Genomic DNA, 57,671 nt, shown 5'->3' with positions numbered 1-57,671 from the left:
CTAGGCACCTGATGCAGAATAGGTTATGCTGAAACACTAACCATTTATAGAAAACGGGTGGACCTGTCTTGAGCGAGCCGCACGATATTTTGCCTTCCGACCGCCTCCCGGTGACGATTGAGGAGGAAATGCGTTCCTCCTATCTGGCCTATGCGATGTCGGTGATCGTTTCCCGTGCGCTGCCAGATGTGCGTGATGGCCTCAAGCCCGTGCATCGGCGTATCCTGTACGCCATGCGGGAGAGCGGCTTTACGGCGGATAAGCCCTACCGCAAATCGGCTCGTGCAGTCGGTGACGTGATGGGTAAATATCACCCGCACGGCGACAGTTCCATCTATGACGCTATGGTCCGCATGGCGCAGTCGTGGTCCATGCGTGTGCGGCTGGTGGATGGTCAGGGTAACTTTGGGTCCGTGGATGGCGATAGTCCGGCGGCCATGCGTTACACCGAGGCCCGGCTGGCGAAGTCCTCCTCTTTTCTGCTGGATGATATTGACCGGGATACGGTTGCCTTCCAGCCTAATTATGATGAAAGCGAGCAGGAGCCGCAGGTTCTTCCGGCGGCTTTCCCCAATCTTCTGGTCAATGGGGCGTCTGGTATTGCGGTGGGTATGGCCACCAACATTCCGCCCCATAATCCGGGTGAGGTGATTGACGCCGTTCTGGCCCTGATTGCCAATCCGGACATGACGCTGGAAGAATTGATGCAGATCGTCCCGGGGCCGGACTTCCCGACCGGGGGGATCATCATGGGGCGCCGGGGCATCCGGCAGGCTTATGAGACGGGCCGTGGCTCCATCCCTGTCCGTGCCCGTGCCGAGATTGAGGAAATCCGCAAGGACCGCTTCGCCATCGTGGTGACGGAGATTCCGTATCAGGTCAACAAGGCCACGCTTCAGGAGAAGATTGCCGATCTCGTCCGTTCCAAGGACATTGAAGGCATTTCCGATATCCGGGACGAAAGTGACCGTTCCGGTATGCGGGTGGTGATCGAGCTGAAGCGTGACGCCACGCCGGAAGTGGTGCTGAACCAGCTTTACCGTTTTACCCAGCTTCAGACGAGTTTCAGCGTCAACATGCTGGCGCTGGATGAAGGCCGCCCCCGCACGATGGGGCTGCGGGATGTGCTGGATGCCTTCATCCGCTTCCGTGAGGATGTGATTCTTCGCCGTGCCCGGTTTGACCTGAATAAGGCGAGAGACCGGGGGCATCTGCTGGTTGGTCTGGTGCTGGCTGTCGCCAATATTGATGAGGTCATTGCCCTCATCCGTTCTGCCCCGGATGCTGCCACGGCCCGTGAACAGCTCATGACCCGCACATGGCCTGCTGCTGATGTGGAGCCGCTGCTGGAGCTGATCCATGACGAAGGTAATGTGATTGTTGATGGCCGTGTCCATCTGACAGAAGCCCAAGCCCGTGGCATTCTGGAGCTGCGTCTTCAGCGTCTGACGGGTCTGGAACGTGAGAAGATTCAGGCAGAGCTGGCAGAAGTCAGCGCCCGTATCACCGAGCTTCTGGAGATCATCGGCAGCCATGTACGCCGCATGGAGGTCATGCGGGAAGAACTTCAGGCTGCCCGTGAGGCTCTGGCCGATCCACGTTGTACGGAAATCTCCGATGCGCTGGGCGATCAGTCTGATGAAAGCCTGATTGAGCCGGGGCAGATGGTGGTGACCATCACACGGGACGGCTTCATCAAGCGGACACCGCTGGAGCTGTTCCGCTCGCAGAATCGTGGTGGCCGTGGCCGTACGGCAGCGGGGCGGCGTGGGGATGATATCGTCATCCGCAGCTTCAATGCCCATACGCATCAATGGGTGCTGTTCTTCTCCTCTGGTGGGAAAGCCTACCGTATGAAGGTCTGGCACCTGCCGGAAGCTGCTCCGACAGCCAAGGGGCGGGCGCTGGTCAACCTGCTGCCAGAGCTTGGTGAAGACACCATCACCGCTGTTCTGCCCCTGCCGCAGGATGAAGATTTGTGGGAAGACCTGCATCTCGTCTTCGCCACGGCAAGCGGTAACGTGCGGCGTAACCGTCTGAGCGATTTCCGTAATATCCGGTCTTCCGGCCTGATTGCCATGAAGCTGGATGAGAATGACCTTCTGATTGGCGTGGCAACGTGCCGTGAGGGGCAGGATGTGTTCCTTGCCACCCGCAATGCCCGGGCCATTCGTTTCCAGATCACGGATGATGTGCTGCGTGTCTTTGCAGGGCGTGGCAGCACGGGCGTGCGGGGTATCCGCCTTGCTGAAGGCGACCGTGTTGTGTCCCTTGCCGTGCTGAACCATGTTGAAGCCAATGTTGAGGAACGGGCGGCTTACCTGCGTGCTGCCAATGCGCACCGCCGCGTCCTTGCCGCTCAGCCCGGTGATGAAGGGCTTGAGGAGGAACTCGAGGATGGCAGCGAGCTGGCTTCTGATGAGGAAGGGCTGGAGGAGATTCTGGCCGACAGCCCGCTGAGTGAGGAACGCTATGCCGAGCTTGAAGCGCAGGAGCAGCTTCTTCTGACCGTAACGGATACGGGCTTTGGGCGGCGCTCCTCGGCCTATGATTACCGTGTCTCTGGCCGTGGTGGGCAGGGCATTAACAACATGACCTTCTCCAATGCCCGCCGTGGCCGTGAGGTCGTGGGCACTCTGGTGACGCTGGATGGAACGGATGTGATGATGGTGACCGATACGGGCCGCCTCATCCGTCTGCCAGTGGAGCAGGTGCGTGTGATGTCTCGTCAGGCGGGGGGGGTGACGCTGTTCCGTGTGGATGGTGATGAGCGCATCATCAGCGTCTTCCCTGTGATGGAAGATGATGCAGAGACGGAAGACGGTGCGGAGGCCGAGACCACCGCCAGCACGGAAAGCGGAGAGGCTGCACCTGCCCCTTCAGCGAATGGTGACAAGGCGGATGATTGACCGGCGCATCGGTTTCTATCCCGGTACGTTCGACCCGGTCACATTCGGTCATCTGGATGTGATCGACCGGGCGGCGGCCCTGTTCGATCATGTCGTGGTCGGGGTGGCGATCAACGATGCCAAGGGGCCGCTGCTGGGGTTTGAGGAGCGGCGGGAACTGCTGGAGCAGGAAGTTGCCACGCTCCCCCATAAGGATCGTATTTCCGTCACCGGGTTTGATACGTTGCTGGTGGATGCCGTAAGGCAGGCCGGGGCAGGGACGGTGATCCGGGGGCTGCGTTCTGCCGGTGATTTCGATTTCGAGACCCAGCTTTCCGGGGCGTTGCGGCGTCTGGCCCCGGAGATTGAAACGGTTTTCCTTCTGGCTTCCGAAAGCCACCGCACGACCGCCAGCCGGATCGTGAAGGAAATTGCCCGTCTTGGGGGGGATATTTCCCCGTTCGTCAGCCCGATGACGGCCCGTCTCGTACGGGCAAAACTGACAGGAGAACAGACATGAGACGGCGGCATTTTATTGCTGGTCTTGCGGCAGTTTCTGCCATGACCAGCGGAACCCTGACACAGGCACGGGCCAGTGAGCAGGATGGTAACGATCAGCTCAAGGAGAGCACGACAATGACAGGTACAACAACAGGCAAGAAGCTGGTTCTGGAACTGAAGGATGGCAAGGTGGTCATTCTCCTGCGTCCTGATCTGGCTCCCAAGGCTGTTGAGCGTCTGGAGACGCTGGCCAATGAGGGCTTCTATAATGGTGTGAAGTTCCATCGTGTGATCGAGGGCTTCATGGCACAGAGCGGTGACCCGACCGGCACAGGCACAGGTGGTAGCTCTTACCCGGACCTGCCTGCCGAGTTCAGCCAGACGGCTACATTTGACCGTGGCACGCTGGGTATGGCCCGTACGATGGACCCGAACTCTGCCAACAGCCAGTTCTTCATCATGTTCGACCGTGTGCCGTCACTGGATGGCCAGTACACCATTGCCGGTCAGGTGATCGAGGGCATGGAGCATGTGGACAAGATCAAGCGTGGCTCTGGTGCTTCCGGTATGGTTCAGAATCCGGATCACATCATCAAGGCTTATATCGAGGACTGACATAATTGTCTGAAACTCGATGATTCTTTACCTGTGCGGGGTTTCTGCTCCGTGCAGGTAAAGAAAATCGTAAGGAAGGCGTTTTCTCCCCCGGTCGGGGTTGACGCTCCCCCGGTGAGCGGGTAGATAGCCTCATCAAGTGAACCGGTAGCTCAGTTGGTAGAGCATTCGACTTTTAATCGAATGGTCCTGGGTTCGAGTCCCAGCCGGTTCACCATACTCGTAAGAGTGTGTGCCCAGATGGCGGAATTGGTAGACGCGCAGGCTTCAGGTGCCTGTGTCCGCAAGGACGTGGAAGTTCGAGTCTTCTTCTGGGCACCAACATTTTTCCCGAAAAGCTAATAAGTTACTTCAGAACGACATATCGTTACTTTCTGGTACTGTTTTTTTAGGTAAATATTTAACAGGCTGTTGCGGGGTTATCTCTTTATTCCGAGAGATTGAGCTGTGGCTTTCATGCTAAAAGGCAGTTCTGGGGAAGGTTTCCTGTAGGCCGTGTGTGAAAAACGTGGCTGGAAAAAGCCATAAAATGGGAAAAAGCGGCTTTTTTGCAGATTATATACTAATTTTTCTTGTGTATATATTAACCCTCATATATAAAGAGGGGTCATTCTGAAAAGAAATGACCTATAAGAGTTATTAAAAATAACGATTTACTTGTTCTGCCCCCCATCGATAATATAAATCCTGCGATGTGTAGTAGTGGCGTGTGGTACGGTTCTGATCAGATCGTGCTTGGCTCGTTGTTGCTATGCAATCTGTCGAGATCTTATCCATGAATAGGGAACTGATCAGGATGAAATTGAAGAATTTCGGGGCAGCTCTGCTGATTGCCAGCACGACCCTGACATCTTTCGCCTCTGCTGCTTTTGCAGCCGATGTTCCGAGCCCGAACCAGTACTACTGGCCGAAGGGCATGAATCTGGCCAAGCTGCGCGCTCATGACTCTGAGTCTGATCCGTACGGTGCAGATTATTACACGAACTATCACAAGAAGTTCGAACAGCTGAACCTTCAGGAAGTCCGCAAGGACATCGAGAAGGTCATGCTGACCTCTCAGCCCTGGTGGCCGGCTGACTACGGCAACTATGGTCCGTTCTTCATCCGTATGGCATGGCACAATGCCGGTACATACCGTGCCATTGACGGTCGTGGTGGTGAAGAAGGTGCTCAGCAGCGCTTCGCTCAGCTGAATGACTGGCCGGATAACGCCAGCCTCGATAAGGCCAAGCGTCTTCTGTGGCCCGTCAAGAAGAAGTACGGTGAGAAGCTCTCCTGGGGTGACCTTATCGTCCTGACAGGTGACGTTGCTCTGAACCAGATGGGCTTCAAGACCCTCGGTTTCGTTGGTGGCCGTCCGGATGACTGGCAGTCCGAGCTGATCTACTGGGGTCCGGGCACCACGTTCTTCCCGAACAAGGGCTCCTTCCAGGTTGGTCAGGGCGGCTCCCTGAAGCACCCGCTGGCTGCTACCCACATGGGTCTGATCTATGTGAACCCGGAAGGGCCGAACGGCGATCCTGATCCTGCTAAGTCTGCTCAGATGATCCGTCTGGCATTCGGTCGTATGGCCATGAATGACGAGGAAACTGTGGCGCTGATCGCCGGTGGTCATACCTTCGGTAAGGCTCACGGTGCTCATCCGAACTCCTGCCTGAGTGGTCCGCCGGTTGCTAACGGTGTGGAACAGCAGGGTCTGGGCTGGGTCAACCACTGCATCAAGGGTAAGCAGACGGCTGACGATGCTTCCACCAGTGGTCTGGAAGGCTCCTGGTCTGCTGATCCGATCCACTTCACCACGCAGTACATTGACAACCTGCTGAACAATGACTGGGTGCTGGGCACAAGCCCGACAGGTGCTCATCAGTGGCACACCAAGACGGACGACAAGATTGCTCCGGATCCGGCAAACCCGAACGATCCGTCCAAGATGCGTCCGATCATGATGTTCACAACGGACATCGCCCTGAAGACCGATCCGGTCTACCACAAGATCCTTGCCCGTTGGGCTGAGCATCCGAACGAGTTCGCTGATGCCTTCGCTCGTGCATGGTTCAAGCTGGTTGTCCGCGACATGGGTCCGAAGACTCGCTACTTCGGTAGTGAAGTTCCGAAGGAAACATTCGTGTGGCAGGATCCGGTCAACATGCCGGCCAAGCCGATTGGTCAGGGTGAAGTGCGTGAGCTGAAGAAGCTGATCGCCGCTTCCGGTCTGTCCGATCGTGAGCTGATCAAGACAGCATGGGCTGCTGCATCCTCTCATCGTGTGACCGACCACCGCGGTGGTGCTAACGGTGGCCGTCTGGCTCTGATGCCGCAGAATGGCTGGGCCGTGAACGACCCGCAGGAACTGCAGACAATCCTGCCGAAGCTGCAGCAGGTCCGTGACAAGTTCAACAGCACCCACAAGGCCCGCACAGTGTCTCTGGCTGACGTCATCGTCCTCGGCGGTAGCGTTGGTATCGAAGATGCTGCCAAGAAGGCTGGTGTGAAGATTCAGGTGCCGTTTGCTCCGGGCCGTGGCGATGCCACTCAGGAACAGACAGACGTCAACTCCTTCAACCTGCTGGAGCCGACAGCTGACGCCTTCCGTAACTACTATCGTGCAGATGCGGACAACACACCGCCTCTGAACGCTATGGTGGACAAGGCTGACACGCTGGGTCTGACCATCCCTGAGATGACAGTCCTGCTGGGTGGTCTGCGTACTCTGGATGTCAACAGCGGTCACTCTGCAGCCGGTGTGCTGACGAAGAATCCGGGTGTGCTGAGCACGGACTTCTTCACCAACGTGCTGACAATGGACACACGCTGGCAGAAGGTTCCGGGTCATGAAGACCTCTATGAGGGCTTCGACCGCGCGACAGGCCAGAAGCTGTGGACAGCCACAGATGTTGACCTGGTCTTCGGTGCTAACCCAGAGCTGCGTGCCGTTGCTGAGGTTTATGCTTCTGACGATGCCAAGGAGAAGTTCTACAACGACTTCGTGAAGGCTTGGACGAAGGTGATGAACCTCGATCGCTTCGATCTGCAGCGCTAAGGTCTGACTTTTCTGTAAAGGAAAATCAGAACAACATTCCGCCGGGGCTCGTCCCCGGCGGTTTGGTAAGAAGTGGAGGATAGTATGTTGAAATTTGCTGGTGGTGCCCTCGCCCTGTTCATGGCAACAGCCTTTTCCGCCACGGCGGCTACGGTTGATGTCCAGATGCTCAGCCATGGCAGCCATGGTTTTTCTTTCGAGCCGGCCGTCGTTTATATTCATTCCGGTGATAGCGTGCATTTTATCCCAACGGATAAAGGGCATAATGCACAGTCCGTTCCTGGTATGACGCCTGATGGTGCCGATCCCATCAACGTGCCTTTCAGTCAGGAAAAGACCATCCAGTTCACCAAGCCGGGCCTGTATGGGTATAAATGCCTGCCGCATTTTGCTCTGGGCATGGTAGGGCTGATTGTTGTCGATAATGCCAACAATGAGGCTCAGGCACGCAAGGCTCCCATGTATGGGGCTGCCAAGCGGCGCTTCAATGAGCTGTTTCAGGAAGTGGACAGCAAGAACGGCAAGTAAGAGAGTTCTGGCCTGAGGGCTAGAGACTGCTTATTGTTAGGTCGGCCCTTTTCTCCGTCTCATGATGAGCGGAGGGGCCGATTTTTTTTATTCCATGACCCATGGAGACAAAGCGTGTCAGAGAAAGTGAAAACGATGACTGGCGAGCCAGCACGGTACAATGCCGTGGCCATCCTCCTGCATTGGGTGATTGCACTGCTGGTCCTCTTTATGATCGGCCTGGGCCTGTATATGGATCATGTTCCTGTCAATGATCCGACTCCATTGCATCAGCTTCACAAGTCTGTCGGCATTGTGACCATGCTGTTGATCGTGGTGCGTGTTCTCTGGCGTCTGACGCACAAGGCTCCGGCCTTGCCGAAGGATATGCCAGCGGCTCAGCGTATGGTGGCTGGTGGGATGGAGGGGCTCCTCTATCTGTATCAGATTTTCCTGCCTGTAACGGGCTGGCTGATGGTCTCTGCTATGGCTATGCCGATCGTACTGTTTGGTCTGGTATCATGGCCGTTGATCCCGCTGCCACAGAGTGTGATGGATAGTGGTACGCTGGCCGAGATTATGCCGGAGATTCATAATTGGCTTGCATGGACCTTCGGTGGTTTTATTGCCCTGCATGTGCTGGCAGCCCTTTATCATCGTTTCATCCGGAAAGATCAGGTGGTGCAGCGTATTCTGCCCCGTCATGGTTCTGAGCACTGACGTGTGAACAGCACCTTCATGATTGGGCATGAGGGTGCTTTCCGGGGTAGGGCGGTTTGCTCATATTTCTTTATCCCTTCAGGGGGATGTGGTATCAATCGGCGAAAATAAGCAGGATATAAGGGTGAAAGCATATCCTTTTCCTGCTTTCCAGGCCGGTTGCTGTGGTGCTGGATGGGGCACCATCTGGTAGTCATGAAGCTGGGTGGTGGATCGCATACAGGCTAGGTACCCGCTGAAGGAAATCCCAATGGCGTCAGATCACAAGAAGACCCATATCGGCAGCCATAAGCTGCATCCCGACACACAGATGTTGAATTACGGCTATGACCCTGCCCTTTCGGAAGGGGCTGTAAAGCCGCCTGTGTTCCTGACCTCAACCTTTGTCTTTCCCACGGCAGAAGATGGCCGTGATTTTTTTGACTATGTGTCAGGCCGGAAAGAACCGCCAGAAGGCAAAGGGCAGGGGCTGGTTTATTCCCGCTTCAATCACCCTAATAGTGAGATCGTGGAAGACCGTCTGGCGATCTATGAGGATACGGAACGGGGTGTTCTGTTCTCATCTGGTATGTCGGCTATTGCGACCACGTTGTTGGCCTATGCCCGCCCCGGTGATGTGATTCTGCATTCCCAGCCGCTTTATGGTGGTACGGAGACGCTGCTGACCAAAACGATGGCCTCATTTGGTATCAAGTCCGTGGGGCTGGGAAGCTGCGGTGTGGATGAGGCCATTATGCGGAAGGCTGCAGAACAGGCCGTTGCAGAGGGCCGTGTGTCCCTGATCCTGATTGAGACTCCTGCCAATCCGACCAATGGGCTGGTTGATCTGGGACTGGTGCGCCGTATTGCTGAAGAAATTGACGCTAAGCAGGGCAGCCGCCCTGTCATTGCCTGTGACAATACATTGCTTGGCCCGCTCTATCAGCATCCGCTGAAACATGGGGCTGATCTTTCTCTCTATTCCCTGACCAAATATGTTGGCGGCCATTCTGACCTCGTGGCTGGGGCCGTGCTGGGCAGTGATGCCATGACCCGCCCGGTGCGTCAGCTCCGTGGGGCGATTGGGACTCATCTTGACCCGCATAGCTGTTGGATGTTGGGCCGGTCTCTGGAGACACTGGGGCTGCGTATGGAGCGGGCTACGCTCAATGCGCAGCGTGTGGCGGAGCTTCTGAAGGATCATCCTAAGGTCAATAAGGTGCATTTCCCGCCATTTTATGAGTCTGGTTCTGCTGAGGGTAAGGTCTATGCCCGCCAGTGCAGTGGTGCAGGCTCAACCTTCTCCTTTGATATTGAAGGGGGTGAACCCGCAGCGTTCCGTTTCCTCAATGCATTGAAGGTCATGAAGCTGGCTGTCAGTCTGGGGGGAACCGAGTCTTTAGCCAGTCATCCAGCTACGATGACGCATTCCGGTGTGCCGAAAGAAGTGCGGGAGCGTATTGGTGTGACGTCCTCTACCGTGCGTCTTTCCATCGGTGTGGAGCATATTGATGATCTGCTGGTGGATGTGAAACAGGCTCTGACTGCTGCCTGATATAAAAAAGCCCGTCTCTCATAAGAGGGACGGGCTTTTTCTTATACAGTGAAGAAAACGTCAGTGTTTCAGCCAGCGGGCCAGACTGTTGCCAATGACCTGCATTAGGCTGACCATGATGATGAGAACCACCACCACGCCAAACATGACCGTGGTGTTGAAGCGCTGGTAGCCATAACGGATGGCGAGGTCACCCAGCCCACCAGCCCCGATGACGCCTGCCATGGCAGAAGCCCCTACCATGGTGATGAGTGTGACTGTCACGCCTGTGACCAGCCCCGGCAGGGCCTCGGCGATCAGGACGGAGCGGATGATGGTCATGCGTGTGCCACCCATGGCCCGGACGGCATCCACAAGACCGGAATCCACTTCACGCAGGGCCATCTCCGCAATACGGGCGAAATAGGGAATCCCGGCAATGGAAAGCGGCACGATGGCGGCTTCTGTTCCCAGAGATGTTCCGGCAATGAAGCGTGTCACGGGGATGAGCAGTACCAGCAGAATGATGAAGGGCACGGCTCGGACAGCATCCACCACCATGCCCATCAGGCGGGCGGCGAATGGCAGGCGGTACAGCCCCTGCGGGCCTGTGGCGATCATAAACAGGGCCAGAGGTAGCCCCAGAATGACAGAAAGGGCCGTGGAGGCCACGACCATCTCCAGCGTCTGCCATGTGGAATGGAGAATCAGCTTAAGAATGAGAGGGGACATATCCCAGAACCTCCATGTTCTGCGCTGCCGTTTTCAGGTGGCTCAGAGCCTGTTCCGTTTTCTCTCCCTCAAGGCTGAGGATCATGTCACCGCTCAGATGCTCGCCAACGGTTGTTACGCCGCCCTGTAGCAGGGCCGTCCGTACATTGAACTGTTCATGCAGAGCGCTGAAAAGAGGTTCGCTGGCATTATCACCGCTGAGGACAAGCCGGATGATTGCCTTGTTGTGGCCTTGTTGCGGTGCGGAGGCCAGTGTCTCGGTAAGAAAAGCGGGTAAAGAGGGGCGGATGTCGGCCAGAAGCGTCTGGAGTGTCCGGTTATTCTGCCCATCCCGTAGGAAGTCCAGCAGGGTGCCGTCTTCGACAAGGCGGCCGTGATCGAGTACCAGAATTCTCTGGGCAAAACGGCGCACCACATCCATCTCATGCGTGATGAGAACGATGGTCAGCCCCAGCTTTTTGTTGATGTCAGCCAGCAGGTTGAGAATGGAGCTGGTTGATTCAGGATCCAGCGCAGAGGTGGCTTCATCACAGAGCAGTAGCGTGGGGTTGGCAGCAAGAGCACGGGCAATGCCGACACGCTGCTTCTGCCCGCCAGAAAGCTGGGACGGGTATTTTTTCTCGAAGCCCTTCAGCCCGACAAGTTCCAGCAGTTCGGCAATGCGATCGGCCTGTTCCTTGCGGGGGCATCCGGCGATCTGGAGCGGCAGGGCGATGTTGCCCGCCACGGTGCGGGATGTCAGCAGATTGAAGTGCTGAAAGACAAGGCCGATCTTGCGGCGGATGCGGACAAGCTGCCGCTCCGGCTGGGTTGTGAGGTCTACGCCATCAAGCAGGATATGGCCTTGTTGGGGGCGTTCCAGCGCACAGAGGCACCGGAGCAGGGTGGATTTCCCGGCTCCGGAGCGGCCAATAAGCCCCACAACTTCCCCCTGCTGCACAGAGAAGGAGATGTCCTGAAGGGCCGTATGCTGACCGAATGTATGGGTTACATGCTGGATATCAAGGATGGGGTTCATGACCACGCAGGCGTGACTGTACCGTGATAGATGTCCAGAATGACCTGACGGACATTCGGCTGGTGATAGCTCTCCACCAGCGGCTTGACCCAGTCGGCACTGGCGTCACTCTCATTGACGGAGATGAAGTTGACGTAAGGGTTATTCTGTAGCCCTTCGACACCGATGCGTTCCTGCTCAGTGATGCCAGCTTTGCGGGCCCAGTCCATATTGACCACGGCTGCGTCCAGATCAGGCAGGGAGCGCCCGACCACACCGGCATCCAGCTCCTCAATGGAAATCTTACGAGGGTTGTCGGTGATGTCCAGAGCCGTGGGGAACAGGCCGGAATCGGCTGGCAGGCGGATCAATCCCAGAGTTTCCAGAACATGCAGGGCACGGCCTTCATTGCTGGGGTCGTTGGGGATGCCAATGCGGGCATTCTGCGGAATATCCGCAACGGAGTGCCATTTGCGGGAATAGAGACCAATCGGCTGGAAGTAGGTGTCACCAACCGGGACGATCTTATAGCCATGAGCCTTTATCTGGGCATCAAGGAAGGGACGATGCTGGAAGGCATTGGCGTCCACATCATGCTCGGACAGGGCCTCATTGGGGGTGTTGTAGTCGGAGAACGGAATGATCTTCAGTGTCAGGCCACGCTGTGCGGCGTTCTGGCTGACAACACGCCAGATATCTTCATCCTCGCCGGACATGATGCCGATTTTCAGCGTGCGAGGGTCGGCATGAGCAAGACCGGGGAGGGTCAGGCCGAGCGTGGCGGCACTGGCTAATCCGGTTGAAAGGCTCATAAAACGACGCCGGGAAAGGGAGAAAGACCGGGACATGGTAGTACCTTTCAACATTCAGGAGTGGATCAGTACGGTATCATAAACGCTTCTACAGTCGTAGGAAAGCACCGCCAGGGTGCGCACTGCCCCATCCTGACAGGGGATGGCCGTGCGTGGGAAGTGTTTTTAGCGGGTCACTCCATTCTGTCAAGGTAAAGAGATGATGACATGAACAGTTAATGATAAAGGAATATAACGTCTCGTGAATATAAGGTCTGGCCATTATGGCCGCTCTACTGGAGATTGTCCGGTCTTGAGCGGCCATAACCTTCAGGAGGGCCGGTTAACCTTTGGGGGTGAACAGGCAAATGCCTGTTGTAGGGGCCTGTTTCGTGATGAGACGAGCCTGACCACTTTCGAGAATGACTTCCCGGATGGAACCACCCAGATCGCTGACAAAGGCGAGTGTTCCTTTATCATCAACGGCTAGTCCAATAGCTTCATTCAGCCCACGCAGGATGACTTCGTGGCTGTGAAGCCCCTGACTGTCCACACGGGCCACGTTCAGGCTGTTGCCATCTGGTGGGGCGCCACGGTCTGTCCACCAGAGCTTACCCAGAGCGTGCGAGATGTGCAGGTCAATCGGTTCAGGCAGATGGTCAGCCAGTAGCTCAATATCCGTGCGTTTGGCGGGGTCCATGCCAGCGGGCAGGTCCATCTTCATACGGAAGATGCGTCCGACTCCACCTTTCGGGGGGCCTTTCTGTGTCCAGTACAGATAGCCGCCCTCGGTATCCAGTGCGATTCCTACGCATTGGAGGGAGAGGTTTTTCAGGTCGTCTGGATAGGTGCCGGTCTGTAGCAGAACTTCCACATCGCTGCCGTCACGGCGGCACCGCATGATGCGCATGCCTTCACGGTCGCACCAGTAAAGATGGGCGCATCCCGGTGCGGAGGTTAGCTGCTTGGGCGTTACGACCAGACCATGACCAACAAGCAGCTTATGATCGCTGCCATCCAGAAGGCTTGATTCTATGGTGCCATCGGCAGCGGTGTCTTCCCTGCCCATGTTGGTCCAGTAGATGCGCCCTTCTGTGGCGTCTATCCATATGCCGTCCGGCTTGCCCCAGCCTATCTCTATGTGAGACAGGGCACGGCCCTCCCTGATGGAGAGGGCCGTGATCCGAGCGGGGGTGAGCTCAAGCGAGTAAAGACGTGTTTCCTGATTCATGATGTCTTTTCATTATAGTCGTAGAAGCCACGACCGCTTTTCACGCCCAGCCTGTTCTCAGCAATCATTTTGCGCAGCAGTGTGCGGGGGGCTTCGGGGAGTTGCGGGAAGACCTCAGCATAGTGTTCCTCAATTTGAAGGACGATGTCGAGACCAACCTGATCCATAAGCTTGAAAGGCCCGGCAGGGGTACCCTGTGTTTCGCAATAGAGGCGGTCGACTGTTTCCGGGTCGGCAATACCTTCAGCGGCAACGCAGAGGGCTTCACGTTTGATAGCTGCCCAGATGCGGTTCTCGATGAAGCCCATGCTCTCTTTTTTGACAAGATAGGGGGAAAGCCCGACCTCGTGGAAATAATGCGCCAGATTCTCCATGATGTTCTGGTCCGTAGCACCACAGGACATGAGCTCTACGGCCCTTTTCTCCGGAGGCATCATGAAGTGTGTGTTGAGAACACGGTTCTTACGTTTCACGCCGCTGACGAGCCGGCTGGACGGGAAAGAGGAGGAATTGGTTGCCAGAATGGCATCATCGGGGGCGAGCTGGTCCAGCTGGGTGAAGATGGCTGTCTTGAGGTCCAGTTTTTCTGGCAGGGCCTCAATAACAAGCCATGCATTGGTCAGGGCGTCTTCAAGTGTTGGGGAAACAGTGACGGACCCTGCTTTTCCATCCTTGGTCGTGGAGACAATAGTAGGCAGGTTTTTCTCAATATAGGCGATGGCCTTTTGGGCCGTCTGTTCCTGCCGGTCAAATATGCGGACTTCACCGCCACGCGTGGCCAGCATCAGGGCGATCCGGGAGCCCATTGTACCGGCGCCAAGGACTACGGCTGGTCGTTTTAGTGCTTTTGTCGTCAGAAAATCTTCCATGATATTTTCCCCATGAATGGGCAGGATGATTCCAGTCCCTGACTATTTCTAGGAATGATACGATAATATTTTGCTAATATTACATTTTATATCAGAATATTAATAACGAAGCCCGCCATGAGAGGATGAGGGGCAAGCAAGGGTGCTTAGCCTGTTACGCACCCCTTAAGTAAGGGAAATATTATATTTCCATCTTTACTAGCTACCTTCCGAGCGATTTGTCATATCAGTTGCTTACAAACTCGGACCAGAAAGGACCTGAATCAATGATTACCCAGTCACAGAGAGATGTGCTGCTTCTCGCTGCCCGCATGCTGCTTGCCTCCCTTTTCATCATCATGGGATGGGAAAAGATTACAGGCTTTGACATGGCAGTCGGCTATCTAAAGAGCCTTCAGGTACCCATGCCTGCCGTTGCCACTATCGTTGCCATTATTGCTGAGCTGGGCGGTGGGTTGGCCATTCTGTTTGGTGTCTTTACGACCCCGGTTGCGCTGCTTCTGGCTATCTATACGATTGTCAGCGGGGTTATTGGCCATCATTATTGGACAATGCCTGCTGGCTTCCCGGAATATGACGCCCATATTCATTTTTACAAGAATATGAGTATTGCTGGTGGGATGGTCGCCCTTGCCGTGGCAGGTGCAGGCCGCTACGCCCTGACAGGCCGTAATAACGCATGAAATGATCCGATGGTCGTATCGGATGTAATAGAAAGCCCGTCAGAACCATTCTGACGGGCTTTTTCATTTATCTATCAGGCTGTTTTGGTTGGGGTGCTGTCATAATCATAAAAGCCACGGCCTGTTTTCACGCCCAGACGATTTTCCGCAATCATCTTGCGGAGCAGCGTGCGAGGCGCTTCTGGCAGATGGGGGAAGACTTCAGCGTAATGTTCTTCAATCTGTAGAACGATATCAAGACCTACCTGATCCATAAGCCGGAATGGCCCTGTTGGTGTTCCCTGTGTCTCGCAATAAATGCGGTCGATCGTTTCCGGGTCGGAGACACCTTCTGCGGCGACACAGAGTGCTTCACGCTTGATAGCCGCCCAGATGCGGTTTTCGATGAAGCCCATGCTTTCTTTTTTCAGAATATAGGGAGACAGACCAAGCTGGCGGAAATAATGGGCCAGATTGTCCATGATGTTCTGATCCGTGCTGCCACAGGACATGATTTCTACAGCCAGCTTTTTTGGTGGCATCATGAAATGTGCATTGAGGACGCGGTTTGTGTGTTTCACATTCCCGATGATCTGGCGGGAGAGGAAGGATGATGATGTGGTGGCCAGAATGGCATCTTCAGGAGCGAGCTGGTCCAGCTGACCGAACATGTCGGTTTTCAGTTCCAGTTTTTCGGGAAGGGCCTCAATGACAAGCCACGCATCCTTTACGGCCTGTTCAAGGTCTGTGAAGGTTTCGATCGTGCCAGCCTGTCCATGTTCAATGGAGGCTACGACTGATGGCAGCGTTTCTTCCACATAGGCACGGGCCTTGAGGGCGGTTTCTTCCCGCCGGTTGAAGATGCGGACATGTCCGCCTCGTGTGGCCAGCATCAGGGCAATACGGGCGCCCATTGTGCCAGCTCCAATAACAACGGAAGGGCGATTAACAGCTTTTGTGGAGAGAAAATCTTCCATGGTAATGGCTCCTGGATAAGGTCTATCCATCGGGGACAGATGTCCAGAATAGGACAGGGCACGACCCTTGCGAGCACATAAATAAGTTAATCATTGATTATCAGCCCTGCTTTTAAGGGATGGCTTATGCAGGGCTGATAGGGATGGGGGAGGCTGTCAGGAGGCTTTTGTCAGTTCCGGGGCGAGTTGGGCTGTGCGGAACTCGGTGAAACTGTACTGCCCCACACCAGAGGTGATGAAGGGGTCTTCTGCCAGCAGGGCTTCCAGCTCTGGCTGGGTAATGCCATCACGCACGACAAGGATGCCACCGTTACCGGATGTTTTGGGACCGGAGGCAAGCAGAATGTGACGCTCGAACAATGTTGCGAGAAAAGCCCTATGTGCAGGGCGCTGGGCCTGAACATCTTCCGGGGAGGCGAGGTAGGAAACTTCGGCGATAATCATGCTGAAAATACTTTCTTCTGGTCCAGTAAGAGCATCTCCGTAAGGTCGGGAGATGGTTCATCCTTAGCAGTCTCTTTCTGAAAGAAACAACCAGTCCGGTCTGGGCTGGATGGTGGGGGAAGGAGAATAACACTTTCATAATATGGGCATTTTTTTTAAGGATGTAGGGGTGTATCCTTCCGGTCTGGAAGGACACTGTTTTTGCAGTCATTCCTGATTGCATGGAGGAATAATCATGATCCGTATTCTGATCGCTTTTTTCGTGCCTTGGCTGACCTTCTTCACAATCGGTCGTCCGATTGCGGGAATCATCTGCCTGCTGCTCCAGATCACCATTCTGGGCTGGGTGCCGGCTGCCATCTGGGCGCTGCTGGCTCTGCGCTCTTATGATGAAACCCACTGATCTTTTCAGTCAGGTGCGAAAAAACCCCCTGCCCGAAAGGACAGGGGGTTTTTTCATGCCTGATCCCCGTCCCGGCATTGCCGGAACGAGAGGGAGGACGAGCAAGGCTGTTGTTTAGTCCTGCTTATCCGTCACTTTGGCGGAGGCTGCATTGCCGATGAGTCTGTCCAGAGCAGGCCCCTGAATATCCACGACTTCACGGGGATACTGGATACCGGCTTTTTCGAACCGTTTCTTCATACGGCGGTTGAACTCCCATTCCACGGTCCAGCGACCGGCATTCGTGGTGGGATAGACGCCCTTAACAGAGACCGAGGACTCACCAATGGCAGACACACCCCACAGGTCGAAATCTGCAAGGATGAGGTCTTTGTAAGGAGCTTCATTGCGCATTTCCTTACCAATCTCGACCAGAATGGCCGCCACCTGATCCGTGTCACTGTCGATATCTACCGTGGCGAGGATCATCGCACGGGAGAAGTCACGGTTATAGTTGGTCACCTGGCTGAGAGAGCTGAAGGAGAAGATGTTCATTGAGCCATCATTGGCACGGACATGAACAGAGCGCAGGGACAGGCGTTCAATCACGCCATAGGTGCCATTCAGCGTTACGCTGTCACCGACTGTCAGGGCATTTTCCAGCAGCAGGAAGATACCGCTGATGAAGTCCTGAACAAGCTTCTGCGAACCAAAGCCAAGCGCCACACCGAAGATTGACGCACTGGCAATCAGCGGCCCTGTGTCGATGCCCAACTGGGACAGAACCGTCAGCCCAATGATAACAGCCAGAACCAGAAGGAACAGGATGCGGAACATTGGTGTCAGTGTCTGGAGGCGGGCGATACGGATCTGCACGTCCCGGCTATCATCTTCACCAAGACGGCGGATGTGGTGTTCTATGGTCACATTGGCCACTTCCCAGGCGAGAACACCGATAATCAGTGCCACCAGAATGGTAATGGCTGCCTGGAAGATACGAGGCCCAAGCGTATTATGCCCGAACAGCATATATACGGGGGCACCCCATGCCAGCGCCAGCGCCAGAATGGTGAGCACGGCCATGATGATGCGGATGATGACCGTTGCTGCCGGGTAGTAGCGGCGGATGCGGGCCAGTGTTTCCTCATTGAGTTTCCAGCTGTCCAATGCCCGCATAAAGCGCTCCAGCCCACCATAGGACAGGATGCTGATGATACGGACAGCAACCAGTGCCACCATTGTGCGGATGAAAAGCTGGAGAATCAGCTGGTACCCGCCTGCAATATCAGCCGCCCAGACCAGCCATACGGCGAGATCAAAGAACAGTGCTACGACCCACCAGCTGCGGGACACCAATGTCATGACAGACTGGAGGCGGTGATTAGTCGCACCAATATGCTGGCAGGTATGCTGCACCCTCTTGCGGGAGCGGATAATCATGACCGCCAGGAAAAGATGGACCACCAGCAGCAGGATCTTCTGCAATCCGTTGGACACGGGGGCCGGAAGTGTCATGGCATGGAGAACGGATAGCAGGGAAAAGCCCCAGGCAAGAATCACACCGATCCGCCGGAAATAACGGAAGATGAAGCTGGAGGAGCTGTCACGCAGAATACTGAGCCGCAGCCATGGTGTTTCCGGTGCCAGGAAAATGCGCAGGATGATCGTCCAGACACCAAGACCAATACCGATCAGCCAAGCGATGCTCCAGATGGCATGACCAGCTTCCGGGATGAAGGCGGGGTCCAGCGTTTCAATCAGCAGGGCGACCAGCGGGAAGGTCACGATGGTGATGAGTTCCAGAAAGGCGCAGGCCAGCGTGTAGGGCGCACGGCGCAGGCAGAGCATGAGCTGCGTGAGTGCCCCCTGATGGCGGAGGCTATCTTCGGCACTGGCCTGTGCAGAGGCAGCATCTTCCTTGATGTTCTCTTTTCGGGTTGCGGCCTCTCGCACGGTGCTTTCGGCGGCTTCTTCAGCTTCTGCACGGGCTTGGCGCAGTTTCTCGGCTTCATGGTGGAAGACCTTGTGATCGTGCGTCTTCGCCATGTTGCTGATGCGTTTATAGAGCGGCAGAAGCAGGAAGCGCATGCCGTAGAACAGCAGGTAGCTGCCAATAAGCATGACGATCACGCGCAGGGTGATCTGTGCAATATTGGTTTGCAGAGCCGGATTGCGGATCAGGTCATGAACCCATGGTCCGATGGCACCGAAATCAATGATGTTCTGATGCAGGATACGAAGCTGCTGGAGAGCCCGGTCACCAAAGGTCGCCAGATTGTCACGGGCCAGATCAATGATAGATGTGTGCGCTGTTGTCTGCTGGGCCTGTGTCAGATTCTGGAGTGTTGTCAGAAATTTCTGACGCTGGGCATCATCACTTAGGACTGTGATGAGCTGATGGGCCTGATCGGCAGACAGGCCAGTGCCAGCTGGCGTGGAGGCAGCCGGGGTGTCTGCATGGGCTAGTGTAGGGCTGAGCAGAGCCAAGCAGGCCAGTAAAAAGGCTGGCAATAGCTGGCGCAGACCCAGACCGGCCCCCCTTATGGGGCGCAATATTCTGTCAGTCATGTGGATATGTCTCTCCAAAGGCGATGGAAATGAAATGCTCTGGCGCCCTTCTCTCAAAACATTTGTGCGATTTTAAGACAAAGTTTCATGAAAAGGATTTTAATTTCTGCAGGTCAGCGCATCTCGCTGAAAGGGAAAACGTCATGCATGCCGCTCTCCCTGCATGATCTGAGCGGAGAGAGCGGTATCGTTTTCCATGCTGGACCTGATGGTCCGGTTGGGAGGTGTTTTAGTGGGCCGTTGGGCGGGAGGAAAGCTGTACAGCCCAGAGCTGAGCCAGATTATTGGCGGTACCATCTCCATCCATGCCGCTGAGGAGCTGAATAGCTTCCGCATTACGGCCGCCATCCATCAGGGCCATGCCAAGCGTCAGCTGAGCCAGAGCTGGCTGATGGGGGTGCTTTGTCAGCCCTTGCTGCATCAGGGCAATCCCCTGATTGACCTGCCCGTTAAGGACGAGATTATACCCTGCTGTCAGAGAAGGGCCAGCATCGGGAGAGGCTTTAGCTTTCTCCACGGCGGCAGGCAGGTTGGTGCGGGTTTCTACGGCACGCTGGGCCACAAAGGCCCGGAAATGGGCCTGTGCGGCTGCATCAGCCCCTGTGCCCAGAAGGTGACGGGCATAGCCTTCATCCAGTAGGTTCAGGGCGAGCTGTGGCAGTTCCATCTGTACGGCCCGTTCGGCCATGTCCTGAAATTCTGCCGGGCTGGTGAGCAAGCCGGTGCTCAGGCGCAGCCGTTGCAGGTTGAACACCATGCGAGGCGTGAGGGAACGGTCCGCTGTCAGATCATGAATCAGCATCTGCCAGTATTGCGGATGGGCATGATATTTCACCAGCTTGACGTAGGTGCTCGTCTTGCCAGCGCTGTCATGCAGCTGATCATAGGCGGTCGCTATCATCTGGAGCTGGTTTTCTGCCGGAATCTGATTGGCCTTCTGATCGGCAGCGAGGATGGCATGACCAGCTTCGACTACGCCCTTCCAATCCTGCTTCAGATAATGACACTGGAGCAGGAGGGTCTGCATCTGCTGGTTGGGGCCTGCTTCCTGAAGATACCGGCTGGCGGCCTGAGCTGCTGCATCATAGTCACGCACGCCATAGGCCATGCTGGCCTGTGCCATGAGCATCTGTTGCCGTGCGGCTGGTGTTGTGCGGCTGCTCTTGATGAGAACGTCATAGGCCTTCAGGGCTGCAGGGACATTACCTGCCTGACTGGCCGCTGCTGCCCGCATCTGGGCGATGACGTAGCTTTCATAGTCGCTCTTATTCGCTACGGCATCGGCAGCATTGACATATTCCAGAGCCTTGGCAGCGTGATGGCTGGCCAGTGCGGCCTGAGCCTGTTGAAGCTGCTTGCCGACATCTGGCCCCAGCTCATCTTCCGCCTGTGCTGCATTGACGAGCAGGCGGGCAGGGGAAACGGCAGAAACAGCGGGAAGGCAGGCCATGGCAGAAAGGCCGAGCATCCCGGCCATAAGCCATTTATGTGAGTGTTTCAGATGCGGCAGGCTCATGGCTTACTGTCCTTCTACATACTGGTCCAGACCGACAATGCCGAGCTTGGTCACACCAAGGCGCTGGGCATCGGCCATGACATGGGCCACGGTTTTATAGGTGGCAAGACGATCGGGACGGATATGGATTTCCGGCTGTTCCCCCGTGGCAGGATGCACGGCCTCATTCAGGCGGGCCTGAAGATCATCCTCGGAGGTGATGGGGGTGTCATTCCATGTCAGCGTGTTATCGTAATTGATGCTGATGGTGGCGACCTGCGGCTGGACGGTAGAAGGTGGTGGATCACCCTGTGGCAGGTCAATCGCCACGGAATGGGTCTGGAGCGGGATGGTAATGATGAGCATGATGAGCAGCACCAGCATCACGTCAATCAGTGGCGTGGTGTTGATGTCGACAATGGCTTCATCTTCGTGGGTGGGTTCTGCACCGACGTTCATGGCCATGAAGAAATCTCCAGAAACGGTCTGCCCCGGATGAGAGACCGGCAGGAGCCGGACGGGGAGAAAGAAATAACAGCTCTCCTGCCTCTGGTGAACAAACCGGAGGCAGGAGAGAAAAGGTCAGTCGTGTGGCTGCTCCGTGATGAAGTCCACATGCTGGATGCCCGCTTCTTGACAGGCAGCCACGATCTTGCCGACCGGCATGTACTGGGCTGAGCCGTCACCACGGATCTGAATCTGTGGCTGTGGCTGCATACGTGCGGCTTCCATAAGGCGGCTGATGAGCTCCTTGTGGTCGCTGATGGGCTGGGTATTCCAGTAAGTCTGCCCATCAGCCGTTACAGCCAGCACGATGTTGCCCGGTTTGGTCTGGGTCGGCTGGTTGCGGTCCACCGGCAGCTTGACCTTTACGGTATGCGTGGCCACCGGAATGGTGATGAGGAAGATGATGAGCAGCACCAGCATGACGTCAACGAGTGGTGTCGTGTTGATGGCTGATACCACCTCGCCATCATCACCTATGTCTCCGGTGTTGAATGCCATGATCTCAGACCCGTTCGTTGGTTGTTGTGGTGGTCGGGCTGTTATCCTTGACGCCTTCGGCAAAACCGGCCTCATGGCGATAACCACCGATCAGGACGGAATGCAGGTCAGACCCGAAGTTGCGGACCCGGTCCATAGCACCCTTGTTGCGGCGGACGAGGAGGTTATAGCCCAGCACGGCAGGGACGGCAGTGGCCAGACCGATCGCTGTCATGATGAGGGATTCACCAACCGGACCGGCGACCTTATCGATGGAAGCCTGACCGGCAATCCCGATAGCCGTCAGAGCGTGGTAAATACCCCAGACCGTACCGAACAGACCGATAAAGGGAGAGGTGGAGCCCACCGTACCAAGGAAGGCCAGCCCACCCTGAAGGCGTGTATTGATGGTCTCCAGCGCACGCTGGATGGACATGGCTGTCCATGACTGGAGGTCGATGGAATCCCGCATGGAGCCTTCATGATGACGTGCAGCAACGATGCCCGTTTCTGCAATGTAGCGGAAAGGGGAATCGGCCTTCAGTGTCTGTGCGCCATCCTGAATGGTTTTCTGTGTCCAGAAGTTCTGGTTGACGGCTCTGGAGGCACTGAACAGGCGTGACTGTTCGATGAACTTGCTGATCATGATGATCCATGTCCCCAGAGACATGATGGCCATAATGAGCAGCACGCCACGGGCGATGATGTCACCGTTCTTCCACAGTGCGCCCAACCCGTAGGGGTTTTCCTTGGGGGCTGTCTCGGCAGGTTTGTCGCTCACCGGTGTGGCTGTGACGGGGGTGCCACCTTCAGCACCGGCCGGGGGTACGGCAGGGGTGGTGCCTGCGGGGGCAATGGCGGGCGTTGTGCCAGCTGGAGGGACAGCAGGTGTTGCCCCAGCGGGGGGCTGGGCTGACATCGTAGCCCCGGCTGGCGGAACGGCGGGTGCGGCATCCTGTGCGAAAGCAGCGGAGGCCAGCGGCATGGCTGCCAGAGTCAGGGCCAGGGCCGTGCCATAGACAGCGCGCGCCTTGGGCGCAGCAGCAGTTACGGGGAGGCGGAACAGTCTGGTCATGAAACCCATATCCTTGTCTAAAAAGCACCCGTTCTGAGGTGCGCCTGCGGGAGGGGAGCCTCCCATGTCAGTTTTCCCTTTATTCCTGCCATTCATGGCTGGATGGGACAATGTGAAAACGGTCTGCTGCCTGTTCCCTCAAAGGTGTTTATGAGGGGGACAGGGACAGAATGATGCTGGCTTCAGTCGTCACCGAGGGTGAAGTCCACATGCAGGACGTGGTTATGTTCCACGACCGGCTGCCCTCCAACCACGGCAGGCTGATAGCGGACGGCGGAATGCTCGAGGAAGTCTAGAGCACTCTCGGCGAAGTCGTGCCCACCTTTGACATTCAGCAGCTTACAGTTGGCGGGTCTGCCATTGGTGAGAATGTCGCAGGAGGCCGTTACGGAACCTTCACGGTTTTCCTCCTGTGCTTCCTCTGGATATTCCGGGCGCACATTATTGATAGGCGTAGCCCCAGCAGAATGGTCATTCTCGGATGAGCTGGTGTTGGAGCTGGCCGCCGGTGCCGCCGTGGAAGAAGACTGCGCCGGAGCAGACGGTGCAGGCTGGGTGACGGCCGCCTTCGGTTTGGGCGCCTTCTGATGGCTGTGCGTGATCGGCGGCTTTGGCGGTGGTGCCACCCTGATCTTTGGCGGAGGAATATAAGGCGGCGGCGGTTGGACCATCACCGGCTGAGGTGGTGGTGGGGGCGGCGGCGGAGGTGGTGCCTCCGTAATAACCCGTGTCTGGATAGGCGGATGTGCGGGCGCAGGCTTTTCCGCCCTTGTGAGGGTCAGGGCATAGACCACCAGTCCGATGGCCAGAAAAGCCACGACAACAGCGACTATATAGTCTGTCGGCTTGCGTTGCTGGACGGCATAGCTTCTCATTCTAGAACCTTCTTACCCTTTTCCCACGCCGTCTGATCTGGCGTTGTTTTTGGCAGAGCGGATCTGCCAGTGTGACTGGTTCCTCCACATGAGGGCAGTGCCCATACAGGTGGGAGGGGACGATGTGTGCCCGTGTCATACGGTGTAGGGGCAGCGCTGACCTATCTCCCACGGAGCGCCATTTTCCGGAGGAGAGAGCCAGCGGATCAGCCCGGGATTACTCCCATGCTGCTCTCTTTACCAATGGCCCAAGCTGCCCCTTGGATGCAAGTAGTGTTATGCGACTCTTTCGCAGGTTCTTTTGTGGATAAAAAAGGGTCGTGATGTGGATATTTTTTCAGTCTTTGTCAGGATCAGCAGTTTTCTGCACTTTTTTGGGTAAAAATCCTGTTGAAGACAGGGATGTATCTGTGAATTGTTTTGGTTGGTCGTCCCTATGAAAATAACAGAAATTTTTGGTCAAATGGCAGGATTTCTTCATAAGTAACGTCATGCTGTCGTGAAAATGACAGAAATATGACGATGAAAAAGGGGCATGATCCTGTTCGAGATCATGCCCCTTCCTGTCGGTAATCGTTCTATCGCTGGCCTTACTGAGCCGTAGCGCTGGCCTCGGACCGTGTGGCGCTCACACGCTGGGCCAGAGAAGCAGCCATGAACTCATCCAGATCGCCATCAAGAACGGCATCAGGATTGCCCTTCTCAATGTTGGTCCGCAGGTCCTTGACGAGCTGGTATGGGGCCAGAACGTAAGAACGGATCTGATGACCCCAGCCAATGTCTGTCTTGGCGGCTTCGGCAGCAGAGGCCTCAGCTTCCCGCTTCTGAAGTTCAGCCTCATAGAGGCGGGCTTTCAGCATTTCCATGGCCGTGGCCCGGTTGCGGTGCTGGGAACGGTCCGTCTGGCAGGCCACAACGATGCCGGTCGGGATGTGGGTGATACGGATGGCAGAGTCTGTTTTGTTGACGTGCTGCCCACCAGCCCCGGAGGCCCGGAACGTATCCACCCGCAGGTCGGAATCGATGATCTCGATCTCGATGGAATCATCCACAACAGGGGAGATATAGATGGAGGCAAAGGAAGTCTGCCGCCGTGCTGCGGAGTCGAAGGGGGAGATGCGCACAAGGCGATGCACCCCGGCTTCCGTCTTCAGCCAGCCATAGGCGTTGGGACCGCTGACGAGGATGGTGGCGGATTTCAGTCCGGCCTGCTCACCTTCGCTGCTTTCCATCATGGTCACTTTATAGCCGTGCTTTTCGGACCAGCGTGTGTACATGCGCAGAAGCATCTCTGCCCAGTCCTGTGCCTCCGTACCACCGGCACCGGCATTGACCTCAAGATAGCAGTCATTGCTGTCAGCTTCGCCAGAGAGCAGGCTTTCTGTTTCACGCTGTTGGGCCTGAGCGGCGAGGCTGCGCAGGGTGGTGAGCCCCTCCTGCACGACAGCCTCGTCATTCTCCATCTCGGCCAGCTCGACAAGGTCCAGCGTGTCCTGCACATCGGCTTCCAGAGCCTCGACCCCTTCAATCTGATTGGCGAGCATGGTGCGCTCACGCATCAGTTTCTGGGCGGCGTCCGGATTATTCCAGAGCTCCGGGTCTTCAGAGAGATGATTCAGTTCGGCAAGGCGTGTTTTGGCGACATCCCAGTCAAAGATGCCTCCTCAGCAGTGCCACCGACTGCTTGATCTGTTCGGAGAGGGCTTCGGTCTCAGCCGACATCAGGCGTTCTCCTGTTTCCTTCAGGTTAGTGTTGCTGCCTTAGTATAGACCACCGACACCAATGTCACCTCCCTCTGCCGGGTTTGCCTGCCCCTGTGTCGGGGAAGCCGGCGTGGTGGTGGAGTGAGTGCCTGCGCCGCTATCCAGTGAATCAGGTTTGCCAGAGTGGTCGCCTGTGGGAGCGGAGCTGGGCATATCTGTTTCGGAATCAGGGATCATATCCGCACCAGTATCGGCAGCGGTAAGGGCTTGTGTTCCAGCACCAAAGCCATGCAGCGGCACGGAAGCCCCAGGAATCTGATCGGTCTTGAAAGCATCAATGGCCCGGATGCGCCCGGTATCATACTCTGCCAGCGTGACGCCGTCTGGCACGGGGAATTCCAGCCGGGGGCGGGTGGCGAAGACGGCTTTCATGATGCCATTCCAGATGGGGCCAGCCAGATGCCCGCCTGTCTCGTTCTTGCCCAGACTGCGGGGGGCGTCATAGCCGATCCACACCACGGTGACGGTATCGGGTGAGAAACCGGCGAACCATGCGTCATGATAATCCTGACTGGTGCCGGTTTTCCCGGCGATGGGCCGGTCGATTCCGACACCAGCCCGCACGCCAGTCCCACGGGCGATGACATCCCGCATCATGGTGGTGATCTGGAATGCGCTCTGGGGTGAGGCCAGAACCGGGCGACCATCATGAATGACGGGCAGGCCGTTCTCGGTCGTCACCGTGCGCTTGTTGGCCTGATTGCGCCAGATGATGGTTCCATCCGGGTTCTGGATGTAGTCGATCAGACTGGGGGTGATGCTATGGCCCCCATTGGCAATGGCGGCGTAGGCTCCGGCTTCCCGCAGGACAGTGGTTTCCACAGCACCGAGGGCGGCAGGCAGGTAAGGTGGCATGTTATCGACCATGCCAGAGCGCACGGCCATGTCGCTGACAGCCTTCATGCCCAGATGGGCGGCCACACGGATGGTCACGAGGTTGCGGCTTTCCCGCAGAGCATCATGCAGGGTGGTAGGGCCCCAGTTATCATGCTCGTAATTCTGCGGCTTCCAGTCCCCGAAACTGATGGGGGAATCCTCAAAGGTTTCGGAAGGGGAAATGTCCCGCTCCATGGCAGCCAGATAGACCAGCGGCTTGAAGGAGGAGCCCGGCTGCCGCTGGGCCTGCGTCACACGGTTGAACTGGCTCTGCTGGAAGGACCAGCCCCCCACGAGGGCAAGGACACGCCCCGTATGGGCATCCAGCGTGACGGTTGCTCCTTCCACCAGTGGAATCTGTTCCAGTGCGGCGGATCCATCATCCTGTGGCTCGATCATCACGAGATCGCCCGTCTGGAGCGGATGGGTGCGGTGGCTCCATGTTTCGTCTGTCTTACGGAGTGCGGCTGTATGGGCCTCATGATTCTTTACCCAGCCGACACGGACACCCGGTTCGGAGGAAAGGACAACGGCAAGGCGCCATGTAGAGAGCATCCCGGCTGGATTTTTCTGCTGGCTCATGCTGGTTTGCCAGTCCGCCATGGCGGCGCTGTCAAGACGGCCTATAGCACCATGCCAGCCCTCATGAGTACGGGCATAGGCCATCAGCCCTTCCCGCAGAAGTTTCGTACTGACCTGCTGAAGATGCGGGTCCAGACTGGTATGGACATCCAGCCCACCCTCGGTTGTCTGTTCCTCACTATAGAGGGATGTGAGCTGGCGGCGTACTTCCGCAGCGAACCATTCGGAATTGGCAAGAGGGCCGAAGCGGACCTGCCCTTGCGGCACGAGCGGTTCCTGCTTGGCCTGCTGGGCCTCGTCCATGGGGATGGCGTGGGTTTCGCCCATTCGGTCCAGCACCCAGTTGCGCCGCCACATGGCAGCCTTGGGGTGGAGGAACGGGTTATAGTTGCTGGGCGATTTGGGCATGCTGGCAAGCATGGCGGCCTCAGCATCGCTCAGCTGGTCCAGCGTCTTGTTGAAGTAGGTCTGTGCTGCCGCTTCGACCCCGTAAGCACCGTTCCCCAGATAGATGCCATTCAGGTAGATTTCCAGAATACGATCCTTGGAGAGCGTATGCTCGATCCGCATGGCGAGCAGGGCCTCACGGATTTTCCGGTCGATGGTCAGGCTGTTATTGTTCAGCAGCATGACCTTGGCCACCTGCTGCGTGATGGTCGAGGCCCCCAGTGGCCGTTTCCCCTGATGGGTGAGGATGCTGACAATATCCGTCACGCCCGCCCGCAGCATGGCCAGAGGGTCCACACCGCCGTGGGAATAGAAGTTCTGGTCCTCCGCGGCGATGAAGGCATTACGGACAAGGGGAGGAATAGCCCGGATGGGCACATAGATGCGCCGCTCGTGAGACAGCTCGGCCATGAGCTGGTCGTCAGACGTATAAAGGCGGCTGACCACGGGGGGTTTGTAATGCTGGAGAGCGTCCACGCTGGGCAGGTTGGCGCTGAGATGGGCATACATGCCTACACCGGCAAGAATAGTGCCGGAAATGGCCAGTGTACCAAGGCCGAGGGCAGCCCCCATCAGAAACCGCCAGCGGCGGAAACGGGGTTTCTGGGATGGTGAGGGCGGGCTGTCTGGCAGCATGGGGGAACGCTTCATGCCCTCCCTATAACATGGCCTGCAAAAGAACGGGAAGAAGCAGCCTGTTGCCTGTTTTTTGCGCGTGGGGATGGTCGGCAGGGCAGGGGCTGCCTATGGTGGTGTTCCGGCATGAGGGGCGTGCCCAGCCTGCCTCATGTGAATTTTCTGCAAAGTTTTAAGGATCATATTTCATGTTTGACCGCCCTTCTGGCCGCACGGATGATGCCCTTCGCCCGGTTACGATCGAGACCGGCTTTTCCACCCATGCGGAAGGTTCTGCCCTGATTCGTGTCGGAGGGACGGAAGTGCTCTGCACGGCTTCGGTTGAGACACGTGTGCCGCCGTTCCTGCGGGGGCAGGGTCAGGGCTGGGTGACGGCAGAATATGGGATGCTCCCCCGTGCGACTCACACCCGTGGTTCCCGTGAGGCTGCCCGTGGCAAGCAGTCCGGCCGCACGCAGGAAATTCAGCGTCTCATCGGCCGCTCTCTGCGAGCCTGCGTGGACCTCAAGGCTCTAGGCGAATGCATGATTACGCTGGATTGTGACGTGCTGAATGCCGATGGCGGCACACGTTGCGCTTCCATCACCGGGGCGTGGGTGGCACTGGCCATCGCTCTGGAAGGTATGGGCAAGTCTAAGGCTCTGACGGGGCAGGTTGCTGCCGTGTCCTGTGGCCTGACTGATGCTGGCCCGGTGCTGGATCTTGATTATGAAGAAGATAGCAGCGCACAGGCTGATACCAATTTCGTCCTGACGGCTGATGGCGGCATTGTGGAGATTCAGGGCACGGCTGAAGAACGTCCTTTCCGTCCCGAGGAGTTCCAGATTCTGTTTGATCTGGCCCAGAAGGGGACGAAGGCCCTGTTCGCCGTGCAGAATGAAGCTCTGGCCAATCGAAAGAGAAGCGCAGAATGAGCGGACAGAACGGTACCCGGTGTCTTGAACGTGGCAGTGAGATTGTTCTGGCGAGCCATAACAAAGGCAAGCTGCGTGAGTTTTCGCTGCTTCTTGCCGAGAGCGGCATCACCGTCCGCTCGGCTGCCGAGCTGAATCTGCCAGAGCCGGAAGAAACAGCGACTGACTTTGAAGGCAACGCCCTTATCAAGGCAGAAGCAGCAGCCAAGGCAACCGGCCTGCCTGCATTGGCCGATGATTCCGGTTTCTGTGTTGCTGCACTGGATGGCAGGCCGGGTGTCTATTCTGCCCGCTGGGCAGGGCCGCAGCGGGATATGACACTGGCAATGAGCCGTGTGCATGAGGAAATGCAGGCCAGCGGGTCAGATGATAAAGCGGCATCCTTTGTAGTGGTGCTGTGTCTGGCGTGGCCGGATGGAACTCATCATTTCGTGCGGGGAGAGTGCCGGGGGCAGGTCTCATGGCCACCGAGAGGGGAGCATGGCCATGGTTATGACCCGATTTTCATCCCGGAAGGGGAAAGTCGCACCTTTGCCGAGATGGCTGAAACGGAAAAGAACCGTTTCAGCCATCGTGGGCAGGCCATGACGCAGTTCCTGAAGGACTGTGTGGGCTGATCGGTCATCCTAGAGCAGTCAGGTGCAGAATATGATGCACCTGACGAGGCCGGATGAAGTGTGACAGTTTTTTGATAAAAACAATTCACGTCTTCACAATGGGAATAAAAGGATATTTAATAGTAAATAACTATTTTAAATTGTAGTAAATGGATACTCCATGCAGACAGGCAGGCAGTCGTGGTGCGTGACGAAGCGGAAGAAGCCGGACCTGTTTGTGGCAGGCTGTGGTGCTGTCTTGCCGGAGAAGAAACGGTGGGTGCCGTGGGCGTCAGCGGCTTTAATGGCTTCTGTTTTTCTGGTGGGGCAGAAGCGGGCAGATGCTCAGATTGCTGAAAAAGTCCCGCCAACCGTGGAGACCATGCCGGGGGCGGGGGTGATCGGTCAGCCACGCCGTATCCCGGCAGAGCAGAACCGTTCCCGTAAGCGGCATCAGGGGGACTGGGGGGCTTTCAACTGGGGCAATGGTGAGTTTGCCGGGTTCGGGCCAGTCGGTACCTACGGGGCCGCTCCATGGGCCGAAGACTGGAGCAGCAAGAAAGACCCCAAGAACCGCACGGATTTTCTCGACCCGCTGAAGGCCATCCGTCTGAATGAATCCGGCAGCATCTGGCTGTCCCTTTCCGGTGAATCCCGTATCCGCAACTGGTATGAATCCAACCCCCAACTGGGTACGGCGGGCAAACAGCATTCTGGCCGGTTTACAGTGCGTAACCTGTTTGGTGCTGATCTTCATCTGGGGCAGCATTGGCGGGTATTCGGCCAGCTGAATAATGGTGAGGCTGCAGGCTGGAACTATTATGGCTATAACAGCACATGGCGGCGCAGGCTGGGCGTGCAGCAGCTTTTTGTTGGTTATGAACGTAAGCTGCTTGGTGCAAAAACCGGCGTTATGGTCGGGCGGCAGCAGTTTCTCGATGCTCCGTCATGGCTTGTTTATATGCGGGAGACGCCCAACGTCCCGCTTTCATGGAATGGTGCCCGTGGCTATGCCATGTGGAACCGGATCAGGCTGGACCTCTATAATTTCGTTGGTACGCAGGTGACGAAAGATACCATCATGGGTGGCGGCTTTGATGATGGCACCCGCCTTTATGGGGGAAATATCGGCATTGCCCTGAAGCCGTTCTCCATTGCGGGGGAGCAGGTTCATTCCTTTCTGGACCTGTTTTGGATGGGCTTTCATTATGGTGGGAAGTCTGCCGCCGTGGCTCTGTATAAAGGGTCGCAGGCAGGAACGCAGACACGCCAGAATGGCGGGTTCCGTTGGTACGGGTCGGCGCCATCTTTCGAGTATGAGCTGGGGGGCGTGTATCAGGGGGGACGGTTCCACCCCGGCAGTTCTACAGTGGCCAGTCGTCCCGTGAGTGCATGGGCTGTGCGGAGTGTTCTGGGCTGGCGCCATTCATCATCTTCCCTGCATCCCTTTCTGGGTGTGCAGGCTGAGGCCTATAGCGGAGGTGACAACCGCCGGAAGGAAGGAACAGTCGGGACATTCTCGGCGCCCTTCTCGCCTCGTAATGGCACGTTTGACCTCACCCGGACGATTGCCAGAGCGAATATCATCAGTGCAGGGCCGCTTGTGAGCATTGCGCCTCGGCCTTTCATGAATATCCGCATCAGGGTGCCTTACCTCTGGCGGCAGAGCATGAATGATGGGCTCTATAATTCCTCATCGCCTTTTTCGTTTCTGTCTGGGGCTAAGCTGCGACAGGCAGGGAGAGCTGTAGGGTGGCAGCCACAGGGGCAGGTGCAGTTCCAGCTTCAGCAGCATATTAATTGGCAGATTGATGGTGGTGCGATTCTAATGACCCATCGTATGAGACGGGCCGGGGGACAGAATGGCACCTATATGCTCTCGACCATCACGCTCCGTTTTTAAAAATAACTTTTTTAGATAGTAAATTGTGAGAGTCATTTTCCTCTCGCTTTCATTATATATTTTTGGCTGTTTTCCAAGGGATTTTTGTGTGTTTCATATATAAACAGAGCTTATAAATATATGTTTATGTCATAAAAAAGTGATGATTTTTCAAAAATCAACATTGAAGCCAGTTAAATATGTAATTACTTTCCCCATCATCGTATTTTGCCGCAGGAGCAGATCACATGGCGATATCGGACGCTGAGTTCCAGGCCCTGCCCCAGCAGGGAGACATAGCTGCCTCGGAGGAGGAAACAGGCCGTGTACTGTCTTCCGTGTTGGCCCGGTTTCCGGGGCGTGTGGCGGTGATCTCATCTTTCGGAGCGGAATCAGCCGTGCTGCTGGCGCAGGTGGCGGCACAGGACAAAGCCGTGCCTGTCTTTTTTCTCGATACGGAGCGGCATTTTCCTGAAACATTGGCTTATCGGGATGAGCTGACCCGTCATCTGGGTTTGAAGGATGTGCGTACCCTGCGGCCCGCCCGTGCCGAGGTAGAGTACCGGGACCCGGAAGGCCAGCTTGTGGCGTTCGACCCGGATGCCTGCTGTGCCCTGAGGAAGGTGGAGCCGCTGGAAGTGGTGCTACCAGAGTTCGACATCTGGGTGACAGGGCGCAAGCGGATGCAGGCAGCCACCCGGGCGGCTCTGCCCGTGGCGGAACGGCAGGAGGATGGCAGTGTGAAGCTGAATCCTCTGGCAGGCTGGAGTGAGGCGCAGATTGCCCGTTTCATGGAAGAAAAGTCCCTGCCACCTCATCCGCTGGTGGCGCAGGGCTATCGTTCCATTGGCTGTGAGCCCTGCACACGGCCCGTTGGTGAAGGCGAGGATAGTCGGGCTGGACGCTGGGCCGGGTTGGCAAAGACGGAATGTGGCCTGCACCGCCCCGTTACAGCACCACCCGATGCCAATGTCGAAGAAGTTTCAGCCGCTGCCCTGATTGCAGAGCGGCCTGCACGATGACACTGGGCCAGATGGCTCATCAGGAGAGAAAGGGAGCAGTCATGGCTCTGGAAGAAGCACGTACCATGGATGGTCTGGACCAGCTTGAGGCCCAGAGTATCTTTATTCTGCGGGAAGCCTATCGCAAGCTGAAACCCATGGCCTTGCTCTGGTCACTGGGCAAGGACAGCAATGTGATGGTCTGGCTGGCTCGCAAGGCCTTCATGGGGCATGTGCCTTTTCCTGTCATGCATGTGGATACGGGCAAGAAGTTTCCGGAGATGTATGATTTCCGGGATGAATACACGAAGAAGTGGAATCTGGACCTCGTCCTTGGGGACTGTCCCCCGGTCGAGGAGATGGACCCCTCCCTGCCACCGGCGGCCCGTTCTGCTGCTCGTAAGACGGTCGGGCTGGCAAACCTGATTGATAAACACAAATTCCGGGGCGTTGTGGCCGGTATCCGGCGTGACGAGCAGGCCACCCGTGCCAAGGAGCGCGTCTTCAGTCCCCGTGGGGCGAGCCATCAGTGGGATGTCCGCAACCAGCCGCCGGAATTCTGGGATCAGTACGCCACGCCTTACGAGGATGGTATGCATGTGCGTGTCCACCCGCTGCTGGCATGGCGGGAGCTGGACATCTGGCGGTATATCGAGCGTGAGAATATTCCGCTCGTGGACCTCTATTTTGCGAAGGATGGCAAACGGTACCGCTCGCTGGGCGATCAGGACATCACCAGCCCGATCGAGAGCAATGCTTCCACCGTGGCCGAAGTGATTGCCGAACTTGAGACGAGCCGCACCTCCGAGCGTGCAGGCCGTGCCATGGACCATGAATCAGAAGATGCGTTCGAGCGTCTTCGTGTTGCCGGTTATCTGTGAGGGGACCTATTTCGATGACACAGACTCATTCACCATCATCGCAGGTCCGTCACGGCGTCAGCACGCCGATTGTGATTGTGGGCCATGTGGATCACGGTAAATCCACCCTGATCGGCCGTCTGCTTTATGATACGGATAGCCTGCCGGATGGCCGCCTTGTCCAGATCGTGGAAAGCAGCCGGAAGCGTGGTCTGGCCGTGGAGTGGAGCTTCCTGCTTGATTCCCTCCAGATCGAGCGGGATCAGGGTGTGACGGTGGATTCCACCCGTATCCCCTTCCAGCTGAATGGCCGGGATTTCGTGATTGTGGACGCACCGGGGCACCGTCAGTTCCTGCGCAACATGATTACCGGGGCTGCTGATGCCGAGGCCGCCGTGCTGGTGGTGGACGCCGCCGAGGGTGTGCGGGAGCAGACCCGCCGTCATGCCATGTTGCTGCGGCTTATTGGCATCAATCATGTGATTGTCCTGCTGAACAAGGCCGACAGCATCGGGTTTGACGAAGCAAAGCTGAAGCAGGTGGAAGGTGACATCCGTCAGCTGCTGGCCCGGCTGGAGATCAACGTCAATCAGGTTATTCCGGCTTCAGCACGGGATGGCGACAACATTGCCACACGCTCTGAAAAGGCTGACTGGTATAAGGGGCCGACCCTGCTGGAGGCTCTGTCTCTCATTCAGCCGCCGGCATCTCGTCATGCGCTGCCGTTCCGTATGCCGGTGCAGGATGTGTACCGTTTTGAGGGTATCCGCTATGTGGCAGGCCGCATTGAGCGTGGCACGGTGCGGGAAGGTGACCGTCTGGTGATTGGCGGGCAGGGGCAGGAAGCCACCGTGGCCGAAGTCTGCCGCTGGCACGCTCCGCATCACCCTGTAGCCGGAGCTGGTGAATCCATCGCCCTGCGGCTGGAGCCTGATCTGGTGCCGGATCGTGGTGATCTGCTGTTCCCTGCCGGGGATGAGGCGGCAGCTCCGCAGAAGGCGGCACGCCTGAAAACACGGCTGTTCTGGCTGCGTGGTGAGCCGCTGCGTGTGGGTGAGAGCTTCCGCCTGCGTCTTGCCACAGCGGAATATGATGTCACCGTGGCGGCCATTGATGCCGTGGTGGACCTTGATGATCTCAGCCTGAGCCCGGCGGATGAGGTGCCCCCGGATGGCTTTGCCGAGATTACCCTTGCCGTGGCCCGCAACATTCTGTTCGATCCCTTCGCACCGGGTATGCCGGATGGCCGTGGTGTGCTGGTGGACCGTCACCAGAAGATTGTCGGTGGTGCTCCGCTTATTGGTCCGGCGGCTCTGTCTGAAGGCAGCCATGCCATCCATCCGACAGCCAGCGGCGTGAGTGATGCCGTCCGGGCTGGCCTGCGGGGGCATGGCCGGGCCGTGTTCTGGATGACGGGTCTGCCCGGTGCTGGCAAAAGCACCATTGCCCGCTATGCCGAGGAGGCCCTCAGCCGTGAAGGGCTGCATGTCACCGTGCTGGATGGCGATACGGTCCGTTCCGGCCTGTGCAGCGACCTCGGTTTCTCCCCGGAAGACCGGCGGGAGAATATCCGCCGTGTGGCCCATGTGGCTCGTATTCTGGCGGATGCTGGCCAGATCGTTCTGGTCGCTCTGGTGTCCCCGCTTGTCAGGGACCGTGCAATGGCCAAGACGATCATCGGAGAAGACTGGCATGAGGTGTTCGTGGATACGGCTCCGGAGCTGTGTCGCAGCCGTGACCCGAAGGGACTGTACGCTCAGGCGGAAGAAGGCCGGATTGCCGAGTTCACCGGCGTGTCCTCTGCCTATGAGCCGCCGGAACAGCCGGATGTTATCGTCCCCGGTGATGGTGACGTGGCCCGGAGTGTCCGTCATCTGACGGACGCCGTGCATAAGGCCGTACGCTGACAGTCCGCTCTGTCGGGTCTTCCTATCTAAGGTGAGATCCGGCGGGCATTAGTTTCTGAAAGAGAATGGAACAGGAACCCGGTTTTTCCAGCAGGAAAATGCCGGAGGGGGAGCTTTGTTTGAAAAAAGCTCTGCCCGTTCCGGGAGAAGGATAAGGTGATGGGGCATCTGGCTTATGTCATCTCCGGCGCACTGGTCGGGTTTCTGGTAGGGATGACAGGCGTGGGCGGCGGGTCGCTCATGACGCCGCTGCTCATTCTGCTCTGTGGGATTCACCCCAAGGCTGCCGTGGGAACGGATTTGATCTATGCCGCTGTGACGAAGCTGTTCGGCACGGTTCTTCATCGCAAATATGGGCCGGTGCACTGGTCCATCGTGTTGTGGATGATGGCAGGCAGCCTCCCCGGTGTAGCGGTGGCCCTGCTCTGGTTGCGCCATCTGGGGTCCCCGCAGGAAATGGCTCATGTCATCCGCCTGTCGCTGGGTATCTGCCTGCTGGTGACAGCTCCGGCTATCCTGTTCCGTCCGACACTCAAGGAATGGGTGTTACGGCATCAGTTGGGTGGGCCGGTGAGATCACGGGTTCTGACGGTCGTGCTGGGGTTCGTGCTGGGCTGCATGGTCAGCCTGTCCTCTGTTGGGGCCGGGGCGATTGGTATGGCCGTGCTGGTAATGCTCTATCCGACCCTCCCTCTGCGGGAACTTGTGGCCATAGACATCGCCCATGCCATTCCTCTGACCCTGATTGCCGGTGCAGGCCATTGGGTGGAAGGCGATGTCATGGTGCCGACCTTGCTGCTTCTGCTCAGCGGGTCGCTGCCGGGTATCTGGCTGGGAACCCATTGTGTCGGGCGGTGTCCCGAACGTTGGCAGAGGCTCATTCTGGGTAGTTTATTGTTGTTGATTGGCGTGAAGATGATCTGAAAAAGGCCGGGTTTCTGACCCGGCTTTTTTTATGGCGGCTGGAGAAAGCTGCTTCTCAAATGTTATATTATAACATAACATACGTAGCGTATCATAACAGCACGCATAAGGGACAAAGATCAGCATGGCGGTGAAGGGGCGGGGTGGGGCTGTTTATGTGCTTCTGGCGGTGGTGTCTGGCGGGCTGTTTCAGACAGCACAGGCCGATGATGGAACGGAAAGCCAGAAAAAGCCGGTTATCTCCACAGGGGAGCAGAATGGGACATCCGGGGATGAGTCTGTTCACCATGAGAGCCGCAAAGAGGAGCACATCCATGTCACGGCCCGGCGGCTGGATCAGGCCCGTGCGGCTCTACAGCCTGCCATTGGTGCCACGCAGACAAACTTTTCCCGCAAGGCCATCGAGGCCAATCCCGGCGCTGATAATGCTTCGCTGAACAGCATCCTGTTACAGGCCCCCGGCGTAACGCAGGACAGTTACGGGCAGATTCACATCCGGGGGGATCATAATAACGTCCAGTTCCGGCTGGATGGTGTGGCACTGCCGGAAGGGGTGAACGTGTTCGGGCAGGCCCTGATGACCCGCTTTGCCCACTCCATGAGCCTGACAACAGGTGTCCTGCCCGCAGAATATGGGTTCCGGCAGGCCGGGGTGATCGACATCCAGACCAAGAACGGCGTGTCTGATGAAGGTGGAACAGTTTCCGGTTATGGCGGTGTGCGGGATTATGTGCAGCCTTCCATCCAGTATGGTGGGCATTGGGGGAAGTGGGATGGGTTCATCACGGTGGATGTCATTCATAACCGGGTAGGCATCGAGAATACGACATCCAGTTACAATGCCATTCATGACCTTTCCAATCAGTATCATGTGCTGGGGCATGTGCGGTACACGTTGCGGCCAGAGACACGCTTCAGCCTGACGGCGGGTGTGTCTAATGCGTGGTATCAGTTGCCCAACAATCCGGGCCAGCAGCATCAGTTCGCCACGCCGCTTTTCAAAGCAGATAACCGGCCCGTGCAGGAAGATGCACCCGATAGTGCCCATCTGGATGAGCATCAGCAGCAGATTACGGATTTCGCCATTCTCTCATGGCAGGAAGATCACGAGAAAATCAGTGCCCAGACATCCGCCATTCTGCGTTACAGCTCCATGCGCTACTCGCCCGACTGGCTGGGCGATCTCGTCTATAATGGAATTGCCCAACAGGCGGCCCGGTCGGTCTTTTCCAGCGGTGTGCAGAGTGACGTGACATGGCGTGTCAGTCGGGCGCATACCGTGCGGGGTGGTGTGCAGGCTTATGGCGAGCGGGCCGTGAGCAAGAGTAATTCACAGGTTTATCCGGTGGATGAGGAAGGGAACATCACCCTTCAGCCCATGACGGTTCATGATTCATCCGGCAAGACGGGGGCGTTGTACGGGGTCTATCTTCAGGATGAGTGGCATCTGACCCGTTCTCTCGTCCTTAATGGCGGAGTGCGGTTTGATGGTGTGGAAGAATATGTCCATGCCCATCAGCTCAGCCCCCGTGTGTCGCTGGTCTGGACACCGTGGCATGGCGGGCGGTTTCATGTGGGGTATGCCCGTTACCTGACACCGCCACCTTTCGAGACGATCGGTACGACATCGCTGAGCCGTTTTGCAGATACTTCCGCAGCTCCGGCCAATTATCAGAATGACCGTGTGAAAGCGGAACGGGACAGTTATTATGATATTGGCTTCATGCAGCAGATCACCCGGCACTGGCATGTCGGGCTGGATGCCTATTGGAAGCAGGCAAAGAACCTGATTGATGAAGGGCAGTTCGGGGCCCCTGTTATTCTGACGGCCTATAATTATCGCCGGGGCCGTGTCCGTGGTGTGGAGCTGACGACTGATTACAGTACAGGGCCGTTGACCCTTTATGGTAATCTGGCCGTCTCAAGAGCCATGGGGAAAGACATTAATTCGGCACAGTGGAATTTTGATACGGATGACCTTCAATATATGCGGAATCATTGGGTGCATCTGGATCACGATCAGCTGATAACGGCTTCTGCTGGCGGGTCTTATGCGTTTTTTCACAGAACCAATCATCCCCTTCAGCTATCCGGCACCATGATTTACGGCAGCGGCCTGCGGAAGGATAAGGAGACAGGCAGTGAGACTATCCCCAATGGGACGCATGTGCCGCAATATGTCACCTTCAATCTGGGGCTGGTGCAGACATTGAAGAAAATGGCATGGCTGGGGGGGCATAACATGCAGCTCCGGCTGGATGTCATCAATCTGTTCGACCGGCGTTATATGTTGCGAGACGGCAGTGGTATCGGGGTTGGGGCCCCGCAATATGGGCTGCGCCGCAGCGTGATGGGGGGTATCTCCCTCTCCCTGTGAGGGCAGGCTTTCATCACAAGCCTGCCATTCTGTAGAGATGGGATTGAACGGTTTCTTTTTGCCAGGTTACCCCTTACCCTTGAGGCAGCGCAGTAACGGCAAAGCATCGGGGACCGGGATTACATGAGGAAGATACTGTTTACATCGGGCATTGTGCTGGCCCTCATAGGATATGCGTTTTTTTCCATCAGTGACGCCTGTTCCAAGGGGTTGGCCGGTCGGCTGGACCCTTTTGAGGTCGCTTTCTTCGGGGGCGTATTCGGGTTGCTGATCGTGCCGCTATTGAAGCGGCCAAATGAATCCTACAAGATTCTGGTTGTCTCCAGTCATCCGTGGCTCTGGCTTGTGCGGGCAGCGGCGGTGTTTGTGGCCACGGCGGGCAGTGTGGAGGCTTTCATGCTTCTGCCCATGCCGGAAGCTCTTTCACTGATGTTCCTGATGCCGTTTTTTGTCACCATCGTGTCCGTGCTGTTCCTCAAGGAGCAGGTGACGGGTTGGGCATGGCTGTCGGTTCTGATGGGCTTTGCTGGTGTGATGATCGTCCTTCGCCCCGGCGTGAAGGCCCTTCAGTTTGGCCATGTCTGTGCCATTGTGGTGGCGATGGCGTCTGCCGTGAGTGTGATTGCCTATCGTTTTGCAGGTAAGGAAACCTCCCGTCTGACTCTGTATGGGTCCAGCCTGTTCGGGCCGTTGGTCGGGGATGGTATTTTGATGGCGCAGCATTTTGTCATGCCGCATGGGCTGAATGACTGGCTGCTGCTGTTCGGTTATGGCTTTCTGGCAGCGGCGGGACAGCTTCTGCTCATGCTGGCAGCTTCCATTGCTCCGGCGAACCGTGTGGCCTTGCCGCAATATAGCCAGATGGTTTGGATCGTGGCCTTCAGCTACTTCATCTTTAACCAGCCCGTGGATATGTGGGATGGGATTGGGATTGCCGTTGTTACCCTTTCCGGGATGCTGAACTGGCTGCGGCAGAAGATCCGCTTTGAGAAGATGCTGCATCGTGGCTGGTGGTGGCGGCGCAAGCCCACACCGGAGGTCATCGCTGCCACACCTGCCGCTGTCATCACCCCACCGCTAGAGGATAAACCTCACGAGTGAGGGGGTAAGGGGGCTGCGGCCCCCATGATGATGGTTACTCGTGGAAGGTATCCAGATCGCCAAAGCGAGTGAACTCACCTTCAAAGTAGAGATGAACAGTGCCGGTTGGCCCGTGACGCTGTTTCTCCAGAATCAGCTCGGCCTTGTTATGGACGAGGGACATTTTCCGCTGCCATTCCTCAAGGGCGATCTGATACTTGTCCGGGCTGGGGAAGGAGGCTTCCTTGGGTTTGCGCTGTTGCAGGTAATATTCGTCACGATAGACGAACATGACGGCATCAGCATCCTGCTCGATGGAGCCGGATTCACGTAGGTCGGAGAGCATCGGGCGTTTGTCGTCACGGGATTCCACCTGACGGGAAAGCTGAGAAAGCGCAATGACGGGCACTTCCAGCTCTTTGGCGATGGCCTTGAGCCCCTGCGTAATCATCGAGATTTCCAGCACACGGCTGTCGGGTCTTGTCCCCACGGCGGGACGCATGAGCTGGAGATAGTCCACCACCACAAGGCTTAGCCCCTGCGTGCGGGCCAGACGGCGGCAGCGTGTCCGCATGGCAGAGAGGGAAATGGCAGGCGTGTCGTCAATATGCAGCGGCAGGCGTTGCAGCTCCGTGGCGACACGGACAAAGCGGTCAAACTCCTTGGGCCCGACATCGCCCCGGCGGATGCGTTCACCAGAGACTTCAGCCTGTTCGGAGAGGATACGGGTGGCGAGCTGTTCGGCGGACATTTCCAGCGAGAAAATGGCCACACTGCCACGGGGTTTACTATCGCCTTTTTCCTCCGCTTCCCTCATTAGGGACTGGGCGGCGGAGAAAGCGATTTTCGTGGCGAGGGCTGTCTTACCCATGGCGGGACGGCCAGCAAGGATCAGTAGGTCGGAAGGGTGTAACCCGCCGGTTTTCTTGTCGAAGTCCCGCAGGCCGGAGGTCAGGCCGACAATATCCCCTGTGTGCTGATAGGCCTGATCGGCAATGTCGAGAGCCTTTTTCAGAGCCTTGGAGAAAACAAGGAAGCCGCCTTCCTGCCCCTTGTCTGTAGCCAGATTGAACAGGGCTTCTTCCGAGGCGGAAATCTGGTCTGGCCCGTCCAGATCAGGGCGGGCACCATGAGCGTTATTGACGATATCTGTGCCGATGCCGATGAGCTGGCGGCGGACCCAGCAGTCATGAATGACCTGCCCGTAATCACGGGCATTGACGATCCCCACCATGGCATTGAGCAGCTTGGCGATATACTCAGCACCCCCGGCAGCGCTTATGATGGGGCTCGCCTCGAAATCGCTCTGCATGGTGATGATGTCGATGGTGCCTTTGCCCCCATTCCGCTCAATACGTCTGGTGATGAGCTCATAGATGTGGGCATTAACGGCATCGGCGAAATGGGACGCATGAAGGAAGTCCGATACGCTTTCATACGCCTTGTTATTGGTCAGGATCGCCCCCAGCAGAGCCTGTTCGGCCTGTAGATTGGCCGGAGGGGTACGCTGGAGAAGGTCCTGCAAGGGGCTGCTGTCCGTTTTGCTGGCTGGCGGAGTGGGAGTCGTCTGGTCGCTCATGATGGTGTGTTCTTACTCCGTTATGGGGACAGTGCCTGTAGGGGCAGGAGGCGCAGGCGGGCCTCAGCCGGGCATGGTGGCCCGGCTTTTATGGTCATCATATGGCCTGAAGGCAGATCAGCGGGGTGTGGCGCCATCCAGAGCCAGAGCGCAGCCTGCCAGATAGAGACTGCCGCAGATCAGCACCCGGGCCGGTGCGGGATTGTCTCCGGCTTCCTCACGCAGGCGCTTCAGGGCGGTACGAATGTCCGGCCCGGGGTGGGCCGTGCCACCTGCCGCCTTTGCGGCATCCAGAATGGTCTGAACTGGCATGGCCAGATGCTGCCCGTCTTCGGCCACGGCCTGTATGGAGGTGGCATGAGGGATCAGTGGGCGGAGGAAGCCCTGTACGTCCTTGCTATCCTTCAGCCCGACAATGAGATGCAGAGGGCGGTCCTGCCACGTTGTGAGGACATCAGCCAGAGCGGTGCCCGCACCGGGATTATGGCCGCCATCAAGGATCAGCTCCCAGTCGGAGGGCATGTCATGTGTCAGTGTGCCATGCAGGGGTTGGAGGCGGGCAGGCCAGTAGGTGTTACCAATACCGGCAAAGGCCGTGTCTGGCAGGTTCAGTCCGGCATGGCGGAGGGCTGCCACGGCGAGGGCAGAGTTCTGCGCCTGATGGGGGCCATGCAGGGCCGGGGCAGGCAGGGTCAGGCTGCCGGTCTCGTCCTGATAGCGGAGGCCATCACCCTGCGGGGCAATGGTGAATTCGTGTCCCAGTCGGTAGAGGGGGGCTTTATGGGCATCGGCAATGTCCCGGATGGCCGCCATGACATGCTCAGGCTGGGGGGCCACGAAAACCGGCACGCCCTGCTTGATGATGCCCGCTTTTTCCCGGGCAATGCCTGCCAGATCGTCCCCCAGAAAGCCCTGATGATCCAGACTGATGGAGGTGATGACGCAGGCTCGTGCGGTGGGAATCACGTTGGTGGCATCAAACCGCCCCCCAAGCCCGACCTCCAGAACCAGAAGATCGGCCGGAACACGGGAAAAGAGCAGGAAACCGGCGGCTGTCAGGACTTCGAAAACAGTGATGGGGGCCCCATCATTGACCTGCTCGATTTCTTCCAATGTGGCGACAAGCTGGTCCTCACTGACGAGCTGACCGGCCAGCCGGAAGCGTTCCGTCACGCTCAGCAGGTGCGGGCTGGTCATGACATGGACCTTCAGGCCTGCTGCTTCCCCGATGGCCCGCAGATTGGCGCAGGTGCTCCCTTTGCCGTTGGTGCCCGCCACATGGATGGTTGGGGGAAGGGAGCGTTCCGGGTGGCCGAGGCGGGCCAGCAGGATTTCCAGCCGGTCCAGCGAGAGGTCAATCAGCTTGGGGTGCAGTTCCTGCAAACGGCGCACCACCTCACCCGTCCGCCCGTGGAATTCACCCTGCGGGGTACTGGTCTGCTGGCCTGTTGCCATGATCGTGTAATCCGGTTGTCTCAGAAGGGGGGAAACTGGATGAGCCTATCCGCCCTGCCTGCCGCCGGGGTGGCAGCAACAGGGCGGGGACAGGACTCAGGATGCGGCACTATCTGACGGAGCCGCAGCCTTGTCGGCAGCAGGGGTCAGCATGCCGATGAGCCGCCCGAGCAGGGCGGGGAGTTCGTCACGGGTGGCGATGAGGTCCACCATGCCGTGTTCTTTCAGATATTCAGAGCGCTGGAAACCTTCAGGCAGTTCTTCACGCACTGTATCACGGATGACACGAGGGCCAGCGAAGGCGATCAGGGCATTGGGCTCGGCGATGTGGATGTCGCCCAGCATGGCGAAGGAGGCCGATACGCCGCCTGTTGTCGGGTTGGTAAGGACGACCAGATAGGGCAGGCCTGCCTCACGCAGCATTTCCACGCCGATGGTCGTGCGGGGCATCTGCATCAGGCTGACGACACCTTCCTGCATACGAGCGCCGCCGGAAGCCGTGAAGATGATGAGCGGGGCTTTCTGGAGAATGGCCAGACGACAGGCGGCCAGAAAGGCTTCCCCAAGGGCGCTGCCCATTGTCCCGGCCATGAACTCGAACGCCATGACAGCTACAACAGCTTCTTTCCCGCCAATCTTGCCATGAGCGACAAGCAGGGAGTCCTCAAGGCTGGATTTGGAGCGGGCTGCTTTCAGCCGGTCCGTATAGCGCTTGGAATCCCGGAAATGCAGCGGGTCTGCGGGCACGGCAGGGAGCTCGATGGTGGTATAGTGCCCTTCATCAAAGGTCCATTTCATGCGCTCATGGGCTGAGGCCTTCATATGGTGCCCGCAATGGGGGCAGACCTTCTTTTTGCGGGTCAGCTCTTTGGTGAGCATCATCTGCGAGCAGGATTCACAGTTGGTCCAGAGATTATCTGGCACATCCCTCTGTAGCAGGCTCCGCAATTTGGGACGGACATGTTCGGTCAGCCAGCTCATGGTGTTCTGTTCACTCTCCAGCAGTGGTGCATCATCAGGTGGTCCCATGCCTGCCAGTCTGTCGTGCAGGATCAGGGAGCCTCCGCAGAGGAGGGCACCGTGGCACTGACCGGAAGGGGTATCACAGGTGGGGGGACTTTATCCGGGCTTGCTGGAAGATGCCAGCTTTCTCTTTTGCAGAAGGGCGAGTTCGTGGCGGTGCGGCCGTTTTTCAGGGCATGAATGGCGGTAAAGGGCTGTCTGTCTTCAGGGGGCGCAGGGCAATGTAGGATTTAACATGGCCGATTGTATCATGTGCCAGTAATCGGTCTGTAACGAAGGCGGAGAGGCTGGGCAGGTCTTTCGTCACGACTTTGAGGATATAATCGGCATCGCCGCTGACGGCATGAGCCTCCTGAATGATGGGGATGCTGTTTATGAGAGCCTGAAAGCGCTCGAACGCCCCGGCAGCATGATCTTTTATGATGATCTGCACGAAGGCCATCACGCTCAGCCCCATGGCCTGCGTGTCCAGCGTGACACCATAGCCCCGGATGATTCCAGCCTTCTCCAGCATGAGGCGGCGGCGGGAACATTGAGACGGGGAGAGACCAATGGTATCGCCCAGTTCCCGGTTGGTCAGCCGTCCGTTGCGGTGCAGGGCGGCAAGAAGTTTCCAGTCAAGATGATCCATAAAACGCACATCCATGCATGATCCGTGCAGAGTATGGGATGATCTATACTCTATTTGCACACAGGGCGCATGAGAAACACGGTATGATCAGATATTAAAAGGAGCTTTCTGCGGTATGGGGTTTCTATCCTCCTGCCCCAGACTGGATAATCCGGTCCGTGCCGCCTTTCTGAGGCTTTCAGGAGTTGACCATGCGTATGCAGATTGGGGCCTATCTGGCCCGCCGCCTTTCTGAGGCAGGAATCAGCCATCTTTTCGGTGTTCCGGGGGATTTCAACCTGTCCTTTCTGGAGCAGGTGGAGGCTGATCCGTCCCTGACCTTCATCGGGAACTGTAACGAGCTGAATGCCGCTTATGCGGCAGATGGTTATGCCCGTACGTCTGGCCTGTGTGGCCTGCTGACGACCTTTGGCGTGGGTGATCTCGGGGCGATCAGTGGTATTGCCGGGGCCTATGCCGAGCGTGTGCCCTTTGTGCATATTACGGGGATTCCGCCGCTGCATGCAGTGGAGGGGCGTGCCTTGTTGCATCATACGCTTGGCGATGGTGGCTATGGCAATATCGGGCGGTGCATGGCGGAATATACGGTTGCTCAGGCACGTCTGACGCCAGAAAATGCTGTGTTCGAGATTGACCGTGTTCTTCAGGCCTGCTGGCGGGAACGGCGGCCCGTTCATCTTCAGCTCCCCTCTGACATCACCCATCTGAGCATTGAAGTGCCTGATGCACCGTTTGTCTTTGCAGACCCGCAGGGTGATGCCGAACAGGTAGCGCTGGCGGCCAGTCATATTGCCACACGTTTGGCGGCGGCCCGGTCTCCGGTCATGATTCTCGATTCTGATGCCGATCGCTTTGGCGTTGCTGGGGCGATTGCTGAACTGGCCGAGCGCTGTGCCATTCCTTGTCTGGCTGCGGCTCCAGCCAAGGCGGTGTTGGATGAGACAGCCCCCTATTATCTGGGCGGATATGTCGGTGGGGCCAGTCGCCCGGATATCAGGGAGCTGGTCAGTCAGTCTGATTGTGTGATCGGTATTGGCCTGCGTTTTACGGAGATCAATACGGGCTTCTTCACGCATGATATTCAGCCCGATTCGTTCATCAATCTTCTGGCTTATGAGGTCAGTCTGGCGGGGCGCTCCATTCCGGCGGCCCCTGTCGGAGCGGTGTTGAAGGCCCTTCTGGCGCAGGTGAAGCCATCCTCCCGTACGTTGCCGTCCCGTCCGGCTGTGTCCGCACCGTCCCTGCCCGGTGAGGCTGGGGACCGTCTCACTCATGATATGCTCTGGCCCCGTGTGGCCCGCTTCCTGAAGGAAGGGGATGTTGTGATTGGTGAGGCTGGGACGAGTAATACGGCTCTGTTGGGCACGCCTTTCCCCAAGAACACACATTACATTTCCCAGCCGATCTGGGGGGCAATCGGGTATACGTTGCCCGCCCTGTTCGGGTCTCAGTGTGGCAGCCCGGAGAGACGCCATGTGCTTTTCATCGGGGATGGGTCTTTTCAGCTGACCGTGCAGGAGCTCTCCACCATTCTGCGCCATAATCAGAAGCCCATCATGTTCCTGCTCAATAACCGGGGCTATACGATCGAACGTCTGATTCTGGGGGAACGCTCCCAGTATAATGACATTGCCAATTGGCGCTATGCGGACCTGCCCCGTGCGTTTGACCGTGATGATAAGGCTCTGTCTCTTGTGGTGGAAACGGTCAGCGAACTGGAAGACGCCCTGAAGCAGGCGGAAACAGTCGACCGTGCCGTATTTATTGAGGTGCTTCTGCCGGAGATGGATGCTCCGGAAGCTTTGAAGAAGTTCGGCATGGTCGTGGCGGACTATGATTACGGCCCGCAGGGCCCACGCAATGGCAGCATGAAGAAAGGATGATGATGCCCATGTTCCAGTCTGTTGAGCTGTCTCCGGGGGATCCGATCCTTTCTCTGGTGGAAGATTTCAAGCGGGATGATCGGGCGAAGAAGGTCAATCTCAGCATCGGGTTGTATTATGATGAAGCAGGTCATGTGCCGCAGCTTGCCTGCATCCGTAAGGCTTATGAGACGCTGGCAGGCCAGCAGGATAGACCCGACCTGTACCTGCCGATGGAAGGTCTGGCCTCCTACAGGCAGGCTGTCCAGCATCTGCTTTTTGGCCGTGGCAGCGAACCCGTGCAGTCAGGCCGTATTGCCACGGTGCAGAGCCTTGGCGGGTCTGGTGCGCTGAAGATTGGGGCTGATTTCCTGCACCGTTATTTTCCGCAGGCTGAATTGTGGGTCAGTAATCCGACATGGGAAAATCATATTTCCATCTTTTCCGGGGCTGGTTTCAAGACGCACAGCTATCCGTATTTCGACCCGGCAACGGGCGGTGTGGATTTTGAGGCCATGATGGCCTGTCTCCGTCAGATTCCGGAAGGTCATGTCGTGCTTCTGCATCCGTGCTGTCACAACCCGACAGGTGCTGACCTGACGAACAGGCAGTGGGATGAACTGGTGGCAGTCCTGAAAGAGCGGAAACTGATCCCGTTTCTGGACCTTGCCTATCAGGGGCTGGGCAGCGGGCTGGAAGATGATGTCTATGCTGTCCGTGCCCTTGTGGATGCGGGAATGGAGTTTCTGCTCAGCAACTCTTTCTCTAAGATTTTCTCCCTGTATGGAGACCGGATCGGGGCATTGTCGGTTGTGTGCCGGGACAGGGACACGGCGGAACGTGTGCTGAGCCAGCTCAAAGTGACGGTGCGGCGGAATTATTCCAGCCCGCCCGTTCGTGGAGCGCAGCTTGTGAATGCTGTTCTGGGGGATCAGGGTCTATCCCAGCTCTGGCGGGAAGAAGTGGCGGCCATGGGTGCCCGCATCCGGGTGATGCGTAAAACGCTGCATGAGCAGCTTTCGGCCCGTCTTCCGGGGCAGGATTTCCGCTATCTGCTGAAGCAGCGTGGCATGTTCAGCATGATGAAGCTGTCTCCCGCTCAGGTGGATCGTTTGAGGGAGGAGCATGGCGTTTATGTGCTGCGTAGTGGCCGTGTCTGTATGGCAGGGCTGAATGAGCGCAATCTGCCGCCCGTTGTAGAGGCTCTGGCCGCCGTGCTGGCAGACTGACGGGCTTGTTTTGTCTGGGGAGGGGCTATCTCCCCAGATGTTTTTCAGCCATTCCCGGCAGGGGTATCTGCCTGCCCGACAGGGCGGAAACGTAGAAGCCGCAAGGTGTTGCACAGCACGAAAATGCTGGAGAAGGCCATGGCCCCGGCCGCAAGGGCGGGCGACAGGAGCGTACCGGTAAAGGGATAGAGAAGTCCGGCGGCTACGGGCAGCAGCACGATATTATAGGCGAAGGCCCAGAAAAGATTTTCCCGGATGATGGTCAGCGTTGCCCGTGAGAGGGTAATGGCATTAGGCACGCTCATCAGGTTCTCGCCTGTCAGGACAAGGTCGGCTGCTTCTATGGCAATATCCGTACCGTGGCTGATGGCCAGCCCCGTATCGGCCTGTGCGAGTGCCGGGGCATCGTTGATGCCATCCCCTATGAAGGCCACGGAACCATGAATCTTCTGTAGGTCCTTGATGGCATTGCCTTTCTCCTGCGGCATGACCTGAGCGATGACGTCCTCTATGCCTGTCAGATGGGCGATGTGCTGGGCTGTGGCCTCAATATCGCCGGTAATCATGGCTGTCCGGATATTTCTGAGCTTCAGGGCTGTGATGGCTTTTACGGCGGAAGGGCGAACGGGGTCGGTAATGGCCATGAGGGCAACCAGTTTTCCATCATGAACCATATAGAGCGGGGAGGCACCTTTTTGGCTGAGGGAATCGGCAATACGGTTTGCCTCTGCGTTATAGACGCCAAGCGTCTTCATGTAGGCACGGCTGCCGATATGCAGGCTCTTGCCATGTTCGTCCTGCGCTTCGATGCCTCGTCCTGCGATCGTGCGGGCATGGCCGACCGTGGCGGGGGGCAGACTCCGCTCCTCGGCCGCTCTGACGATGGCGAGGGCCATTGGATGATCTGACTGACGTTCCACGGCGGCAGCGAGGGCCAGAAGGTGATTCTCAGTCGCCCTGACGGGTATTTCTGGCGTTGTTTTGTCCAGAAGATAGATGTCTGTCAGGCGTGGTTGTCCGCATGTCAGTGTGCCGGTCTTGTCAAACGCTACAAGACGGGCGCTTCCCAGTGTCTGGAGCGCTTCCCCCTTGCGGAACAGAATCCCCATTTCCGCCGCTTTGCCCGTACCGACCATGATGGCCGTAGGGGTAGCGAGGCCCATGGCGCAGGGGCAGGCGGCAATCAGCACGGCGATGGTGTTGGCAACGGCGTAACCCAGCGCAGGCTGTGGCCCCAGCACCAGCCAGAGGCAGAAGGTCAGTGCAGCGAGCAGGATGATGGCCGGGACAAACCAGAGCGTTACCTTATCCACAAGGGACTGGATGGGCAGTTTTCCCGCCTGTGCTTGCGCTACCATGCTGATGATACGGGCAAGCATGGTGTCGGCTCCGGTAGCCGTGGCACGAACAGTGAGAGCGCCTTCCTGATTAACAGTCCCGCCGATAATCATGTCACCCGACCGGCGCAGGGTGGGCATGGGTTCTCCCGTCAGCAGGGATTCGTCCAGATGGCTTTCTCCCTCCAGAATCACACCATCCAGCGGCACCCGCTCACCGGGGCGGATGAGGAGGAGATCGTCTGGCTGTATCTGTGCAATTGGCACGTCACGGCATTGGCCATCGGTAAGGAGATGGGCTTCCTGCGGCTGGAGGCGTGTCAGCTTCTCAAGAGCAGCGGAGGTGCGGCCTTTTGCACGGGCTTCCAGAAACCGCCCCAGAAGCACCAGTGTGATGATGCTCAGAACGGACTCGAAATAGAGATGCTGCGTCCCTTCCGGCATGAGGGAGGGGAAGAAGACGACAAGGCTGGAATAGAGATAGGCGGCCCCAGTCCCCAATGAGACAAGGGAGTTCATGTTGGGGTGGCGGCGCAGCAGGGCTGGAATGCCCGCTTTGTAGAAACGCCGCCCCGGCCCCAGCAAGGCGATGCTGGCCAGTGCCCATTGCAGTATGGCATGCAGATGAGTGGGGATGAGGGCAGGCCCGTGTTCCATGGCCATGATGATGAGCCAGAGAATGAAGGAAAAGAGGAGGTCCCGTTTCAGGTTACGGAGTTCCTGCACCATCCGGGTCTGATGTTCCTGAATGGCGTCCCGTTCGTTATTTTGCTCTATGGCATCTGCTTCAAATCCGGTCTGCCGTACGGCGTGGATGAGTGTCTGGGCAGGTGCTGTACCCGTGATCCGGGCTATGCCGGTTGTCAGGTTGACATGGGCTGTCCTGACGCCCGGAAGATCCTTCAGGGTCTTTTCGACCCGTACTGAGCAGGCAGCGCAGCTCATCCCGCCGATTTTTAGCTGGATGGGGGGAGTTGGAACGCTGTAGCCTGCCTGTTCCACGGCAATGATGAGGGCCTCATGCGTGGCTGTGCCTGTGATTTGTGCTGTGCCGGTTGCCAGATTGACACGGGCTGTCCGGACTCCTGGAACGTCCTGTAAGGCTTTTTCCACCCTCATGGAGCAGGCAGCGCAGCTCATCCCTTCAATGGGGAGAGTCAGGAAGGGTGGCGTGGCAGTCATGAACGGCGTCCCTTGGTGTGATGGAGGCTGCGATGAGACTGGCCAGAGGGCCAGTGCAAGCAGGGGAACAGTATCTAGATAGAATGAACCCGATGCAAAAGGGTTCCTATGGCATCATGATGGCTGACATATGCAGAAAAGGAGACTCTCCCATGAAAGGAAAGTGCTCATCGGCTGGAATATCAGTGCTATGTTTACCGGCAGTCAGTATTTTTCTGACGGAAACGTAAGATTTAACCTGTTGAAATGGTCGCTATCCGGTGTGATGGTGGAGGAAACAGGTTTCAGGGAGGATAACCTCATGGCAGACGCTATCAATGTCGATGAACTCAAAGCCAAGGCTGAGCAGGTCATCAATCCGGACGAGCTGAAGGCTAAGGCAGATAAATATGCCAAGCAGGCTCAGGAAACTGTCAACTCCCTCGGTAAAGAGCTGAAAGAGCCCAAGAGCCGCTGTCAGTGTGTTGGTCACACGCTGCTGTGGGGTGGTGTGATCGTGGCCGCTCTGGCTGGCCTCTGCGCCATTGGCCGCTGGCTGAAATCCTGATCCTTCAGGACACATCCTGCGAAAGATGCAATCAGGGAAGCCCCCGGTCAGAAGGCCGGGGGTTTTTCTTTGTGCTGTCTGTTCTTAGCCCCGCACGGCCTTGGCCAGAGAGCGGATTTTATCCAGTGCTGTGGGGAGGCTTTTGGCGGTGGCGTGGCCGTGTTCATCATAGGTGGCGGCCATGTCCTTGATGATGGCGGACGCCACCACCGCCCCGTCACTGATGCGGGAGGCAATGCGGGCCTGTTCCGGTGTGCTGATGCCAAAACCGGCCACGACAGGGAGGTCTGTTGCAGCCTTCAGGCGGGTCATGGCGGCTTTTAGCTGATCTTCCGTAGCGCTGCGTGTGCCGGTGATGCCCGTGATGCTTACATAATAGACGAAGCCGCTGGCATCCTTGAGGATGGCTTTCAGCCGGTCATCCGGTGTGGTGGGTGCGGTCAGGGTAATCATGTCCAGCCCTTCCGCTCTGGCATAGGGGGCCAGCTCCTCGGATTCCTCAGGCGGCAGGTCCACTACGATCAGCCCGTCCACATCGGCGGCACGGGCATCCTTGCAGAAGCGCTCCACACCGTAACGGTCAATCGGGTTGTAGTAGCCCATCAGGATGATGGGTGTGTGGTCATTCTCTTTCCGGAATTCATGGATGAGGTCCAGAACGCCCTTCAGTGTAGCTCCGGCCTTCAGGCCCCGCTGGGCGGCGAGCTGGATGGTCGGGCCATCGGCAGAGGGGTCGGAGAAAGGCACACCGACTTCAATGAGATCGGCCCCGGCCTCGGGCATCTGGCGCAGCAGGGCCAGAGAGGTTTCCCGGTCCGGGTCGAAAGCCTCCAGATAGGGAAGCAGGGCACCACGCCCCTCTTTTTTCAGGCGGTCGAAACAGGCTTTGATGCGGCTCATGGTGGCTCTCCTTACAGTTTCACGCCCAGATGGGCCGCAACGGTGGGGACATCTTTGTCCCCCCGGCCAGACAGATTGACGATGATGGTCTGGTCTTTTTTCATGGTCGGGGCCATCACGATGGCATGGGCCACGGCATGGGCACTTTCCAGTGCCGGGATGATGCCCTCCAGCCTTGTGAGGGTCTGGAATGCCTCAAGGGCCTGCTGGTCCGTGGCGCTGACATAGTTTACCCGGCCAATGTCGTTGAGCCATGAATGTTCCGGCCCGATACCGGGATAATCCAGCCCGGCACTGATGGAATGGGCTTCCGTGATCTGCCCGTGGTCATCCTGAAGCAGATAGGTGCGGTTGCCATGTAGGACGCCGGGCTTGCCACGAGCGATGGAGGCGGCTGTCTTGCCACTATCCAGTCCCAGACCAGCGGCTTCCACGCCGTAAAGCGGGACATCGGCATCATCAAGGAAGGGATGGAAGATACCCATGGCGTTGGACCCGCCCCCAATGGCGGCAATGACGGCATCCGGCAGGCGGCCTGTCTGTTCCTGTATTTGCTCACGGGCTTCCGTCCCGATGATGGACTGGAAGTCTCTCACCATGGCCGGGTAAGGGTGCGGCCCGGCAACCGTGCCGACAAGGAAGTAGGTGTTCTCCACATTGGCTACCCAGTCCCGCATGGCCTCATTCATGGCATCTTTCAGTGTGCCAGCCCCCGCCGTGACGGGATGTACCTTGGCCCCCAGCAGATGCATGCGGAAGACATTGGGCTTCTGTCGCTCCACATCGGTGGCCCCCATGTAGATTTCACATTCCAGCCCGAAAAGGGCGCAGACGGTGGCGGTGGCTACGCCATGCTGTCCGGCCCCGGTCTCGGCCACAATGCGGGTCTTGCCCATGCGGCGGGCCAGAAGAATCTGTCCCATCACGTTGTTCAGCTTGTGGGAGCCTGTATGATTCAGCTCCTCCCGTTTGAGGTAAATCTGCGCCCCACCGAGTGTTTCGCTCAGTCTTTTTGCGTGCCAGAGGGGGCTGGGGCGCCCCACATAATGGCGGAGGTAATAATCCAGCTCCTCCTGAAACTGCGGGTCAGTTTTGGCGTGGTTGTAGGCTTTTTCCAGTTCCAGCATCAGGGGCATGAGGGTTTCGGCCACGAAACGGCCCCCGTGAATTCCGAAATGACCCCGTTCATCCGGCCCGGTGCGGAGGGAATTGAGCTGGCTGGTGATGGATGTATCTGCTGGCATGATGTGTGTCTTTACGTTCTGAATGAAGGATCAGTCGATGGTTGTGGGAGCCGCTTCCAGCCCCAGAGCCTGCCGGACGAGTGTTTCCTGCTCGGCCTGATGGATGCTTGGTAATCCGGTCGCTGGGGAGGCGGAGGCTTTGCGTCCGGCATAATGAGGACGAGTACAGGTATGGCCCGCTTCACGCAGGCAGGCTTCGATGCGTCTGTCCACGAACTGCCATGCCCCGCCATTTTCCGGCTCTTCCTGACACCAGATGATGTCCTTTGCCTGCGGGTGGTGGCCCAGCTCCTCGGCAAGGGCGTGATGGGGGAAGGGATAGAGCTGCTCCAGCCGGATGATGGCGCAGTGTTTCAGTCCAGCTTCATCCCGTTTCTGGAGCAGGTCGTAATAGACTTTGCCGCTGCACAATATGACCCGTTTTGCTCCAGCCGTGCAGGCTGCATCAGCAATGACGGGCATGAAGCGTGTCTGTGGCCCCATATCGCTGAGCAGGGAGACGGCCTGCTTGTGCCGCAGGAGCGATTTGGGGCTGAAGACGATCAGCGGCTTGCGGCAACGGCGGGCGATCTGTCGCCGGAGCAGATGGAAGAAGCTCGCCGGGCTGGAGGGCATACAGACCCGCATGTTGTTCTCGGCACAGAGCTGAAGGAAACGCTCCGGTCGGGCGGAGGAATGTTCCGGCCCTGCGCCTTCATAGCCATGGGGCAGGAGAAGGGTCAGGCCAGATGTTCGTAGCCATTTTGTTTCCCCGGCAGCGAGGAACTGGTCGATGATGATCTGCGCCCCATTGGCAAAGTCACCAAACTGCCCTTCCCACAGGACCAGCGCATCCGGGTTGCCCAGTGAGTAGCCATATTCAAACCCCATCACGCCATATTCGGAGAGGGGAGAGTTCCATACATTCACGGGGGCCTGTCGGGGGGCGATATGGGCCAGTGGTGTATAATGATGGCCTGTATGCTGGTCCGTCAGTACAGCATGGCGCTGGCTGAAGGTGCCTCGTCCACAATCCTGCCCGGAGAGGCGGATGGCGTGGCCATCAAGGGCCAGTGTGCCGAAGGCGAGGGCTTCTGCCGTAGCCCAGTCCACAGGGCCACCCTCGGCGAGTATGGTCTGTTTCGCTTTAAGCTGACGGGCCAGACGGGGATGGACAGTGAAATCCGCTGGAATGGCCGTCATGGCCTCACCAACCTGCTGGAGTCGGGGCAGGGGTACGCCTGTCATGGGCTGGATGCGTTCTGGCGTATCCAACAGGCGGGTGGGGTCCTGCGGGCTGTAATCCAGCCAGTCGGTCGGGTCCGGCTGGTAGGTGTCGGCCTCTTCAAAGGCCCGGTGAAGCTGGGACTGCACATCATCCCAGAGGGCATCCACCTCGGCAGGGTGAATGTCCGTCTCGGCCAGAATTTTCTTGGCGTAGAGGGTACGCAATGTCGGGTGCTGGCTGATGGTCTGCACCATCGCAGGCTGCGTGAAGGCGGGATCATCCGTCTCGTTATGGCCATGACGGCGATAGCTGATGATGTCCACCACGATGTCGCTGGCGAAGGTTTTCCGCCATTCATGGGCCAGAGCGGCACAGCGGGCCACGGCTTCCGGGTTGTCGCCATTCACATGCAGGATAGGGGCCTGCACCGTCTTGGCGACATCGGTGTTCCAGATGCCGGAATGGGCAGAGTTCGGGCTGGTGGTGAAACCGACCTGATTGTTGATGATAAGATGCACCGTCCCACCTGTGCGGTAGCCTTCCAGCTGGGAGAGCTGGAGCGTCTCATACACCACGCCCTGACCGGCAAAGGCGGCATCCCCATGCACGAGAATGCCCAGATGTTTCTGGCGGTCTTCATCCTTGTCCTTATCCTGATCGGCCCGGACACGGCCCAGCACGACCGGGTCCACGGCTTCCAGATGGGAAGGGTTGGGCAGGAGGGAGATGCGGATCTCGTTGCGGCCCTGACGGATGGTGGTCGTGGTGCCCAGATGATATTTTACGTCACCGGACACCCGGATGCCTTCCGGATAGAAAGCCTTGCCTGCAAATTCGCTGAAGATGGCTGCATAGGGTTTGCGCAGAATGTTGGCCATGACATTCAGCCGCCCCCGGTGGGGCATACCGAGGGAGATGGAGCGTACGCCATCCCGTGCCGCTTCATTCAGCAGGGCCTGAAGGGCAACGATCAGGCTTTCCCCACCTTCAAGACCAAAACGGCGCATCCCGGTGAAACGCTGCTGGCAGAAGGTCTCGAAACCTTCCGCATGGGTCAGCAGGCTCAGGATGCGTTCCTGCGAGAGGGGGAGGGCCGTTGCCGGTTTTTCTTCCAGACGGTCGATCCACCATTGCCGCTGCTGGCTGTCCTGAAGATGCATGAACTCAGCCCCGATCGGTCCGCAATAGGCCCGTTTCAGGCGGGCGAGCAGGGCGGGGTCTGTCCGGCTGTCGGGGGTGAGGGCATCAATCTGGCGGGCAGGGCGCAGGCCTAGTGGGTCCAGCTCTGCCTGAAGATGACCACAGAGGCGGAAGGCTTCCTTCAGCCGTTCATCACGCAGGTCAGCCTCTGAGGCAGGGCCATGTGTGGCTGTTTCATCTCCCGTGGGGTCGCCCATGGTGGTGAACAGCGTGTCATATTCGGGTTGAACGGCGGCAGGGTCTTTCAGCCATTGGGCGTATAGCTCACCGAGATAGGCGATATTCTCGCCATTGATCGCATTCTGATGGTTCGGTGAGCCCGTCATGATGGCATCTTTCCTTCTTGCCTCGCTGGGAGCGTATTTTTAACCGATCATGCCGTGAAGGCAAAATCTTCCCTCACCTTGTCGTCAGACATATCAGGACGGCTTGCCTGCCCTGACGGGGAGCGGTAGCGTGGCGGCCATTATGAGCGCAATTTCTCTGAATTATGAGGCCGTAAGGCAGGTCATGGTCCGGCAGGGGCCATGTCCTCACATCGTGGTGCCGGATTTTCTCACAGGGCCGTCTCTTGCTCGTGTGGTCTCGTTGTTGCCGGAGATACAGGCGGGCGGGTCTTTCCCCATCGGGGCGCTGAAGCTGCATCCGGAGCTGAAAGCCATGATGGAGGAGTTTGCCGGGCCGCAGTTGAAAGAGATTGTTTCGGAGAAATTTGGGCTGGATGTACGGTCTGCGCCCAGCATGGTGACGATGCGTGGCCAGACACGAGCCAAGGACGGGCGCATCCATAGGGATAGTGCCTCCAAGCGTGTGACTATCCTGCTTTACCTGAATGACCCCGCAAAGGACTGGGATCATAAGGGGGGCTGCCTGCGCTTTCTTAACGGGCCGGATGATGTGGAGGACTATGCCAGTGAAGTCCCTCCGGTAGGGGGAACGCTGGTCATTTTCCCGAACGGACCGGATACATGGCATGGTCATCGCCCTTATGTAGGGCCACGCTATACGGTGCAGCTTAATTACATGGCGCAGGATGGTCGGGCCCGGTATGAGCTGATGCGTCATCGTTTTTCTGCCTTTTGCAAGCGGTGGCCCTTCATCGGGTAATGACAATCCTTATATAATGGGGCCCGGATGGGTTCTGAATAAGACAGGGCGGGATGTGTCCCGCCTGAGGGAGAATGAGAGAATGGGTTACAGGGTTGCAGTCGTTGGGGCTACGGGGGCTGTCGGGCGTGAGATTCTGAAGACGCTGGCAGAACGTCAGTTCCCGGTGGATGACATCGTGGCATTGGCCTCTGCCCGGTCCGCTGGGCGTGAAGTGTCCTTTGGTGAGAAGAAGGTTCTGAAAATTCAGAATCTGGAGACATTCGATTTTACGGGCTGGGATATTGCCCTGTTCTCCCCCGGTGGGGCGGTGTCTGCCAAATATGCGCCTAAGGCTGCTGCAGCGAAATGTCTGGTTGTGGACAATACATCTCATTTCCGTATGGAGCCGGGTGTGCCGCTCGTGGTGCCGGAAGTGAATGCCGCTGCCCTGAAGAAGGCCCGTAAGGGCATCATTGCCAACCCTAACTGTTCCACGGCCCAGATGATGGTGGCGCTGAAGCCGCTGCACGATCTGTTCCGTATCAAGCGTGTTGTGGTGTCCACCTATCAGGCCGTGTCCGGGGCTGGAAAGTCCGGCATGGATGAGCTGTTCAGCCAGACGAAGGGCAGCTTCGTAAATGACCCGCCGACTGTTGCCCAGTTCACCAAGCAGATCGCCTTCAACCTGATTCCGCATATCGACCGCTTCATGGAAGATGGTTCTACCAAGGAAGAATGGAAGATGGCGGTCGAGACCCGCAAGATTCTGGACCCGGATATCAAGGTGTTTGCCACCTGCGTGCGTGTGCCGGTTTTTATCGGCCATTCCGAGGCTATCAGCATTGAGTGCGAGAAGCCGGTTGATCTGGAAAAGGCCCGTGCAGCCCTGCGTAAGGCTCCGGGTGTTATCCTGCGGGACGAGCGGGAAGATGGCGGTTATGTCACCCCGATTGAATGCGTAGGTGAGGATGACACCTATGTGTCTCGCCTGCGTATCGACCCGACCGTGGAGAATGGTCTGGCCTTCTGGTGTGTGTCGGACAATCTTCGTAAGGGGGCAGCCCTCAATGCCGTGCAGATTGCTGAGAGCCTTGATGAGCAGCATCTGATCGGCAAGGACTCTCCGCTCTGGCAGCCGGTTCCCCGGTCTGAGGAGCCTGCGTAAACAGTGTTACTTTTTGGAAAGGTTCTTCCTTATGGGGAGAGCCTTTTCATAAATTATGCCTGTAAAAGAGTGTAAGTGAAATCCTCTTTCCAAAAGGCGGTGCTGTCTCCATAGTGGATGAGCTATGTCTTATTTCACTTACACGCCTCCTCGCACGCCTGTTCCCTCCGGGGGGCGGGTTGGTGTTCTTCTCGTCAATCTCGGTACGCCAGATGATACGGGTTATTTCTCTGTCCGCCGCTATCTGAAGGAGTTTCTTTCAGATCGCCGGGTGATTGAGGCCCATCCGCTCATCTGGCAGCCGATTCT

Annotated in this window: 47 protein-coding genes and 2 tRNA genes (1 of these 49 only partly in view); 26 read left to right on the top strand and 23 right to left on the bottom strand. The window is 57.6% G+C overall.

Annotation, left to right across the window (positions count from 1 at the left end; all coding sequences use genetic code 11):
- Positions 1 to 128 precede the first annotated feature (128 nt).
- From gyrA to NQF86_RS08180, 9 genes are all read left to right on the top strand, one after another.
- On the top strand, positions 129 to 2,909 hold the full coding sequence (gyrA, locus tag NQF86_RS08220) for a DNA gyrase subunit A (protein WP_407652894.1): 2,781 nt from the start codon (positions 129 to 131) through the stop codon (positions 2,907 to 2,909).
- On the top strand, positions 2,902 to 3,408 hold the full coding sequence (coaD, locus tag NQF86_RS08215; protein WP_266117154.1) for a pantetheine-phosphate adenylyltransferase: 507 nt from the start codon (positions 2,902 to 2,904) through the stop codon (positions 3,406 to 3,408). The genes gyrA and coaD overlap by 8 nt, the downstream gene beginning before the upstream one ends.
- A gap of 116 nt (positions 3,409 to 3,524) precedes the next feature.
- Entirely contained in the window at positions 3,525 to 4,004 is a 480-nt protein-coding gene (locus NQF86_RS08210; RefSeq protein ID WP_266117215.1) for a peptidylprolyl isomerase, read from the top strand.
- Between the two features lie 141 nt (positions 4,005 to 4,145).
- Positions 4,146 to 4,221 (top strand) — tRNA-Lys (locus NQF86_RS08205).
- Between the two features lie 17 nt (positions 4,222 to 4,238).
- Positions 4,239 to 4,325: transfer RNA gene (locus tag NQF86_RS08200), tRNA-Leu, on the top strand.
- Positions 4,326 to 4,800: 475 nt separating this feature from the next.
- Positions 4,801 to 7,044, top strand: a complete 2,244-nt coding sequence (katG, locus tag NQF86_RS08195; RefSeq protein WP_266117153.1) for a catalase/peroxidase HPI — start codon at positions 4,801 to 4,803, stop codon at positions 7,042 to 7,044.
- 84 nt (positions 7,045 to 7,128) lie between these two features.
- Positions 7,129 to 7,572, top strand: coding sequence for a pseudoazurin (locus NQF86_RS08190; RefSeq protein WP_266117152.1), 444 nt, complete (start codon positions 7,129 to 7,131; stop codon positions 7,570 to 7,572).
- 114 nt (positions 7,573 to 7,686) lie between these two features.
- Positions 7,687 to 8,271 (top strand): cytochrome b, encoded by a 585-nt coding sequence (locus tag NQF86_RS08185; protein WP_266117151.1) that lies wholly within the window; start codon positions 7,687 to 7,689, stop codon positions 8,269 to 8,271.
- 250 nt (positions 8,272 to 8,521) lie between these two features.
- Positions 8,522 to 9,805 carry a cystathionine gamma-synthase family protein gene (locus NQF86_RS08180; RefSeq protein ID WP_266117150.1) on the top strand — a complete coding sequence of 428 codons (1,284 nt, stop codon included), beginning with the start codon at positions 8,522 to 8,524 and terminating at the stop codon, positions 9,803 to 9,805.
- Between the two features lie 60 nt (positions 9,806 to 9,865).
- Here NQF86_RS08180 and NQF86_RS08175 read toward each other — a convergent pair whose 3' ends face one another.
- From NQF86_RS08175 to NQF86_RS08150, 5 genes are all read right to left on the bottom strand, one after another.
- On the bottom strand, positions 9,866 to 10,516 hold the full coding sequence (locus tag NQF86_RS08175) for a methionine ABC transporter permease (RefSeq protein ID WP_266117149.1): 651 nt from the start codon (positions 10,514 to 10,516) through the stop codon (positions 9,866 to 9,868).
- Positions 10,497 to 11,534, bottom strand: coding sequence for a methionine ABC transporter ATP-binding protein (locus NQF86_RS08165; protein ID WP_323670753.1), 1,038 nt, complete (start codon positions 11,532 to 11,534; stop codon positions 10,497 to 10,499). The genes NQF86_RS08175 and NQF86_RS08165 overlap by 20 nt, the downstream gene beginning before the upstream one ends.
- Positions 11,531 to 12,361, bottom strand: a complete 831-nt coding sequence (locus tag NQF86_RS08160) for a MetQ/NlpA family ABC transporter substrate-binding protein (protein WP_266117148.1) — start codon at positions 12,359 to 12,361, stop codon at positions 11,531 to 11,533. Before NQF86_RS08160 ends, NQF86_RS08165 begins: the two co-directional genes overlap by 4 nt.
- Before the next feature lie 286 nt (positions 12,362 to 12,647).
- Positions 12,648 to 13,535: an SMP-30/gluconolactonase/LRE family protein gene (locus tag NQF86_RS08155; protein WP_266117147.1), complete on the bottom strand. Its 888-nt coding sequence runs from the start codon at positions 13,533 to 13,535 to the stop codon at positions 12,648 to 12,650.
- A complete protein-coding gene (locus NQF86_RS08150) occupies positions 13,532 to 14,404 on the bottom strand; it encodes a 3-hydroxyacyl-CoA dehydrogenase family protein (protein WP_266117146.1) in 873 nt (290 codons plus the stop codon). The genes NQF86_RS08155 and NQF86_RS08150 overlap by 4 nt, the downstream gene beginning before the upstream one ends.
- Positions 14,405 to 14,670: 266 nt before the next feature.
- On the opposite strand from NQF86_RS08150, the gene NQF86_RS08145 reads away from it, so the two are divergent.
- Positions 14,671 to 15,087 (top strand): DoxX family protein, encoded by a 417-nt coding sequence (locus NQF86_RS08145; protein WP_266117145.1) that lies wholly within the window; start codon positions 14,671 to 14,673, stop codon positions 15,085 to 15,087.
- Between the two features lie 74 nt (positions 15,088 to 15,161).
- On the opposite strand, the gene NQF86_RS08140 is transcribed toward NQF86_RS08145, so the two are convergent.
- Positions 15,162 to 16,043, bottom strand: a complete 882-nt coding sequence (locus tag NQF86_RS08140) for a 3-hydroxyacyl-CoA dehydrogenase family protein (protein WP_266117144.1) — start codon at positions 16,041 to 16,043, stop codon at positions 15,162 to 15,164.
- Between the two features lie 156 nt (positions 16,044 to 16,199).
- Positions 16,200 to 16,487 (bottom strand): YciI family protein, encoded by a 288-nt coding sequence (locus NQF86_RS08135; protein ID WP_266117143.1) that lies wholly within the window; start codon positions 16,485 to 16,487, stop codon positions 16,200 to 16,202.
- 238 nt (positions 16,488 to 16,725) lie between these two features.
- On the opposite strand from NQF86_RS08135, the gene NQF86_RS08130 reads away from it, so the two are divergent.
- Positions 16,726 to 16,890, top strand: a complete 165-nt coding sequence (locus NQF86_RS08130) for a YqaE/Pmp3 family membrane protein (protein ID WP_266117213.1) — start codon at positions 16,726 to 16,728, stop codon at positions 16,888 to 16,890.
- Between the two features lie 114 nt (positions 16,891 to 17,004).
- On the opposite strand, the gene NQF86_RS08125 is transcribed toward NQF86_RS08130, so the two are convergent.
- The 8 genes from NQF86_RS08125 to NQF86_RS08090 form a co-directional block, all read right to left on the bottom strand.
- A complete protein-coding gene (locus NQF86_RS08125) occupies positions 17,005 to 19,437 on the bottom strand; it encodes a mechanosensitive ion channel domain-containing protein (RefSeq protein WP_266117142.1) in 2,433 nt (810 codons plus the stop codon).
- 229 nt (positions 19,438 to 19,666) lie between these two features.
- Positions 19,667 to 20,953, bottom strand: a complete 1,287-nt coding sequence (locus NQF86_RS08120) for a tetratricopeptide repeat protein (protein WP_266117141.1) — start codon at positions 20,951 to 20,953, stop codon at positions 19,667 to 19,669.
- A 3-nt stretch (positions 20,954 to 20,956) separates the two neighbouring features.
- The gene (locus NQF86_RS08115) at positions 20,957 to 21,397 is read right to left on the bottom strand and encodes an ExbD/TolR family protein (protein WP_266117140.1); all 441 of its coding nucleotides are present in this window, start codon (positions 21,395 to 21,397) and stop codon (positions 20,957 to 20,959) included.
- A 117-nt stretch (positions 21,398 to 21,514) separates the two neighbouring features.
- The gene (locus NQF86_RS08110) at positions 21,515 to 21,937 is read right to left on the bottom strand and encodes an ExbD/TolR family protein (protein WP_266117139.1); all 423 of its coding nucleotides are present in this window, start codon (positions 21,935 to 21,937) and stop codon (positions 21,515 to 21,517) included.
- 4 nt (positions 21,938 to 21,941) lie between these two features.
- The gene (locus NQF86_RS08105; protein WP_266117138.1) at positions 21,942 to 22,991 is read right to left on the bottom strand and encodes a MotA/TolQ/ExbB proton channel family protein; all 1,050 of its coding nucleotides are present in this window, start codon (positions 22,989 to 22,991) and stop codon (positions 21,942 to 21,944) included.
- Between the two features lie 182 nt (positions 22,992 to 23,173).
- Entirely contained in the window at positions 23,174 to 23,866 is a 693-nt protein-coding gene (locus NQF86_RS08100) for an energy transducer TonB (RefSeq protein ID WP_266117137.1), read from the bottom strand.
- Between the two features lie 590 nt (positions 23,867 to 24,456).
- A protein-coding gene (gene prfB, locus NQF86_RS08095) for a peptide chain release factor 2 (RefSeq protein WP_266117136.1) occupies positions 24,457 to 25,588 on the bottom strand; the annotation gives its coding sequence in 2 pieces (ribosomal slippage) (positions 24,457 to 25,518 and positions 25,520 to 25,588; 1,131 coding nt in all).
- Positions 25,589 to 25,627: 39 nt separating this feature from the next.
- Positions 25,628 to 28,186, bottom strand: a complete 2,559-nt coding sequence (locus tag NQF86_RS08090) for a penicillin-binding protein 1A (RefSeq protein WP_266117135.1) — start codon at positions 28,184 to 28,186, stop codon at positions 25,628 to 25,630.
- Between the two features lie 173 nt (positions 28,187 to 28,359).
- On the opposite strand from NQF86_RS08090, the gene rph reads away from it, so the two are divergent.
- From rph to NQF86_RS08045, 9 genes are all read left to right on the top strand, one after another.
- Positions 28,360 to 29,085, top strand: a complete 726-nt coding sequence (gene rph / locus NQF86_RS08085; protein ID WP_266117134.1) for a ribonuclease PH — start codon at positions 28,360 to 28,362, stop codon at positions 29,083 to 29,085.
- Entirely contained in the window at positions 29,082 to 29,702 is a 621-nt protein-coding gene (gene rdgB / locus NQF86_RS08080) for an RdgB/HAM1 family non-canonical purine NTP pyrophosphatase (RefSeq protein WP_266117133.1), read from the top strand. The genes rph and rdgB overlap by 4 nt, the downstream gene beginning before the upstream one ends.
- 160 nt (positions 29,703 to 29,862) lie before the next feature.
- Entirely contained in the window at positions 29,863 to 31,584 is a 1,722-nt protein-coding gene (locus tag NQF86_RS08075; protein ID WP_266117132.1) for an alginate export family protein, read from the top strand.
- Positions 31,585 to 31,811: 227 nt separating this feature from the next.
- Entirely contained in the window at positions 31,812 to 32,585 is a 774-nt protein-coding gene (locus NQF86_RS08070) for a phosphoadenylyl-sulfate reductase (protein ID WP_266117131.1), read from the top strand.
- Between the two features lie 65 nt (positions 32,586 to 32,650).
- The gene (gene cysD / locus NQF86_RS08065; RefSeq protein ID WP_266117212.1) at positions 32,651 to 33,445 is read left to right on the top strand and encodes a sulfate adenylyltransferase subunit CysD; all 795 of its coding nucleotides are present in this window, start codon (positions 32,651 to 32,653) and stop codon (positions 33,443 to 33,445) included.
- A 14-nt stretch (positions 33,446 to 33,459) separates the two neighbouring features.
- Entirely contained in the window at positions 33,460 to 35,331 is a 1,872-nt protein-coding gene (gene cysC / locus NQF86_RS08060) for an adenylyl-sulfate kinase (RefSeq protein ID WP_266117130.1), read from the top strand.
- 159 nt (positions 35,332 to 35,490) lie between these two features.
- Entirely contained in the window at positions 35,491 to 36,255 is a 765-nt protein-coding gene (locus NQF86_RS08055; RefSeq protein ID WP_266117129.1) for a sulfite exporter TauE/SafE family protein, read from the top strand.
- A 124-nt stretch (positions 36,256 to 36,379) separates the two neighbouring features.
- Positions 36,380 to 38,632, top strand: coding sequence for a TonB-dependent receptor (locus NQF86_RS08050; protein ID WP_266117128.1), 2,253 nt, complete (start codon positions 36,380 to 36,382; stop codon positions 38,630 to 38,632).
- Positions 38,633 to 38,755: 123 nt separating this feature from the next.
- Positions 38,756 to 39,733 carry a DMT family transporter gene (locus NQF86_RS08045; protein WP_266117127.1) on the top strand — a complete coding sequence of 326 codons (978 nt, stop codon included), beginning with the start codon at positions 38,756 to 38,758 and terminating at the stop codon, positions 39,731 to 39,733.
- 34 nt (positions 39,734 to 39,767) lie between these two features.
- Here the strand turns inward: NQF86_RS08045 and NQF86_RS08040 are convergent, their stop codons facing one another.
- From NQF86_RS08040 to NQF86_RS08025, 4 genes are all read right to left on the bottom strand, one after another.
- A complete protein-coding gene (locus NQF86_RS08040) occupies positions 39,768 to 41,291 on the bottom strand; it encodes a replicative DNA helicase (RefSeq protein WP_266117126.1) in 1,524 nt (507 codons plus the stop codon).
- A gap of 117 nt (positions 41,292 to 41,408) precedes the next feature.
- The gene (locus tag NQF86_RS08035) at positions 41,409 to 42,746 is read right to left on the bottom strand and encodes a bifunctional folylpolyglutamate synthase/dihydrofolate synthase (protein WP_266117125.1); all 1,338 of its coding nucleotides are present in this window, start codon (positions 42,744 to 42,746) and stop codon (positions 41,409 to 41,411) included.
- Positions 42,747 to 42,842: 96 nt separating this feature from the next.
- Entirely contained in the window at positions 42,843 to 43,727 is an 885-nt protein-coding gene (accD, locus tag NQF86_RS08030; RefSeq protein ID WP_266117211.1) for an acetyl-CoA carboxylase, carboxyltransferase subunit beta, read from the bottom strand.
- 211 nt (positions 43,728 to 43,938) lie between these two features.
- Positions 43,939 to 44,400, bottom strand: coding sequence for an Lrp/AsnC family transcriptional regulator (locus NQF86_RS08025; protein WP_266117124.1), 462 nt, complete (start codon positions 44,398 to 44,400; stop codon positions 43,939 to 43,941).
- 191 nt (positions 44,401 to 44,591) lie between these two features.
- On the opposite strand from NQF86_RS08025, the gene NQF86_RS08020 reads away from it, so the two are divergent.
- Positions 44,592 to 46,283, top strand: a complete 1,692-nt coding sequence (locus NQF86_RS08020) for an alpha-keto acid decarboxylase family protein (protein ID WP_266117123.1) — start codon at positions 44,592 to 44,594, stop codon at positions 46,281 to 46,283.
- 8 nt (positions 46,284 to 46,291) lie between these two features.
- Positions 46,292 to 47,491: an amino acid aminotransferase gene (locus NQF86_RS08015; RefSeq protein ID WP_266117122.1), complete on the top strand. Its 1,200-nt coding sequence runs from the start codon at positions 46,292 to 46,294 to the stop codon at positions 47,489 to 47,491.
- Positions 47,492 to 47,535: 44 nt separating this feature from the next.
- On the opposite strand, the gene NQF86_RS08010 is transcribed toward NQF86_RS08015, so the two are convergent.
- Positions 47,536 to 50,010: a heavy metal translocating P-type ATPase gene (locus NQF86_RS08010; RefSeq protein WP_266117121.1), complete on the bottom strand. Its 2,475-nt coding sequence runs from the start codon at positions 50,008 to 50,010 to the stop codon at positions 47,536 to 47,538.
- Between the two features lie 301 nt (positions 50,011 to 50,311).
- On the opposite strand from NQF86_RS08010, the gene NQF86_RS08005 reads away from it, so the two are divergent.
- On the top strand, positions 50,312 to 50,557 hold the full coding sequence (locus tag NQF86_RS08005) for a hypothetical protein (RefSeq protein ID WP_266117120.1): 246 nt from the start codon (positions 50,312 to 50,314) through the stop codon (positions 50,555 to 50,557).
- Positions 50,558 to 50,641: 84 nt separating this feature from the next.
- Here the strand turns inward: NQF86_RS08005 and trpA are convergent, their stop codons facing one another.
- From trpA to NQF86_RS07990, 3 genes are read right to left on the bottom strand one after another with little or no spacing between them, the layout of a single operon-like run.
- Positions 50,642 to 51,457 carry a tryptophan synthase subunit alpha gene (gene trpA, locus NQF86_RS08000; RefSeq protein ID WP_266117119.1) on the bottom strand — a complete coding sequence of 272 codons (816 nt, stop codon included), beginning with the start codon at positions 51,455 to 51,457 and terminating at the stop codon, positions 50,642 to 50,644.
- An 11-nt stretch (positions 51,458 to 51,468) separates the two neighbouring features.
- Entirely contained in the window at positions 51,469 to 52,701 is a 1,233-nt protein-coding gene (trpB, locus tag NQF86_RS07995) for a tryptophan synthase subunit beta (RefSeq protein ID WP_266117118.1), read from the bottom strand.
- 30 nt (positions 52,702 to 52,731) lie between these two features.
- Positions 52,732 to 55,434: a 2-oxoglutarate dehydrogenase E1 component gene (locus tag NQF86_RS07990; RefSeq protein WP_266117117.1), complete on the bottom strand. Its 2,703-nt coding sequence runs from the start codon at positions 55,432 to 55,434 to the stop codon at positions 52,732 to 52,734.
- A gap of 142 nt (positions 55,435 to 55,576) precedes the next feature.
- On the opposite strand from NQF86_RS07990, the gene NQF86_RS07985 reads away from it, so the two are divergent.
- The 3 genes from NQF86_RS07985 to hemH all read left to right on the top strand — a co-directional run.
- Positions 55,577 to 56,215 carry a 2OG-Fe(II) oxygenase family protein gene (locus NQF86_RS07985; protein ID WP_266117116.1) on the top strand — a complete coding sequence of 213 codons (639 nt, stop codon included), beginning with the start codon at positions 55,577 to 55,579 and terminating at the stop codon, positions 56,213 to 56,215.
- Positions 56,216 to 56,297: 82 nt separating this feature from the next.
- Positions 56,298 to 57,362: an aspartate-semialdehyde dehydrogenase gene (locus tag NQF86_RS07980; RefSeq protein ID WP_266117115.1), complete on the top strand. Its 1,065-nt coding sequence runs from the start codon at positions 56,298 to 56,300 to the stop codon at positions 57,360 to 57,362.
- A 124-nt stretch (positions 57,363 to 57,486) separates the two neighbouring features.
- Positions 57,487 to 57,671, top strand: the 5' end (the start) of a protein-coding gene (hemH, locus tag NQF86_RS07975) for a ferrochelatase (RefSeq protein ID WP_266117114.1). It continues 847 nt past the right edge of the window; only the first 185 of its 1,032 coding nucleotides appear in the window; it begins with the start codon at positions 57,487 to 57,489; the stop codon falls past the right edge of the window.

Origin of the sequence: Bombella pluederhausensis, from assembly GCF_026385525.1 — a bacterium.
GTDB classification, from domain to species: Bacteria; Pseudomonadota; Alphaproteobacteria; order Acetobacterales; family Acetobacteraceae; genus Bombella; species Bombella pluederhausensis.
Note: the sequence above shows the minus strand (reverse complement) of the source record. Positions and strands in the feature narration are given on the sequence as shown.

Excerpts from the sequence above, each read along its gene's own strand:
- gyrA (WP_407652894.1), top strand. The coding sequence starts at position 129 with ATGCGTTCCTCCTATCTGGCCTATGCGATGTCGGTGATCGTTTCCCGT.
- coaD (WP_266117154.1), top strand. The coding sequence starts at position 2,902 with ATGATTGACCGGCGCATCGGTTTCTATCCCGGTACGTTCGACCCGGTC.
- NQF86_RS08210 (WP_266117215.1), top strand. The coding sequence starts at position 3,525 with ATGACAGGTACAACAACAGGCAAGAAGCTGGTTCTGGAACTGAAGGAT.
- katG (WP_266117153.1), top strand. The coding sequence starts at position 4,801 with ATGAAATTGAAGAATTTCGGGGCAGCTCTGCTGATTGCCAGCACGACC.
- NQF86_RS08190 (WP_266117152.1), top strand. The coding sequence starts at position 7,129 with ATGTTGAAATTTGCTGGTGGTGCCCTCGCCCTGTTCATGGCAACAGCC.
- NQF86_RS08180 (WP_266117150.1), top strand. The coding sequence starts at position 8,522 with ATGGCGTCAGATCACAAGAAGACCCATATCGGCAGCCATAAGCTGCAT.
- NQF86_RS08175 (WP_266117149.1), bottom strand. The coding sequence starts at position 10,516 with ATGTCCCCTCTCATTCTTAAGCTGATTCTCCATTCCACATGGCAGACG.
- NQF86_RS08165 (WP_323670753.1), bottom strand. The coding sequence starts at position 11,534 with ATGAACCCCATCCTTGATATCCAGCATGTAACCCATACATTCGGTCAG.
- NQF86_RS08160 (WP_266117148.1), bottom strand. The coding sequence starts at position 12,361 with ATGTCCCGGTCTTTCTCCCTTTCCCGGCGTCGTTTTATGAGCCTTTCA.
- NQF86_RS08155 (WP_266117147.1), bottom strand. The coding sequence starts at position 13,535 with ATGAATCAGGAAACACGTCTTTACTCGCTTGAGCTCACCCCCGCTCGG.
- NQF86_RS08150 (WP_266117146.1), bottom strand. The coding sequence starts at position 14,404 with ATGGAAGATTTTCTGACGACAAAAGCACTAAAACGACCAGCCGTAGTC.
- NQF86_RS08145 (WP_266117145.1), top strand. The coding sequence starts at position 14,671 with ATGATTACCCAGTCACAGAGAGATGTGCTGCTTCTCGCTGCCCGCATG.
- NQF86_RS08140 (WP_266117144.1), bottom strand. The coding sequence starts at position 16,043 with ATGGAAGATTTTCTCTCCACAAAAGCTGTTAATCGCCCTTCCGTTGTT.
- NQF86_RS08135 (WP_266117143.1), bottom strand. The coding sequence starts at position 16,487 with ATGATTATCGCCGAAGTTTCCTACCTCGCCTCCCCGGAAGATGTTCAG.
- NQF86_RS08125 (WP_266117142.1), bottom strand. The coding sequence starts at position 19,437 with ATGACTGACAGAATATTGCGCCCCATAAGGGGGGCCGGTCTGGGTCTG.
- NQF86_RS08120 (WP_266117141.1), bottom strand. The coding sequence starts at position 20,953 with ATGAGCCTGCCGCATCTGAAACACTCACATAAATGGCTTATGGCCGGG.
- NQF86_RS08115 (WP_266117140.1), bottom strand. The coding sequence starts at position 21,397 with ATGGCCATGAACGTCGGTGCAGAACCCACCCACGAAGATGAAGCCATT.
- NQF86_RS08110 (WP_266117139.1), bottom strand. The coding sequence starts at position 21,937 with ATGGCATTCAACACCGGAGACATAGGTGATGATGGCGAGGTGGTATCA.
- NQF86_RS08105 (WP_266117138.1), bottom strand. The coding sequence starts at position 22,991 with ATGACCAGACTGTTCCGCCTCCCCGTAACTGCTGCTGCGCCCAAGGCG.
- NQF86_RS08100 (WP_266117137.1), bottom strand. The coding sequence starts at position 23,866 with ATGAGAAGCTATGCCGTCCAGCAACGCAAGCCGACAGACTATATAGTC.
- NQF86_RS08090 (WP_266117135.1), bottom strand. The coding sequence starts at position 28,186 with ATGAAGCGTTCCCCCATGCTGCCAGACAGCCCGCCCTCACCATCCCAG.
- rph (WP_266117134.1), top strand. The coding sequence starts at position 28,360 with ATGTTTGACCGCCCTTCTGGCCGCACGGATGATGCCCTTCGCCCGGTT.
- rdgB (WP_266117133.1), top strand. The coding sequence starts at position 29,082 with ATGAGCGGACAGAACGGTACCCGGTGTCTTGAACGTGGCAGTGAGATT.
- NQF86_RS08075 (WP_266117132.1), top strand. The coding sequence starts at position 29,863 with ATGCAGACAGGCAGGCAGTCGTGGTGCGTGACGAAGCGGAAGAAGCCG.
- NQF86_RS08070 (WP_266117131.1), top strand. The coding sequence starts at position 31,812 with ATGGCGATATCGGACGCTGAGTTCCAGGCCCTGCCCCAGCAGGGAGAC.
- cysD (WP_266117212.1), top strand. The coding sequence starts at position 32,651 with ATGGATGGTCTGGACCAGCTTGAGGCCCAGAGTATCTTTATTCTGCGG.
- cysC (WP_266117130.1), top strand. The coding sequence starts at position 33,460 with ATGACACAGACTCATTCACCATCATCGCAGGTCCGTCACGGCGTCAGC.
- NQF86_RS08055 (WP_266117129.1), top strand. The coding sequence starts at position 35,491 with ATGGGGCATCTGGCTTATGTCATCTCCGGCGCACTGGTCGGGTTTCTG.
- NQF86_RS08050 (WP_266117128.1), top strand. The coding sequence starts at position 36,380 with ATGGCGGTGAAGGGGCGGGGTGGGGCTGTTTATGTGCTTCTGGCGGTG.
- NQF86_RS08045 (WP_266117127.1), top strand. The coding sequence starts at position 38,756 with ATGAGGAAGATACTGTTTACATCGGGCATTGTGCTGGCCCTCATAGGA.
- NQF86_RS08040 (WP_266117126.1), bottom strand. The coding sequence starts at position 41,291 with ATGAGCGACCAGACGACTCCCACTCCGCCAGCCAGCAAAACGGACAGC.
- NQF86_RS08035 (WP_266117125.1), bottom strand. The coding sequence starts at position 42,746 with ATGGCAACAGGCCAGCAGACCAGTACCCCGCAGGGTGAATTCCACGGG.
- accD (WP_266117211.1), bottom strand. The coding sequence starts at position 43,727 with ATGAGCTGGCTGACCGAACATGTCCGTCCCAAATTGCGGAGCCTGCTA.
- NQF86_RS08025 (WP_266117124.1), bottom strand. The coding sequence starts at position 44,400 with ATGGATCATCTTGACTGGAAACTTCTTGCCGCCCTGCACCGCAACGGA.
- NQF86_RS08020 (WP_266117123.1), top strand. The coding sequence starts at position 44,592 with ATGCGTATGCAGATTGGGGCCTATCTGGCCCGCCGCCTTTCTGAGGCA.
- NQF86_RS08015 (WP_266117122.1), top strand. The coding sequence starts at position 46,292 with ATGTTCCAGTCTGTTGAGCTGTCTCCGGGGGATCCGATCCTTTCTCTG.
- NQF86_RS08010 (WP_266117121.1), bottom strand. The coding sequence starts at position 50,010 with ATGACTGCCACGCCACCCTTCCTGACTCTCCCCATTGAAGGGATGAGC.
- NQF86_RS08005 (WP_266117120.1), top strand. The coding sequence starts at position 50,312 with ATGGCAGACGCTATCAATGTCGATGAACTCAAAGCCAAGGCTGAGCAG.
- trpA (WP_266117119.1), bottom strand. The coding sequence starts at position 51,457 with ATGAGCCGCATCAAAGCCTGTTTCGACCGCCTGAAAAAAGAGGGGCGT.
- trpB (WP_266117118.1), bottom strand. The coding sequence starts at position 52,701 with ATGCCAGCAGATACATCCATCACCAGCCAGCTCAATTCCCTCCGCACC.
- NQF86_RS07990 (WP_266117117.1), bottom strand. The coding sequence starts at position 55,434 with ATGACGGGCTCACCGAACCATCAGAATGCGATCAATGGCGAGAATATC.
- NQF86_RS07985 (WP_266117116.1), top strand. The coding sequence starts at position 55,577 with ATGAGCGCAATTTCTCTGAATTATGAGGCCGTAAGGCAGGTCATGGTC.
- NQF86_RS07980 (WP_266117115.1), top strand. The coding sequence starts at position 56,298 with ATGGGTTACAGGGTTGCAGTCGTTGGGGCTACGGGGGCTGTCGGGCGT.